The organism is Spiroplasma endosymbiont of Acasis viretata (assembly GCF_964031275.1).
Lineage (GTDB): Bacteria > Bacillota_I > Bacilli_A > Mycoplasmatales > VBWQ01 > Spiroplasma_E > Spiroplasma_E ixodetis_A.
Window position 1 is genome coordinate 1,211,102 of record NZ_OZ035019.1, and the last position, 57,671, is coordinate 1,268,772.

Sequence of the window (57,671 nt, forward strand, 5' to 3'; positions counted from 1 at the left end):
AAATCAAAAATTAAATCACAATTTTTAAAAAGATTTTTTCTCTTATTAACGAAAGCAATCAACTTTGTTAAAATAGTTTTATCTTGCAACTCAATTAAACTAACAGGAAGAATAAGGTTTTTTTCTTGTTTTAATTTCGCAAATTTTTCAAATGTTTGAATAAATAAAGGTTCATTTACTTTTCATCACAATCCTGAATCTTGAATATTACGCATCAAAACAATAAACGAAACATAATAAGAGTTTTTAACAAAATTTCATCAAGCATAGTAACAATTTGGCTCATTTGAATTATCACTTTTATACACTGGTCTAATACTAACACTTAATAATTTTTCCATTTGCTCTGATTGTAGAAGCGAATAATGATTATAATCAGGATAATTTAAAATATCATTTGTCTTCAATTTAATTTCAATTAAGTCTCTACTTTGTACTACTTCTAATTGATTCTTATCAATAATTTTATTATATAATATATAGACATTTGAAGCATCAGTTTTTACTGAAGCATAAACACATAATATTTGACTTTGAATCTGCAAATAACTACTTTTTTCTACTAAATTACGTTTAATATAACTATTTATTTTTTTTTGGAATCGATATAAATTTATTTTCTTATTTCTAGAATAAATTAAAAACTGACCATCATAATATTTACAAATAATAGTATTATCTAATCCTAAAGTTATTTTACTATAATATGAAATTAATAACTCCATTCGTTCAATATTATTAACAGTTAAAATATTTTCTAATGCTAAATAATTTTTTATTTTTATTAAAATCATATATTCAAATTGACTATTTATTTTTTTATTATATTTTTTTTGACTAAAATTATCTAAAATAGTTTGCACAAAAACTGACTTTACCACTGTTAACTCATTTTGTTGTAAAATAATTGCTTGTGAAATAGCAAAACGATTATAACGAATATTACTTTGCATTTGACCATACAAAACTTTATTATTATTATCAAAATAATCAATTGATAAATCATAAACAATAATTTTACTTCCTAATTGAAAGGAAACCGAAAAATGACACGGCTCAAATGGAACTTTATTCACTAATAAATCTTGAATAAAAATTTCAATTTTTACTTTAGTTTTACGATTCATCATTGATTTAAATACAAACAATGAAATTCTTTTTTTACGATTTAAAACTTCTAAGCGTTCAGAAAAAGTAATAATTTCATTTTTTAAATCAATTTTCAATGGAACTAAACTTAACAAATCACCATGGATAACATTATAATATTGATTATTACGATGATTTAAACGCATAAATAAAATAATTATTATTGTCATAAAAGGAATTAAAGCAATAATTACAATTGCAGATCAACGCATAATTTTACCTCCATTTAATCAGAGCCTAAAGTAATATTACCATTATTTCCTTGGAAAAGTTTTAACTTTAGTCTTTGATTATCAATATATAATTTAGCTAAACGAAACATTTTGCGATCTTTAACCAAAATTCAATCAATAGCTTCAACAGCAATTGTTTCATATATTTGAACACGATTAGTATCAACATTTAAACCTCAATCTTTAACAGTGTTTTGAAATAATTTATGAATATCAACAGAAATAATAGCTATTTTATTAACATCAACATTTTGCTCTGCACATCACTTTCAAAAAAAATGACGTGTTGAATTACCTAACTCTAATTCTAAATAAGTAGCATGTTCTAAATAAGTTCAAACAATATATTCTTGCTTTGGCAATAATTTAATTTGTGAAGAAGGTTTAATTCCTTGTTCTAATATTAATGTAATGTTACTAACATCAGTATAAAAAAATAAGTTAAAAATATTTTTATTTTCTAAATGTTTAATAATTTGAATAGTTGATCTTCTTCTAAAATTTAAAAAAATATTATTGCGCTTTTTATTATTCGTTAAAGTAGAAGATTTATTAGTTTTTTTTTGTTTTTTAAACCTATTAAAAAAAGGAGTTTTTTTTTCATTGTCTTCTGATAATTTAGAAATATCCAAATTAGGTTGATTTTCATCACTAAAATATTCTTTAATTTTTTTAATTCGTCGACTTCAACCCATAAATTATGACCACCTTATTATTAATATTTACCTAATTATACTAAATTTTTTTAAAATAATGGTGCTAAAATTCTAAGCAATAATAAAAATACACCCCGATAGGCAAAACTACGATGTAGTAGTGGATTACTAATAATTAAACTAGAATGAATAAAATCTTTTTCAAATGAAGCAGATAAATCACTATTTGTTTTACTATCATAAACAATTACTAAAGTTTGATGATCTGAATAAAGACTACGATAATCAAGATTAGTTGAACCAATAATAGTAATATCATCATCAAAAATACCAGACTTAGAATGGTTAAAAACATTATTATATTCATAAATTTTAACACCTGACTCAATCAATGAATCATAATAAGTTCTTGACATATCTAATGATAAAAATTTATCAGTAATTCCGGGTAATGATAATCTAACATCAACACCAGAATAAGCACTATTACGCAATGCAGTAATTAAATCGCTAGTTGGAATTAAATAAGGAGTACTAATTCAAACTCGCTTTTTAGCATTACTAATAAATTTAATAAATAAATCTTTTTGAATTGTTTCTTTAGTAATCGGTCCATCATCAATTACTTGGACAATAATATTATTTTTAATTTTTATTTCAGATTTTTCAGCACTAATATCAAGAATATTACCAGTAATAAAATGCCAATCTTGTCTAAATATTAAATCAATTGATTTAACAGCTTCCCCGACAATTCTAATTTGGGTATCTCTTCAAAAGCCATACTTTGCAGAAAGATAAATATAGTTATCTGCTAAGTTAACTCCACCAGCATAGCCAATATTCCCATCAATAATGATATCTTTACGATGATTACGAAAATTATAATTTCCTGTCATAAATGGTAATCTAACTGGTGAAAATTTATGAATAATAATTCCCATTTTTTTCATTTTTCATATTTTATATTTAGATAAACTAAAATATGAACCAACAGCATCATAAATCATATAAACTTTAACTCCTGCTTCAATCCTTGCTTTTAAAACATTAATAATTACTTCTAATAGTTCCCCTTCACCAAGAATAAAATAATTAATAAAAATATAACTTTTTGCTTGTTTTAAATCTTCAATTAATTTAACAAATTTATTAGGACCATTATTTAAAATTTGAACATCAGTATTATTATAAAATGGTCGATGAGAAATTCTTGTTGTATAGTTAAATAAAAATAAAGTATCATCACTCAAAGTTATTTTTTTTGATTCTAAAATTGAATTAGCAAAAGTTCAATCTTCTTGGGTATAAAAATAACTATTTGTTTTTAAATAAGCTTTTTGTTTTCGTCGATAACGATAAGGACGACCAAAAGTTCAATATAAAAAAATACCGATGATTGGCAAACATAAGGTAACCATAATTCATGATAGTTTTGCATCTTGCATACGATTGGTAATAAAAATAATAATACCAGTTAAAATAGTTAAAGTAATAATTATCATCAAAATAATTCATGAATATTTAATATAATTAAATATAACGAAAACTATTGTTGCAATCAAAGCAATATATAAGATTAATGATAAAAGTAAGTTTACTCGTTTACGCATGATTTCTCCTTAATATAAAGAGTTCTTTATTAAATTATATCTAATTATTAATAAATTTATTATTTAAAAGTAAAAAAAAGCAATTAATGCTTTTTAAATAATGGCGGAATGGGAGAGATTCGAACTCTCGCGACAGTTTCCCGTCCTAACTGATTAGCAATCAGTCCTCTTCAGCCTCTTGAGTACCACTCCAAAGTTATAATAATTATTTTTTTTACAATTATTATTATAACTTTAATTTTAAAATTTACTATGTATTTTTTAATTTTTTTTAAAAATCCTATATTCCAAAATAAAATTTCACTATTTTTTAAATTAAATAAATAATATATTACTAAATTTGTTACAAATTTATTTATTACTTGAAACCACTATTCAATAATCTAATTAATTTATACAACACAAACATTGCATTGATAATTTTCACTATCCTCTAAAACCTCTTGACGAATACGAACATAATAAATTGATGAACAACCTTTTTTAAAGGCTCTAATATAAGCTTTATTTAAATCACGAGTTGTCGCTTTATCAGTAATAAATAAAGTTAAAGAAATTGCTTGATCAACGTGTTGTTGTGCTGCTGCTACAATATCAATAATTGGATTAGGGCCTAATTCATATCCACCTGCAGTGTAATATGCTAAATTATTATCATCAATCTTATAAGCAGGAACATAAACACGACCTAATTTCCCTTCTTTTCGTACCTCAACAGGAGCAACTACCGGTTGTAGACTTGGTGTACATGAAGATAAATAACTAATTGAACCAGTGGGTGCTACTGCCATTAAATGTGAATTAGCCAATCCTGTTTCTTTAATTTTTATTACTAATTCTTTTCATTGCTTCTGAGTTGGAATCATAATGTTATATTTTGCAAATAATTCTTGTATTTTTTTTGTTTCAGGAGTTCATTTATCTGACTGACATTTTATATATTTATCAAAATATGAACCATCAGCAAATTTTGAATTTTTAAATCCACTAAAACTTCCAAATTTTAATGCTAATTTATTTGAAGCACTAAAAGCATGATAAGCCATAACATAAAAGAAAATATTAGTAAAATCAATTGCTTCTTTTGAATCATAAAAAATATGATTTGTTGCTAAAAATCCATGTAAATTCATAGCGCCTAAACCCAAAGCATGATTTTTTTTATTTCCATATGCAACTGATGGAGCACTAGAAAAATCACTACTTCTTGATACGTGATCTAATGAATGAATTGCTTGAAAAATAACCTCACCAAATTCACTTCCACTTTCCATTACTTTTGCAATATTAATACTTCCTAAATTACAACTAATATCTTCACCAATTTCTTTAAAACTTAAATCACTATTAAATTCACTAGCTGTACTTACTTGAATAATTTCACTGCACAAATTACTCATAACAATTCTACCAGGATGAGCATTATTTTTATTTACTGTATCATCAAATAATAAATAAGGATATCCACTTTCAAAATGTAATTCAGCAATCATTTGAAATAATTTGCGAGCACTAATAAAATTTTTACTAATATCAGGGTTTTTTAACATATTATAATACTCTTTAGTAATAGAAATATCTGTCATTGCTTTACCATAAACTTTTGCAATATCATAAGGACTAAAAAGTGCCATCTGTTCATTATTTTTTGCTAATTCAAAAGTAATATCAGGAATAACTACTCCTAAAGACATTGATTTAATACGAATTTTTTCATCTGCATTTTCACGCTTTGAATCTAAAAATAACATAATATCTGGATGATGAACATTTAAATAAACTGCCCCAGCACCTTGTCTTTGACCTAGTTGATTAGCATATGAAAATGAATCTTCAAGAATTTTCATAACCGGGATAACCCCTGTTGCTTGATTTTTAATATTTTTAATTGGCGCTCCAAATTCTCTTAAATTTGTTAAACACAAAGCAACTCCACCACCACGTTTTGATAACTGTAATGAAGTAGTAATAGCTCGAGCAATTGATTCCATGTTATCTTCAATTCGTAAAAGATAACATGAAGTGTATTCACCTCTTTGTTTTTTCCCTGCATTTAAAAATGTGGGAGTAGCTGGTTGAAATCTACCAGACATAATTTGTCTTAAAATTTTACTAGCATGTTCAATATTACCATCAGCAAAAAATAAACTATTCATAACAACTCTATCTTCATAATTTTCTAAATATTGTTTACCATTAAAACTTTTTAAAGCATAAGAATTATAAAATTTTAAAATACCCATAAAACTTGTAAACTGATAATTAAAACTGTATGCTTCATTTGTTAATCGTTCAATTTCCGTAATTGAATATTTATTAATTATTGTTTCATCATAATATTGATTTTTTATTAAATATTCTATTCTTTCTTTAACGGTTTTAAAAAGCAATAAATTTGGTTTAATATGATTTTTCATATAAGATTGTGCTGCTTGCAAATCAAATTGTGCATTATTAGTAGTTTTTGCTCTAGCATTTAAAGTAACATATTCATCACTTTCTAAAGTTCCAGATAAAGTATTTATTTCATTAGTATTTTTTTTATCTTTATCTCAAAAATCTACTAATATATTTTTTATTGTTGATACATCATTTTGAGTTCCTAATAATTCAAATTGAAATAATAGTGGGACATTTAATTTTTTTGAAAGAATTGGCCCAGCAATTGCAAAAGTATCACCAAAATTAGTATTCCCCGACGCAATAACACCACGACAAAAATTACGATTTTGCTTATTATTTAAAAATTTAATTACCTGTTTAGGAACTGCCCCTTCTTTAATATCACCACCCCCACTATATGTTGGTGTTATTAACACATAATCTTTATCAACTAAAATTTCCTCTTGTAAATCGTGAGGAATTCTTGAATTTAAAACCTCTAATTTTTGAATAAAACGATGAGTATTATTTGACAAAGAAGAAAAATAAACAACATGAATTTTTCCTTCTGGCTTTAATATTTTTTGGTTTGAAACTTTTACAACATCATTATGCATTTTTTTACTCCTTTAAAATTAAAATTCTCAATCTTCATCTTGCGTTTCTACAGTAATGCCCATTACATAAGATGAACCATTACCTGAAAAGAAATCGTGATTTTCATCAGCTCGAGCTGATAATTGATTAAAAATTTCCGGTTTAATTCTTGTTTGTTCTTCACTAAAAGGTGAATCATATCCTAAATTTTGTAAAAACTTACCAGCATTATATAAACTAAACTTAATAGCGTCTTCAGCTAAATTAAATTCTTGATATAATTCTGTCAAATATTGCTTTTCTAAATCAATTAATTTAAACAATAAATCAAATACAAATTTTTTCATTTCTTCTTGCTTTTCTTTTGGTAACTTTTCAACTTTTCTTTGATATTTATAGCCACTATAATAATTATGAATAACTTTATCACGTAAAATTAATCTAATAATATCTGAAGTATTAGGTAATTTACTACGAGCAGATAAATAAAATGGTAAATAAAAACCACCATATAATAAAAAACCCGGCATTAAAGCGGCAGCTACTTTCGATTTTAAAGGATCATCACTTGTATAATAAGGAATTAGTGCACGTGCTCTGGCTTGTAAACTTTCATTATTAATTACTCACTCATGAGCAGATTCAATCTGCTCACTAGAACATAAAGTTGAAAAAATTGTTCCGTATGATCGAGCATGAACTGCCACCATAAAAGCAAAATTTGTATAAATAACTTGTTCATGATCAGTTAAAGAATTAGGTATTTGTGCAATATCACCAACCGTTGCCTGAATTGTATCTAATAAAGTTAAACCTGTAAATGTTCTTGTTATTAACTCTTGTCATTTTGGATTTAATGTTTTTCAAGAAGTCAAGTCATTAGAAACAGGAATTTTTTCTGGTAACCAAAAATTTTGAGTAATACGATTTCAAACTTCTAAATCTTTTTCATCATTGATTACATTTCAATTTACAGATCGCATTTTTCCATTAAAATTTTTCATAATATACTCTAATGGTGACTGTGATTGTTGAAAATATTTGTTATCTTTTGCCATTTATTATTACCCCTCTACTTAATTACACAACTAAAAACATCCCCTATATTATATAAAGGATGTTGTCATTATTAAAAATTACTTTATTAAAATTACAAATATTAAAAAATAAAAGTAATTATTAAAAATAATCATTAATTCACACCCAGGAATATAATATCACTTAAAAAATTAGACCGGTCTACTGGCTTAGCTTCATTTTACTTGTTACCCTTCTCAAAGTTTTATCTTCAATGGTTTTGTAATGTTCATCAACATCACAGTTGCTGGGGCAGCAAAGAATTCTCATCTTTTTCCCGAACATCTAAAGTTCCTTGTTATTTAGTTGTATAAATATTCTACTACAAGAAAAACAATTTTGGTAATTTATAAATACATTACTATGTATTTTTTTAACCTCAACTATTTTAAAATTATTCTTAATTTTTTTATTATGAAAATTTTCATTTTAATATACAAAAATAATTTAATATATTTTACTATTGTTTTTTAAAGTAAAAAAAACATTAATCTTTATACTTTATTTGTTAATAATTTTTTTTCAACTTTTTGTAATTGTTTAATAAAATCATTAATAGTGCCGTTATTTTTAACAATAAAATCAATATCTTTATTTAAAATTAAATATTTTTTTTGTTGATTTAATAGTGAAATAACTTGTAAATCATTAACATTATCACGTTCTTTTATTCGTTGGATTTTTTTATCTTCCTCAGCCTCAATTAAAAGAATTTTATCAACTAATAAATTTAAATTTGCATTAAATAATACTGCACAATCAATAACAATTAATTCTTGGTGTATTTTATTACGAATAATATCTTCTTCAACAATTTTTACCATTTTTGGTCAAATAATATTTTCTAATTTACGTAAAATATGAGGGTGTTGAAACGCTTCATACCGTAATTTTATTTTATTAATTGTTTTATCACTATTAATAAAAGTATTACCGAATTCATTAATTAATGCTTTTTTTGTTTCTTTTAGTGTATAAATATGTTTAACAACTTTATCAACAAAAATAACATACGCACCTTTATTTTGAAAAAAATTTGTAGCGGTTGTCTTACCTACTCCCGCTTCACCAATAATACCAATAATCATGAGTTCACCCTTACTTATGTTCAATTTGATAACTTGCAAGAATACCAATCATTGCTGCATTATCAGTACAGTATTCTAATTTTGGAACAATTATTTTTAAATTTGGATATTTATTTTTTAAATCTAATACTGCTAATCTTAATTGCTGATTAGCACTAACTCCTCCTGCTAAAACTAAAGTTTTTGGATTATGTTTTTTTAATGCTAATTCAATTTTATTAATTAACACTTGAATAACTGTTGTTTGAAAAGAAGCTGCAAAATTATTAAATTGTAACTTACCTTTTTCTTTATTTATCAAATTAGCACATGCTGATTTTAAACCACTAAAACTAAAATCTAAACTATTATCATTTTTAGGTAATGGTAATTTATAAGTTGGCTTTCCCAATTTAGCACTTCGTTCAATTTCAGGACCACCGGGATATTTTAAACCTAACATTCTTGCAACTTTATCATAACATTCACCAACAGCATCATCTAATGTTTGACCAAGTATAGTGAAATTTAAATGTTCATTTGCCAACATAAACTGTGTATGACCACCACTAACTAATAAACCAAGTACTGGAAATTCTCATTCATTATTAATTAAAGAAGCATACAAATGTCCATACAAATGATTACATGGAAACAATGGCTTTTCTAAATAAGCAGCAATAGTTTCTGCTATAATTTTACCTACGTGTAAACAACTAGCAAGACCAGGAGTATTAGTATAAGCAATAAAATCAATATCCATAATTGAAATGTTAGATTTTTCAATTGCTTTTTGTAAGACAGTAGCAATATTTTCACTATGAGCTCGTGCTGCTAATTCTGGAACAACACCACCATATTGTTGATGAAGCTTAATTTGTGAAGCAATAATATTACTTAAAACATTTTTATCTTTAATAACAGCAACACTAGTTTCATCACAACTAGTTTCTATTGCTAAGATTATCATCAATATCCTCTTCTTTATAATAAGCAACTGCTGATTCTAAAGCTAAAATCATCATTTTTTTAAAACTAGTTTCGCGTAATGTTGCTGAAATTGATTCACCGGTAATAAAAGAATCAGAAATTGTTAATAAACAAGCAGCATTTTTTTCTAAATGTTTTGCATTAGCAAATAAAGCAAAAGATTCCATTTCTACTGCTAAGCATTTGCTAATTAAAGGATTAGTTTTATAATCATTATCATTAATACGATAAAATACATCACTTGAATGAATTAAACCTGATCTTAAATTTATTTTTTCACTTACTATATACGAAGAATTTTCATTTTTTTGCTGATCAAATTCATTATCAATTTTTTGTGCCACTTTATTAATAATTTTGCTAATATTACCAACAGATTCAATTTGATTTTCATCAATATTAGCAGCATATTTAGCGAAAGTAGATTCACTATATACTTTAGTAGTATTAATAATATCATAAACTTTAACATCTTTTTGATATGAACCAGCACTACCAACACGAATAATACAGTCAACATCATAAAATTTAAATAACTCATATGAATATATACCAATTGAAGGCATACCCATACCACTAGCAGCAATAGTAATATTATATCCTTTATATTTTCCAGTAAACATTAGCATATTACGAACATTATTTACTTGTTTTCAATCTTGTAAAAAATTAGAAGCAATGAATTGAGCACGTAATGGATCGCCTGGCATAATTACTACTTTTGCAATTTGATCACGAGCAGCTTTAATATGAGCTGTTGGAATTTTTTCTTTATTTTCCATATATTCTCCTTTTTTTAAATAATAATAGTTATTATAATATATTGTTAATTTAGTAACAACATTAATATTTTTAATGACTGGTTTTTTATTTTAAAAATTAAATTTAATTTTATAACTTTTCATACTAATTAAAGAAAATAAAAAATAATCTAAAAAAGTTTAATCAACACCTTTTTAGTTTTTTTAGTATAATTTACTAAAAATAAATAATGTTTAGTTTATAAAAAACTCATTACTTTATTTTAAAGTAAATGAGTTTTTATTTTAAAAAGGTGGGAAACATAAATGTTTAAAAATTGGTGGTTGGTGGTTGGCCCTTAATTACTGGACCATTTTTGATATAAAATTCTAAATTTTAATTTGTAAAATTGGTGGTTTTAGAAATTTAGAATGTATTCTTTCATAATTATAAAACATAACATATTGATTTACATCATTTATAGCTTCATTGATGGATAAATATTGATTTGATCCTTTAGGTAGTCATTCTTGAGATAAATGAGAAAATCAGTTTTCAGATAATACATTACCACCAATATCATAAGGTTGTTTTTTGCTTAAAATTATTTGTTTATCCTCTGCTCATTTTGTGATATCGTGACAATAAAATTCGTTGGCGTTATCTGAATGTAAAATAACATTTTTTACTTGATTTCAAGAAAATTGTTTGTTGATTTTTTCAAGAGCAGGAAGAATTAAATCCTGATATGATTTATTAGGAGCAATATTATAACTAACAACATTATTTGAATAAAAATCAATAATTACAAAAAGATATAATCATCCTTCTTTAGTATTTATTTGTTTAGTGTCCATTGATCAAATTTGATTTGAAGAGGTTGTACTTTTATAATCTTTGTTTACTTTATCCATTGTAGGTATTCACTTATTTGGATTTTTTTTGTTTTTAGGATAGTTATTTTTAGTTTGTTTTAATCCTTGAATATTGTGTTCTTTCATAATTTTTCGCATTTGTTTTATTGATAATTCTATATTTAAAATGATATTTTTTTCTTGTTTTAATCACTCTTTAAAAGCTGAAAAAATTCTTAAATATCCATAAATTCTGCCTTTTCTTGTAGAATGAAATTCGATTAAAAGTTGGCATATTTTTTGATATTTATGATTGCATTTAATAATATGATTTTCTTCTTTTTTAATAGGTTTTTGTTTATTTTTTAAAAAGTAATATGTTGATCTGTTTAATTGAAGATATTGACATAGGTTTCTAGGTGGTTGGCCCTTAATTACTGGACCATTTTTGATATAAAATTCTAAATTTTAATTTGTAAAATTGGTGGTTTTAGAAATTTAGAATGTATTCTTTCATAATTATAAAACATAACATATTGATTTACATCATTTATAGCTTCATTGATGGATAAATATTGATTTGATCCTTTAGGTAGTCATTCTTGAGATAAATGAGAAAATCAGTTTTCAGATAATACATTACCACCAATATCATAAGGTTGTTTTTTGCTTAAAATTATTTGTTTATCCTCTGCTCATTTTGTGATATCTTGACAATAAAATTCGTTGGCGTTATCTGAATGTAAAATAACATTTTTTACTTGATTTCAAGAAAATTGTTTGTTGATTTTTTCAAGAGCAGGAAGAATTAAATCCTGATATGATTTATTAGGAGCAATATTATAACTAACAACATTATTTGAATAAAAATCAATAATTACAAAAAGATATAATCATCCTTCTTTAGTATTTATTTGTTTAGTGTCCATTGATCAAATTTGATTTGAAGAGGTTGTACTTTTATAATCTTTGTTTACTTTATCCATTGTAGGTATTCACTTATTTGGATTTTTTTTGTTTTTAGGATAGTTATTTTTAGTTTGTTTTAATCCTTGAATATTGTGTTCTTTCATAATTTTTCGCATTTGTTTTATTGATAATTCTATATTTAAAATGATATTTTTTTCTTGTTTTAATCACTCTTTAAAAGCTGAAAAAATTCTTAAATATCCATAAATTCTGCCTTTTCTTGTAGAATGAAATTCGATTAAAAGTTGGCATATTTTTTGATATTTATGATTGCATTTAATAATATGATTTTCTTCTTTTTTAATAGGTTTTTGTTTATTTTTTAAAAAGTAATATGTTGATCTGTTTAATTGAAGATATTGACATAGGTTTCTAATTGAATATTGATTTTTACAATCATCAATAATTTTAATTTTTTCTTTGATATTTAATTTGTTAATTACTAATGCTATTTGTTTAATTTTATCCATTAATAAAAATCCTTTCAGGTTAAAATTAGTGTTAATTATATAACACAATTGTTTTTAGAATACATTCAGGTTTTTTAAATTAATGGTCTAGTAAAAAGGGCTAAGTGGCAAGTGGCAAATGAACAAGGAATAATTGAAAAATATTGCATTAGAATTTTTAATTGTTATACTCATAAAATTAATATTTATAAAAATAGAAATAAATTACAAAATAAAATATGAGCATATATGATATTTAAACCAAGTGATAATATAACTCAAGATAAAGTATATGATTTTATATATACAACTGCTATTAATCATTATGATATTAACATTAATCATTTAACTGATGTATTTTGACAAAATAATAATTTAATTATTGGGGGAGATGGTGCATTATGAATTAGAGCAATGGCTAAATGATTTGGTGGAAAATATGTATTAGATTGTTTTCATGGTATTAGTTATTTATGAAAAGCATTTATAAATGTAAAAGGAAAGAAAAAAACTGATACAAATTGACCTAATTATTTTGATACATCATTTAATTTTAAAAATGGTAATTATAATCAATTACTTGATATTTTAAAACCTAATGTTGATAAACAAACATTTAATTACTTTGCTAATAATGAACAAGGAATTATTAATCAAGGTGCAGATTGAAATATTGGTTGTCATGCTGAAAGTACTGTTTCACATTTAGTTAAATCTTTAAAAGGTTATGGTGCAAAATCATATAATTATAAAATATTTGTAAATATGTTAAATACAAGAATTGCTCATATAAATAATCAAAATATAGTTATTTGTTAATAATATAAAATTAAATAATTCTAAACCTAAATATTTAGGAATTTTTATTTTTTATTAATAAAATAAAACAATAAAATACTTTATTTATTAAATATAATATGATATAATTATATTAAAAATTAAAGATATTTTTCTCTCATAAAAATATACTTTATACGCATTTTTTAAACGGCCAAATAATTATGCTAAAAGTGGAAATTATTATATTTAAATAATAGAATTTCCTCTTTGTTTATAATCTTTAATAATATTAATAGTAATTAATGTTGCCATTAAACAAGTAATAAAACTAATAATATTTAAAACAACAGCAACAATAGTAATTTGATATGAAAAAACTTTATTATCATTAAATTGAGGTAAAAGCACAATAACACTAATAATTTCGCAACTTGTTCCAATAATACCTAAACAAAAACTAATAAAATCAAGCGAAACACTAAATTGATCTTTTCGATATAATTTCATATTTTGTTTTATCAAAGTTTTCTTTAATCTAATTAAACGGAACATTAAGAAAAAAGGTAGAAAAGCTAAAGTAAAACTAGTAATATCAAAAAAAATTGCAACAACAGTTATTCAAAGTGATGCTTTATCATTATCTCAAAAAGGTTGTAATGCTAAAATACTTAGAATTCCCAAAAAAATACCTATTAAACCAGTTCCAAAACTTATTAAATCCATTTTAAGAATTTTTTTATTAAATTTTAAAAAATATACTCTTTTTTCCAAAGTGACAAATCCTTTCATGTCTATATATAAGTAACATTTTATCATATAAATGGATATATTTTCTCCAATTTTAGATTATAAATAAATAAAAAGAATAACTATAATTGTGTTATTAATCTATTGTTTGTTGAAATTTCAATATTTTGTGGTAATGTTTAGTAATCTGTGTAACTTACAAAAATAACTATGTTTAATTAATTCTAGTAAATATAATTAAATGACTAGAAAGAGTGAGTTACAGATGGCTAAAAAGCAAAATATTAATAATAATGATCCAATATCAAAAGCAGTAGATTTATTATTAGAAAATACTGAAGATTTAACAACAGTTTTTAAAGAGGGAGGATTGTATAAAGAATTAACAAAAAGATTAGTAGAAAAAATGTTGAATTCTGAGATGCAAAATTATTTAGGATATGATAAGAATCAACATAGTAATAGTGACAATGCTCGTAATGGTATAAGTTCAAAAAAATTAATAACTCAACAAGGTAAAATTGAGATTGATGTACCACGAGATCGCAATAGTAATTTTAATCCTGTAATAGTTGCAAAAAGACAAAGAAGATTTGATGGTTTTGATCAACAAGTTCTTTCTTTATATGCAAAAGGAATGACATTATCAGATATTAGAATGCAATTACAAGAGTTATATCATGGTGCTGATATTAGTGAAAGTGTTATTAGCCAAATTACTGATGATGTTATTGATGATGTAAAAGCATGGCAAAATCGACCATTAGAAAGTATTTATCCGATTGTTTATTTTGATTGCATAGTAGTGAAAGTACGACAAGATAAAAGGATTATTAATAAATCAGTTTATATAGCTTTAGGAGTTGATTTAGAAGGTAAAAAAGATGTTTTAGGATTATGAATTAGTGAAAATGAAGGTGCTAAATTTTGATTAGCAAATTTCACAGAAATGAAAAATCGTGGCTTAAATGATATTCTTATTGCCTGCAGTGATAATTTAACAGGCATGTCAGAAGCAATACAATCAGTTTATCTTAAAACAGAACATCAATTATGCATAGTTCATCAAATTAGAAATAGTTTGAAATATGTCTCATATAAGCATCGAAAATCTCTAGTTGCAGATTTAAAACCAATTTATACTGCATGTAGTGAAGAACAAGCAATGCAGGCTTTAGAATCGTTTGAAAGTAAATGAAATAAACAATATCCTCAAATTGCTAAATCTTGATATAAAAATTGAGATAATTTAATGGTTTTTATTAGTTATCCAGTAGAAATCAAAAGAGTGATTTATACTACAAATGCTATTGAATCTGTAAATAGTCAATTACGAAAAGTTATCAGAAATAAAAAAGTTTTTCCTAATGATATGGCAGTTTTTAAAATATTTTATTTAGCAATTGAAAATATAACAAAAAAATGAACAATGCCCATTCAAAATTGAAATACAGCAATTGCTCATTTTATGATAAAATTTGAAGATAGAATTAATCTAAACTAGTACTTTGTAAAACAAAGATACACAGATTACATAAAAGCCTCTATTTTGTAGATTAATTGAATTTATTTCCTTAACAAGAGAGACAATATTTTCTTTAAATAAATTAAGTCTTTGTCTTTTTTTTCTAATTTTTATTTCAACTTTATTCAAACTTTTTTTGATATTACAAATTTTTAATCCAATTTTATAAAGTTGCTCTTTTTGATTATTTAAAACAACTTTTTCACATTCTATTCTATTAACTAATCTTATTTCAAAATTATAATAACCAAAAGTTAAAAACTTAACTAATTTACTTTTAAATTTAAAAATCTTACTTGTTTTTTGTTTTTAAAAAACTTCTAATTTTTTAAGACTATTATTATGAAAATTTAAAATAATTTCTTGTTGATTATTAATTTTATATAATTTCTCTTTCAATTGTCATTTTTTACTACTTAATTTACAATTTAATTCTATTTTTAATGCTGTAATTTTATCAATGAGTTTATCCTTTTCCTTCTGTTTTTGTTCCTCTCATATTAAAGTAAATTCAAGTAATTCAAACTCTAGTTCTTTATCTCATGGGAAAAAATTTTCTTTTTCAAACTTAAAAGAAAAAAATTTAAGTTCTTTTCTTTCATCATTAATTACTTCGTCTTTTACTTTCACTAAAAATTTTTGCATTCATTGATACTGTTTTTTCCATTATTTTTAAATTTTTTTTAAAAAAATCTTTTTCAAAAAAAATAAATCAATATTCTAAGTATTGTATATTAGAAGAAGTACTAAAAACTTCTTTTAACTTTATTATATTACTTTTAACATTTTGTATAGTTGAATTTATAAGTATTTCTTTTAAATTTGGTACTACTTCTAAAGACATTTTATTTCTCCACTTCTTTTGTTAAAATTCAAGAATACTACAGAAAATATTTTAATTATTTTCTATTCAAATCGCGATTAATAACTGCTTTTAAATATTGTCCAGTATAAGACTTAGGATTTGTTATTACTTGTTCTGGTGTTCCTGTAGCAATGATTTCACCACCAAATTTACCACCCTCAGGTCCTAGATCAATAATGTAATCAGCAACTTTAATAACTTCTAAGTTATGTTCAATTACAACAACAGTATCACCATGATTAACGATTTTATTTAAAACTTCAATTAACCTTTTAATATCATCAACGTGTAAACCAGTAGTTGGTTCATCTAAAATATACATAGTTTTGCCAGTAGCACGTTTTTGTAATTCTTTAGCTAGTTTCACTCTTTGTGCTTCACCACCAGATAATTCAGTAGCAGGTTGCCCTAATTTTACGTATCCTAATCCTACTTCTTGTATCATTGCTAATTTTTTATGGATTTTTGGATGATTAGCAAAAAAAGTTAATGCTAAATCAACAGGCAGTTCTAGTACATCATAAATATTTTTACCTTTATATTTAACTTGTAATGTTTCACTATTATAACGTTTTCCTTCACAAATTTCGCAAGTTACATAAACATCTGGTAAAAAATGCATCGCAATTTTAATAACACCATCGCCAGAACAACGTTCACATCTTCCTCCTGGTACATTAAATGAAAATCTACCTTTAGCATATCCTCTAATTTTTGCTTCTGGTGTTTGTGTAAATAAATCACGAATATCATCAAAAACTGAAGTATAAGTAGCCGGATTACTCCTTGGTGTTCTGCCAATTGGTTCTTGCGAAATAGCAACAATTTTATCAATAAATTCAATCCCTTTTATTGCTTTATGTTTTCGTGGTCGTTGTCCCTTTAAACCCAAATACTTTTGAATACTAGTATATAAAATATCATTAACAAGCGTTGATTTACCACTTCCTGAAACACCAGTAACACAAATAAATTTACCTAAAGGTAATTTAACATTTATTTTACGTAAATTATTAGCTTGTGCTTCTTGAATTTCAATAACTTTACCATTACCACTTCTTCTTGATTTAGGTAACGCAATAAATTTTTCACCATTTAAATATTTTCCAGTAATTGAATTAGGATTATTAGCAACTTGCTGTGGTGTACCTTCAGCAATTACTTCACCACCATAAATTCCGGCTTTTGGACCAATATCAATTAATCAATCTGCTGCTCACATTGTATCTTCATCGTGTTCTACTACTAATAATGTATTATCAAGATCTCGCATTTGTTTTAAAGTTTCAATTAACTTAACATTATCACGTTGATGTAAACCAATTGAAGGTTCATCAAGAACATACAATACTCCCGTTAATTGTGAACCAATTTGAGTTGCTAATCGAATTCGTTGTGATTCACCACCAGATAAAGTTTGTGCCATTCGTGATAAGTTTAAATAACCTAAACCAACATTAGTTAAAAAACTTAAACGATTAATGATTTCTACTAATATTAATTTAGCAATTTCTTGTTGATAAGCTAATAATTTAATATTTAACATAAATGTTAAACTTTCTTCGATGTCTAAATTAGTATAATGACTAATATTCATTTCTTTATTATTTTCATCTTTAATTTTAACTGCCAATGCAAATTCATTTAATCTTGTTCCTTGACAAGTTAAACAAGTGCGTTCACTCATAAATTTACGATAATAATCACGGGCAAAATCACTAGTTGTTTCTAAAAAACGTCTTTCAATTAAAGTGGCAATGCCTTCAATATAATCATGATTAGGATATTTACGACCATTTGCCGAAGTAATACTGAAAGTAATGGCTTCATCACTACCACGCATAATATAATTAAGTTGTGTTTTTGTTAAATTTTTTAATGGCTGATTCAAATCAATTAAATAATGATAACAAAGAACTTTTAATTTTTGTCATTCTAAATTACTAGTACCAACTAAGTTTTTATAATACTCAATGCCACCATCATTAATTGATAGTTTTAAATCTGGCATTAATAATTCTTCGTCAACTTCTAATTTTACTCCCAAGCCTTTACAATCAAAACACGCTCCACTTGGTGCATTAAAAGAAAACAAACGCGGTTCTAAACTGGGAATTGAAAATCCACAAATTTTACAAGCATATTTTTGAGAAAATAATCACGTTTCATTTGTTTGCGATAAAATAACCTTTGCTAAACCATTACTATGATTTAAAGCAACTTCTAAAGCATCATGAATTCGTGAAATAGTATTATCATCATTGGTAAATTTAATACGATCAATAACAATATCAATATCATGACGTAATGATTTATTCAATTCAATTGGTTCATCTAAACTATATATTTTATTATTAATTTTAACTCGCAAAAAATTTTCTTGTTTTAATTTTGCTAATAAATCTTGATGACTACCTTTTTTAGCATTAATAACTGGTGCTAAAATTTCAATATTAGTATTATCTTCTAACGTTTTAATTTTATTAACCATTTCTTTTAAAGTTTGCGTGCTAATTGGACCATGACCCTTATTACAATAAGGAGTTCCAATTCGTGCATAAAGTAAACGCAAATAATCATAAATTTCAGTAACAGTACCAACAGTACTGCGAGGATTATTACTTGTAGTTTTTTGATCAATAGAAATTGCTGGTGCTAAACCATCAATAGCATCAACATCAGGTTTTTCGCTGTTTCCTAAAAATTGACGAGCATAGGCTGAAAGTGATTCAACATATCTTCGTCTTCCTTCTGCATAAATTGTATTAAAAGCTAATGATGATTTACCACTTCCTGAGACACCAGTAATAACTACTAACTTATACTTTGGAATTTTAATATTAACATTTTTTAAATTATGTTCACGTGCACCTTTAACAGTAATATATTTTTGATTATGTATCATTTATTCCTCCACTTATATGCTCTTTCTAATTAATTATATACTATATATAGTTAACTTTAATAGCATTATTGCTAATTAATATGGTGGTTGGCCCTTAATTACTGGACCATTTTTGATATAAAATTCTAAATTTTAATTTGTAAAATTGGTGGTTTTAGAAATTTAGAATGTATTCTTTCATAATTATAAAACATAACATATTGATTTACATCATTTATAGCTTCATTGATGGATAAATATTGATTTGATCCTTTAGGTAGTCATTCTTGAGATAAATGAGAAAATCAGTTTTCAGATAATACATTACCACCAATATCATAAGGTTGTTTTTTGCTTAAAATTATTTGTTTATCCTCTGCTCATTTTGTGATATCTTGACAATAAAATTCGTTGGCGTTATCTGAATGTAAAATAACATTTTTTACTTGATTTCAAGAAAATTGTTTGTTGATTTTTTCAAGAGCAGGAAGAATTAAATCCTGATATGATTTATTAGGAGCAATATTATAACTAACAATATTATTTGAATAAAAATCAATAATTACAAAAAGATATAATCATCCTTCTTTAGTATTTATTTGTTTAGTGTCCATTGATCAAATTTGATTTGAAGAGGTTGTACTTTTATAATCTTTGTTTACTTTATCCATTGTAGGTATTCACTTATTTGGATTTTTTTTGTTTTTAGGATAGTTATTTTTAGTTTGTTTTAATCCTTGAATATTGTGTTCTTTCATAATTTTTCGCATTTGTTTTATTGATAATTCTATATTTAAAATGATATTTTTTTCTTGTTTTAATCACTCTTTAAAAGCTGAAAAAATTCTTAAATATCCATAAATTCTGCCTTTTCTTGTAGAATGAAATTCGATTAAAAGTTGGCATATTTTTTGATATTTATGATTGCATTTAATAATATGATTTTCTTCTTTTTTAATAGGTTTTTGTTTATTTTTTAAAAAGTAATATGTTGATCTGTTTAATTGAAGATATTGACATAGGTTTCTAATTGAATATTGATTTTTACAATCATCAATAATTTTAATTTTTTCTTTGATATTTAATTTGTTAATTACTAATGCTATTTGTTTAATTTTATCCATTAATAAAAATCCTTTCAGGTTAAAATTAGTGTTAATTATATAACACAATTGTTTTTAGAATACATTCAGGTTTTTTAAATTAATGGTCTAGTAAAAAGGGCTAAGTGGCAAGTGGCAAGTGGCAACTTACAAAAATAACTATGTTTAATTAATTCTAGTAAATATAATTAAATGACTAGAAAGAGTGAGTTACAGATGGCTAAAAAGCAAAATATTAATAATAATGATCCAATATCAAAAGCAGTAGATTTATTATTAGAAAATACTGAAGATTTAACAACAGTTTTTAAAGAGGGAGGATTGTATAAAGAATTAACAAAAAGATTAGTAGAAAAAATGTTGAATTCTGAGATGCAAAATTATTTAGGATATGATAAGAATCAACATAGTAATAGTGACAATGCTCGTAATGGTATAAGTTCAAAAAAATTAATAACTCAACAAGGTAAAATTGAGATTGATGTACCACGAGATCGCAATAGTAATTTTAATCCTGTAATAGTTGCAAAAAGACAAAGAAGATTTGATGGTTTTGATCAACAAGTTCTTTCTTTATATGCAAAAGGTATGACATTATCAGATATTAGAATACAATTACAAGAGTTATATCATGGTGCTGATATTAGTGAAAGTGTTATTAGCCAAATTACTGACGATGTGATTGATGATGTCAAAGCATGACAAAATAGACCATTAGAAGGCATTTATCCCATTGTTTATTTTGATTGCATAGTAGTGAAAGTACGACAAGATAAAAGGATTATTAATAAATCAGTTTATATAGCTTTAGGAGTTGATTTAGAAGGTAAAAAAGATGTTTTAGGTTTATGAATTAGTGAAAATGAAGGTGCTAAATTTTGATTAGCAAATTTAACAGAAATGAAAAATCGTGGCTTAAATGATATTCTTATTGCCTGCAGTGATAATTTAACAGGCATGTCAGAAGCAATACAATCAGTTTATCTTAAAACAGAACATCAATTATGCATAGTTCATCAAATTAGAAATAGTTTGAAATATGTCTCATATAAGCATAGAAAATCTCTAGTTGCAGATTTAAAACCAATTTATACTGCATGTAGTGAAGAACAAGCAATGCAGGCTTTAGAATCGTTTGAAAGTAAATGAAATAAACAATATCCTCAAATTGCTAAATCTTGATATAAAAATTGAGATAATTTAATGGTTTTTATTAGTTATCCAGTAGAAATCAAAAGAGTGATTTATACTACAAATGCTATTGAATCTGTAAATAGTCAATTACGAAAAGTTATCAGAAATAAAAAAGTTTTTCCTAATGATATGGCAGTTTTTAAAATATTTTATTTAGCAATTGAAAATATAACAAAAAAATGAACAATGCCCATTCAAAATTGAAATACAGCAATTGCTCATTTTATGATAAAATTTGAAGACAGAATTAATCTAAACTAGTACTTTGTAAAACAAAGATACACAGATTACATAAAAGCCTCGGTTCTAATATAATATGATATAATTATATCAACAATTAAAGATATTTTTCTCTCATAAAAATATACTTTATACGCATTTTTTAAACGGCCAGTTGATAAATTATAATCATAAATATCATTATCTAAATTACTTGTAACTACAATACTATTATTTCATTCAATATTTTGCTCCGCTATTTTTTTACCAACTAATAACTGTTCAATAGATTTATCTAATAAATTTAATTGATCTAATTCTAAATTATTTAATACATTTTTTATAACCTGTTCATCATACATATCATCAAAAATTAAATTAGATGACAAATTTTCACTACTCATTACCGAACTTTGTTCTTCATTAACCATATATTCAAACTCTATTTTCTCTAACAACTTATCTAATTCTGTTTCTTGTGTTTCTGAATAAAGTTGTAATTCTAAAACATCTCATGCAATATTTTTTATTTGTTCACTACACATATCATCACAATTAAAACTGTTTAAATCAAAATTTTGTTTTAAAGTAGAAACACGACCAGATTGCAATTCTTTTTGTTTTTGTTTTTTTTCTTTATGGCGTTGATATCATTTTTTATTATATTCTTTCATTTTTGCCTTTATCTCAGGCCTTTGAGTATACTCTCGTTTTTTTTCTTTATTTTTATGATATCACTCTCGATCATATTTTCTCCTTCTTTCCTTCACTTCAGGTCTTTGCATATATTCTCTTCTTCTCGCCTTTACTTCTGGCCTTTGAGCATATTTTTTCTTTCTTACTTTTACTTCAGGTTTTTGATTATATTCTTTTATTTTTGCTTTTATTTCAGGTTTTTGATCATATTTTTGTTGTTTTTCTTTATTAGATTGTTTATTAACTATTTCATTAATTTGAAATGAATAAACTGTATTAATAACTATACTTCCATTATTCATGTTTTTCCCTTTTAAATATAATTAATTAAATTTAATTTAAACTTTTACCACATTTTTCTATCTATCAAAAATCATATTTATTTTTTTTGATAAATAAAACTGTATTATTGTGAATTTTTTTTCAAATTCTTAATAAAATAAAAAATTTTATAGTATAAAATAACCATAAAATTTTTTATTTTTTATTATATTTTTAATTAAGTCTTGGAAAATATTACTAAAAAAGTAAAATTTAATTTCAAAATTAATTCATCATTAAAATTATTAATAACTAATTTTATCGTTTAGATTTATTGAAAGCAATACCCAATGCTTTTGGTGTTTTACTTCATTTTGATGTAAACACTAAAACTAATAAAGATGTTACAAAAGGCAATATATTCCATATATCAGAATTACTTGATATTCATTCAGGAATATTTGGTAAAAACGTAATTCTGGCACCTGTTGTTTCAATAATAGCAAATAAGGCAGCACCAATTGTAATCAATGGTACCCTTCATTGTCCAAAAATTAAAATAGCTAAAGCAATAAAACCATTTCCACTAACTGTTCCACGAAAAGTTTGACTAGCATACATTGGAAAAATACCACCAGCAATTCCTGCTAAAAAACCAGATAATAATACAGCAACATATCGTTGTTTAATAACATTAATTCCCGCAGCATCAACTGCATTGGGATTTTCACCAGTCGCAACATGATGTAATCCTCATTTAGTATACTTCAAAATAATAGCAATACTGACTAAAACTATAATTGCTAAAAATAAATATAAATTAAAAAATTCATTATTACCAATTTTTGGTAATTGATAAATATTTGTTAATGAAATAAAACCATTATTCCCTGGTAACTGAACAACAAAAACTGCAATTGCTGCTGCTAAAATATTAATTGCAACGCCAGAAATAATTTGATCAGATTTTAAAGTAACTGATGCAAAAGCATGGAAACAAGCAAATCCCATCCCCGCTAATCCACCTACTAATAAAGCAATAATTTGTGATCAATTACCTCAATTAACACCTATATTTTTTCCAAATGAAGAAAAAGCAAGAGCACCAATTGTCATCATTCCTTCAATACCAATATTAACAACACCAGCACGTTCTGAAATTAATCCAGATAATGCACCAAGTACTAAAACAACAAAAATTAAACTAGAATGTTCAAGAATTATTTTGAGTGCTTCCATTAACTTTTTCCTCCTGTTCTTTCGGTTTTTATTTTCATAATTGCTTGTTGTTCATTTTTAAATATATCAGTAAATTTATTAATAAAAGTTGTATTTTCAATTTCCGCTTTTTTAGTAAATTGTTTGGTTAATATATTAATATTACTATTAATTGGGATAATTTGACTTTTTAATTGCTGTTTGTTAATTTTATAATTTTTAATTAACTCTTTAACATTATTTTTATAATTAGTTTGAAGTTGATGTTTTGCTAAAATTAATTGTTTTTTTATTTTTTTATCATCAGTTTTAACTTTTTGATTTTTTAATGACTTTAATTCATCACTTAATTCTTGTTTCAATTTATTAATTTCTCGATAAAGATTTAATTTTAAGTCTTTTACTCTTGACTTATCTAATATTGCTTTTTGTTTTTTTAATAATGTTATTTCTCGAATTAAATCTTGCTTATAGTTATAAACATTATTTTCATATTTCATTTTTTCATTAATATACATATTTAAACTTTCACCATAAATCGTTTTTATTTCTTGTTGAAAATTATTTCAATTACCAATTTTACCTTTTTTTCAAATTGCATTATATTGTTTATATATATAATGATTTAAAGCTTTATTTTCTTGGAAAAATTGTGCTCAATTAACACCAACTTTATCATTTTTATTATTAATAACTGCTTGTAACTGTAAGTTGATATCACTATTAACTTTATTAATTTCTTGCGAAAGATTTTGTTTTAAATTTTTAACTACTGACTTATCATCTCATAATGATTTATTATATTCTACCTTTAATTGTTTTTTATCAATTTTATATTTTTTAATTAATTCCTTAATTTCAATTTTATAAGTAATTTGAAGTTGACATTTTTTTAAAATTAATTGTTCTTTTAATTTTTTATCATTAGTTTTAACTAATTCATTTTTTAATGACTTTAATTGATCACTTAATTCTTGTTTCAATTTATTAATTTCTTGTGAAAGATTTTGTTTTAAATTTTTAACTACTGACTCATAATCTGATAATGATTTATTATATTCTACCTTTAAGTGATTAATTTTATTATTTTTTTCTTTAATTAAATCTGATTTTAACTTATTATATTGTCTCTTTATTTTAAAATTTTCAATAAAATGATAGTACATCTTGGCAATAAAACTATTTGTAACTTTTCGTTTTTCTCCATCAAAGGCTATATTTAAATAACGAATTAAAAATTTAATTGGCTGTAAACGAGATAATAAAACTGCACAGGCAGCTGAATAAATAATAACACCAAAAATAATATCACCAGTTGCTGTTGGTAATGTTAATACTGAACCAATTGAACCACCGCTCTTAATTAAACCTCAAAGAAAAGCAGAACCCACAACACCTATTGGATTAATTTGACCAACTAAAGCAACAGCTATACTATCAAAACCAATAGTCGGCAAATCATCAGTTAAAAAACTAATTGAAGGATTTTTGGCAATGTAATAAATAACAGCCATTACTCCTGCTAATGCTCCTGAAATAACAAATGATGTTATGCAATAATGTTTATGATTAATACCACTATAAACCGCAGCAAATGGATTTAAACCTACTGTTCGAATTTTATAACCTAAAGTTGTTTTTTTCAATAAGAATCAAACTGTTATTATTAAAATAATAGAAATTAATAATGGTAGTATACAATTATAACCATTAATACTCATACTCATACTATCATGAATAGTTGCTGATGTTCCGTGATCAGCATCATATAAATCTTTATTGATTTTAAATAGTCATTTTACTAAATATCAAATTGTTCAATTTAATAAAATAGAAGTAACAACCTCATGAACATTAAAAAAAACTTTTAATAACACTGTTACCAACGCCACCAATATTGCTGCTAATACTCCAGCAAAAAAAGCGCTAATTATAGCTAATGGTTGTGATAAGTCATAACGAACACCAATTGCGATAACAACAGCTCCTGCTGCTAACATTTGACCAGCAACTCCAATATTAAACATTCCTAAGCGGAAAGAAATAACTAGTGCTAATCCTGCTACAATATAAATTGCTCATCAAACTAAAGTATTATCTCAATTATTAGCTGGCCAACTTGTAAAAGCATATGTTAATAACAACTGAAAATAAGTAAAAGCATTTTGACCTGAACCAATTATAACAAAACAAGCAATAATTAATCCAAAAATAATGGCAAAAATTGAACCCTTAAATTTAGTAAGATTACTATTCATTTCTTTTGAACCAAGATATAAACGACTTCGTCGTTTTAAAAATCATGTTTTTTGTTTAAACATTATCTTCATTTCCTTCCATTAACATTTTTTGTCCTGCCATCATTAATCCTAACTGTTCACGAGTAACATTTTTAGCACTAACATTACCAGTAATTTTACCAGCATGTAAAACAACAATTCGATCTGCTAATGACATAACTTCTGATAATTCATAAGAAATTAATAATACTGCATTATCTTCATTTTTTTCATCAAGAATACGACTATGAATATATTCAATAGCACCAATATCCAAGCCACGTGTTGGCTGAGCAACAACTAAAATTTTATGTTTTCTTGTTAATTCTCTACCAACAACCGCTTTTTGTTGATTACCACCCGACAAACCTCTAACTAAAGCAAAACCACTTTTACTACCACGAACATCATAATTATTAATAATATTTTGTGCATAAGATTGAATAGCTTTACTGCGAATCAAACCATGCTTAGAAAAAGGATATTCGCTAATATTTTGTAAAACCATATTATCAATAACATTATAATCTAAAACAAGTCCATATTTATGACGATCTTCAGGAATATGACTTAAACCATTTTTATATAAACTTTGAATTGAACTGTGTTTCATATTCTTATTACCAAAAAAAATATCACCTTTTTCTGGCTTAATTAAACCAGTAATTGCTGAAATTAATTCGGTTTGACCATTACCTTCAATACCAGCAATAGCCACAATTTCTCGTGACTTAACTTCTAAACTAAAATCAGAAAGACCCATTATTGATTTCTTATTACCAATTTTATGAACAAATAAATTATCAATTTTTAATAATACTGGCCCTAATACAACATTACCTTGATTTCTAATATCAACTAAATCTCTACCAACCATCAAAGTAGCAATTTCTTCTTTAGTTTTACTCTTAGATTCAAAAGTTTCAATAACTTTACCTAAACGAATTACTGTAACATTATCAGCAACTTGTTTAACCTCTTCTAATTTATGACTAATAAAAATAATAGTTTTACCATCACGTCTAAGTTCTTCAATAATTGTTAATAAACTAGTAATTTCTTGTGGTGTTAAAACCGCGGTTGGTTCATCAAGCACAATAATACTAGCACCACGATAAAGAACTTTTAAAATTTCAACACGTTGTTGCATACCAACACTAGCATTCTCAATTTTTAAATTAAGTTTAATGTCTAATTTATATTTTTTTGAAATTTCTAAAATTTTAGACTTAGCTTTTTTATAATTAATTCACTGTCATTTATGAACTGGTTCACTACCTAAAATAATATTTTGTAAAATAGTGAAGTTATCAACTAATTTAAAATGTTGATGTACCATTCCAATACCTAATTCACCTGCTCTAATTGGTCCTGATATTACTACTTCTTTACCATTAATTTTAATAATACCTTTTGTTGGTTGATATAGTCCAAATAAGATTGACATTAGTGTCGATTTACCTGCACCATTCTCACCAACCAAAGCATGAATTTCTCCTTTTTTAATTTTAATAGAAATATTATTGTTAGCAATAATAGTATCTAAAAAAACTTTAGTAATACCTTCCATTTCAACAGCATATTGTAAGTTCTGTTTTTCAATATTTACTTGCATTTTATCACCCCTCTTAATTATTTAAATGGATCATATTCTTTTTTAATACCATTAATTCAATAATGATCTTTTAAATTGAGTACTTTTTGTCATCCAGCAGAAATTTTATCTAATCAATTAGTAGTTTCTGTCATTAATGGTGTGTAAATATCTTTATCACCATCTTTAATTGCTTTATTTGGTGCTATTCCAGTAAAATTAGGTCCACCTCTGTATGGTGCATCATCAATAAATGTTTGATCGGCAGTTGGATCAGTTGGATGCTCTGGATTCTGATTAGTTTTACCAACTGATTTTCAGAGCATAAGTTTAATTGAACTAATTAAATCTTTTTCTGCAGAAGTAATAAATCTATCTGCAGATTGTGGATATTGAAGTTGTTGATCTGTATCAACACCAATAATTTTACCTTGACCAGATTTTTTTAATGATGATAAAGTATCTTCGGTTTGTGGTCCTGCTACTGGAAAAATAATATTAGTTTTTTGTCGAGCAAGATCATCATTAATTGCTTGTGAACCTTTTGAACCTTGATTAAAATCACCACTAAATTGAGTACCTGAATTTATAAATTTAATATTTGGTAATGGTTCTTTAAAATCTGAATTTAAAATTTTAACTCATGATATTAATTTTTCTTCATCTTCTTTATTTTTAAATTTATTATTAAAAAACTGTATGGCTCAATAATAACCATACATATAATTAGTAACTGCTGGAATATCAAGTCCACCATAGGTTGACATTTTTAAATTATCAAGTCCACCATATTGATTAGCATGAGCAGTTAACCATATTGCCCCTGCCAATCCGGCTAAAAAGCCTGATTGTTCTGCTTTGTAAAGTAAACCAGCCAATTGCTTATTAGATTTTGGTACTTCTTTATTTGGAGTATCACCATCAATAAAAATAAATTTCACTTTATGTTTTAAAATAGTATTTTGTGCTTTAACCAAAGCATTATGATGTAAAAATCCTGAAGCAATAATTACTTTACTATTTATGAAAACGGCTTTATTATATGATGTCATTAAATCATCAGTATTAGTTAATTGGGGATTATCTCAAGAAACCTCAACTCTTTTATTTTTATATTGAGGATCAACATAATCAGTATGTGTTCAATCATTAAACTCTTGTTTAAACTTGAGAGCAGCATTATATGATGATTCATTAAAAGAAGCATCATTAATAGTATGTCCATCAGTTACAACAGTTATTCGATAAATATTTGGATCATTAAACTGACTATTGCAAGCAATGATTGGTAATATCATTATTACTGACAATGATATTGCACTAAATACAGTAAAAATTTTACGCATACTATTATATTCCTCCTACAAATATATATAAATATTTATATAAAAAAAATATAAAAAAGAAAGCAAAAACATTGCTTTCTTAATTCAATTATTCAAAATAAAATAAAACTGTGTATAAATAAATTTTGAAAATAAATAGGTGGGAATAACTTACTATTAAAAAATACAGTATATATGTATTTAATATTAATTATTTTCTTATTTTCACAATTAACTCTAAACACTAGTTTCTCCTTTAATGGCATAACTACCATTATATAAAATAATAAAACTTATTCTTTAAAAATTCAAGAATAATTATAATTTTTTTAAAATATATAGTAAAGTTTTATTAAAACTGTGGTTTATACTTTTCAACACTTTCATCAACATAATTTTTTCAAGCATTTTCTCACTTATCACGAGTAGAATCATTAACTAAATCAGCAACTAATTTATTATAAGCGTCAGTTACTTTTTGTGCTAAACGTCAATAATCATTACTATCAATAATTAAGTTATTATAAATAGCACTAATAGAATCATTATTAGCAATTCCAAGATATTGCTGACCACCTAATGCTGGTTGTGATATGCTGCCATCAAAGTATTGTTCACCATTAATAGGTTTAATAACTGAATGTTGATCATCCTTATTATAATATAAATTAAAAGAATGTCATAATCAAGTATTAACTGACTTATGAATTCCTTTTAAAGCTGATGTAATAAAAATATCTTTAGCATAACTATATTGAACACTTTGATCAACATCGACACCAATAATTTTTGCTTTGCTATTAGTAGTAGAGTTTTTAACAGCTGATACTAAATCAATTGTTTGTGCTCCTGCAACAGGCATTACAATATCATCTTTATATCCATCAATTAATTGTGAAGTTATTGCTTTTGATGATTTTGTACCAGATTCAAAACTACCTGTAAATTGTTTAGCAATTTTATCAAAATGAATATCAAATTTATTAGTTCATTTTTCAATTTTTTCCTTACCCTCTTTAATTCTAATGGCATTAGTCATTTCCAATAAATTATCATTGCTATTACGATATTTATTAAAATAATATACACCTCAATAATAACCCATCATATAACTAACAATAGTATCAGCTGGTAAACTACCAAAAGTTGACATTTTTAAACCATTATCATCATATGTTTCATGATTAGCTGCTAATCATATTGCTCCTGCTAATCCTGATAAAAACCCTGATTGTTCTGCTGAATAACTTAAACACGCTACATCAACTGGTTTTTCTAATTTAGCATCAACTAAAATAAAACGAACACCTAACTTTTTATATTGATTTTGAATAGCTGGTGTTAATGCACCAAGATGATTAAACCCAACAACAATAATTGTTTTAGCACCAGCAAATGTTGCTAAATTATAATTATTTTGTAAAGTTGAAACAGTACTATCTCGTGAAATAATTCAACGTGTTTTCATTTTTTTATTTTTTCAAACTTCATTACCGGGTAAATTACTAATCATAATACGATTATCATTAAATGTTTTAGTAAACTCTTTTGAACCTTCTAATACTTGCTGATTAAAAGCTTTATCAAATAAATCACCACCATCAGTAATTATTCAAATATCACCAACACTAGGAATACTACATCCAATTAATCCTACTGACGAACTATTTATTAACAAAGTAATAATTAATAATTTTAAAAAATATTTCATAAATTTCTCCTATAAATAAAAAAATGTACTACAGTAAAAATATTAATATTTATTTACAATTTTTTTATACTTTATTTTTACCATATTTTTCATCAAAATTAATAATTTCTCTATTATATGCATCAATAATAATTCGTGCGCAATGAACAGGATTATATAAAATATTAGTTTTTAATTGTGAATTAGCCATTAACAGTTTAATAAATAGTTCAAAATCATTTTCTTTTAATACAAAATCATGCGTAAAACCTTTTATATCATTCATATCTACTAATAATGCTAAAAGAATTTTATGAACTATTCCTCATGAAGAATTTTTAGCATTACTCTCAATTCTACTAATTGTTGCTTGACGAACACCTACTAATTTCCCCAAATATGCTTGCGTTCAACCAAGTCTTAGAACCTGTTTAAAATCTTTTAGAGAATAGTATAAAATGATTATATATTTTAAAATAAGAGGTATATATGTGTAAAAATTATCCTAGTAATGTTAGCAAAGAGCAATTTGAAAATATAAAATCAATTTTAGAAAATACTAAAAAGAGAACTAAACCAAGAAGTTTAGATTTATATGAAGTATTTTGTGCAGTTTTATATGTATTAAAAAGTGGTTGTCAATGAAGAATGTTACCAAAAAATTTTCCAAAATGACAAATTGTATATTATTATTTTCAAGCTTGAAGTAAAAATAATAATAAAGAACCTAGTGTATTACAATTAGTTTTAAAAAAAATTAGTCAAGGCATTTCGTATCAATAATGGTAGAAAAGAACAAACTAGTTTTTGTATAATTGATTCACAAAGTGTTAAAAATACAGATACTACTAAAAATAAAGGTTATGATGCTGGTAAAAAGATTTCAGGAATAAAGCGTCATATTGCTGTTGATTCTCAAGGTTTACCACATGCAATTTACATAACCACAGCAGAAAAAACAGATCGTAATAGTGCTATAATAATGATTGAAAATGAAAAAGAGAATCTTTCTGCAGTTCAAAAAATACTAGTAGATGCTGGTTATACTGGTGAAAAATTTGCTTCTAAAATTAAAACAATTATAAATGCAAATGTTGAAGTTATAAAACGTAATGAATTACATTCTTTTGTAGTATTACCAAAAAGATGAGTTGTAGAACGAAGTTTTGCATGATTAGAAAAATGCAGAAGATTATGAAAAAATTGTGAAAAAAAATTAAATACTAGCTTACAAATGGTTGTTCTTGCCTTTATTTCAATTTTATTGAAAAGATTTTAAACAGGTTCTTAGATAAATTCCATGCTTTTCATGTTTTATTTCTTGGCATAATGGCTGGAAGAAGAAAAAATAAAATTGCTAAATTACACTATCAAAATGCAATAAATTTATTTTCCAAAGGTCAATATTATGAATTAATTGATTTTTTACAATCATTGACTTTACAATAGACTTGGTGCAAAACTAAGGTAATTCAAAATTATATATTCCTGCTATTAAATTAAATCTTAATGCAAATCTTCGTATTTTATTGCGATATTTTAAAGTTAAAATTTTAAAACGTTTTAGTTTAGCAAATACGTGTTTAATTTTAATTCTAATTTTGCTTAAATTTTTATTGTATTCTTTTTGAATTGGTATTAATTTATTGTATTTACTTTTTTTAAATGGCAAAAATGTATTTTTATGAATATTTTGTATTCCTTGATAACCTGAATCAACAAAAACTTGTTTTTCTGGATGAATAAAAGTTTTAGATTTTAAAAGTAATTTAAAATCATGAATGCTTCCAAAACAAAAAGCGGTTGAAATAATTTTTCCATTTAAAATATCAATAATTATTTGCGATTTAAGAGTATGATGTTTGTTTTTACCCGAAAAAAGTAATTTTAGTTTTTTTTAATTCTTTCAATTGGAGTTTCAGTAGCATCAATAGCTAGTAAAGTATTATTGATTCCTTTATTTTTGATTAAATCTTTTTTGCCAGATAAATTAAAAATTCCACTTTTTATTAAAGTATTTTCAATTCAAAAAATATTACGAATGCAACTAGTATGACTAATATTATATCTTTTTGCAATAACTCTATAACTACTATACTCTTTTCAGTATTCTAATGTCATTAATAAACGATTTTCTATTGATAATTTATTAGGTTTACCACCAACTGCTTTTTTAATTGCTTCAGCTTTTTTTAAAATTTCAACCATTTTTTGAAATGTTTGTAGTTTTATTCCCACTAAACTATAAAATTCTTGTTCATCTTTGTATTTTTTTAACATAATAATTATCACCTTTGATATTAATAATAACCGTTAAATTATTAAAATTAAAGGTTTTGCACCAAGTATAAGAACCTGTTTAAAATCTTTTAGAGAATAGTATAAAATGATTATATATTTTAAAATAAGAGGTATATATGTGTAAAAATTATCCTAGTAATGTTAGCAAAGAGCAATTTGAAAATATAAAATCAATTTTAGAAAATACTAAAAAGAGAACTAAACCAAGAAGTTTAGATTTATATGAAGTATTTTGTGCAGTTTTATATGTATTAAAAAGTGGTTGCCAGTGAAGAATGTTACCAAAAAATTTTCCAAAATGACAAATTGTATATTATTATTTTCAAGCTTGAAGTAAAAATAATGATAAAGAACCTAATGTATTACAATTAGTTTTAAAAAAAATTAGTCAAGGCATTTCGTATCAATAATGGTAGAAAAGAACAAACTAGTTTTTGTATAATTGATTCACAAAGTGTTAAAAATACAGATACTACTAAAAATAAAGGTTATGATGCTGGTAAAAAGATTTCAGGAATAAAGCGTCATATTGCTGTTGATTCTCAAGGTTTACCACATGCAATTTACATAACCACAGCAGAAAAAACAGATCGTAATAGTGCTATAATAATGATTGAAAATGAAAAAGAGAATCTTTCTGCAGTTCAAAAATACTAGTAGATGCTGGTTATACTGGTGAAAAATTTGCTTCTAAAATTAAAACAATTATAAATGCAAATGTTGAAGTTATAAAACGTAATGAATTACATTCTTTTGTAGTATTACCAAAAAGATGAGTTGTAGAACGAAGTTTTGCATGATTAGAAAAATGCAGAAGATTATGAAAAAATTGTGAAAAAAAATTAAATACTAGCTTACAAATGGTTGTTCTTGCCTTTATTTCAATTTTATTGAAAAGATTTTAAACAGGTTCTTAGACGTATACGCCTAATTTCTACTTCAATTGCCATTTTATTTCCCTCTCTAATTTTAGTTATTCCCAAACTTATTATGTTATGAAAAATTATAAAAAGATAAATTTTATTCTATATTTGCATAAAATATACTAAAATTAATATGGTGATACAAAATGGAAAATGAATTAATTAAATACTGAACAAAAAAAAGTTTTTTTTATGTTAGCATTTTGTGATTAATTGTTCAAATTATATTTATAATAATAGGTTCAATTTTAATAAATACTACTAGCGAAAAAATAATTAATATTTTATTAATAGTTGGCATAAATAGTTTAATTCTATTAATTTTGTTTGCTTTTTCTATTAATCATTATACTTATGAAACGGTTTATCAAATTAAAGTCAAAGGTAGTACTTTTCAAACTAAATTTTATCGTTATCTAATTATTCTATTTAGTTTTGGTTGATTAATTTTTTTCATTTTAAATGCATTATTTATGTTAGTTGAAACTGCCGTTTTTAAAAGCAAACTTGATTATTTTAATACTTTAAACGATCATTGATGAATTTTACTTATTGTAACAATATTTAACGTTTTAATTATTAGCATACATCGACAATTAATGCATTATACATTAACAAATTTACAATTACCATGAAGTAAATATATAAATAATAAAAAGTAGATTATATCTACTTTTTCTTTGCATCTCATAAATTTATAATGTTTTTTGCACTAATTAAACCAAATAATGATCCACAAGCAACTAAACCACCATTCAATCCAATAAAAACAAATGATAATCCTAATACTAAAGTTATTACTCCATTGCCAAGACTAGCAATACTAACAATAATTAATGGTAATAATGTAACAAGCCACTTGCCACTTGCCACTTAGCCCTTTTTAATACATATAAAACTGCACAAAATACTTCATATAAATCTAAACTTCTTGGTTTAGTTCTCTTTTTAGTATTTTCTAAAATTGATTTTATATTTTCAAATTGCTCTTTGCTAACATTACTAGGATAATTTTTACACATATATACCTCTTATTTTAAAATATATAATCATTTTATACTATTCTCTAAAAGATTTTAAACAGGTTCTTAAAAAAATACAAAGATGAACAAGAATTTTATAGTTTAGTGGGAATAAAACTACAAACATTTCAAAAAATGGTTGAAATTTTAAAAAAAGCTGAAGCAATTAAAAAAGCAGTTGGTGGTAAACCTAATAAATTATCAATAGAAAATCGTTTATTAATGACATTAGAATACTGAAAAGAGTATAGTAGTTATAGAGTTATTGCAAAAAGATATAATATTAGTCATACTAGCTGCATTCGTAATATTTTTTGAATTGAAAATACTTTAATAAAAAGTGGAATTTTTAATTTATCTGGCAAAAAAGATTTAATCAAAAATAAAGGAATCAATAATACTTTACTAGCTATTGATGCTACTGAAACTCCAATTGAAAGAATTAAAAAAAACTAAAATTACTTTTTTCGGGTAAAAACAAACATCATACTCTTAAATCGCAAATAATTATTGATATTTTAAATGGAAAAATTATTTCAACCGCTTTTTGTTTTGGAAGCATTCATGATTTTAAATTACTTTTAAAATCTAAAACTTTTATTCATCCAGAAAAACAAGTTTTTGTTGATTCAGGTTATCAAGGAATACAAAATATTCATAAAAATACATTTTTGCCATTTAAAAAAAGTAAATACAATAAATTAATACCAATTCAAAAAGAATACAATAAAACTTTAAGCAAAATTAGAATTAAAATTAAACACGTATTTGCTAAACTAAAACGTTTTAAAATTTTAACTTTAAAATATCGCAATAAAATACGAAGATTTGCATTAAGATTTAATTTAATAGCAGGAATATATAATTTTGAATTACCTTAGTTTTGCACCAAGTCTATTGTAAAATTTCAAAAAAAATGTTAAAAAAACTACAAACTAAATATAGTTTTTAACCTATTTACTTTGTTTCTCAAAGTAAATAGATTTTTATTTTTAAAAGGAGAAAAAACATGAAAAAAATATTAAAAATAATAAGTGGTTTAATAATTATTACAAGTACAAGTTTAAGCGCTATTGGATGTTATAAAAATAACAATATTTATGATTTAAAAGTGTTACAATCAATAATTTGACAAGAATCAGCAGAAAGAAAAATATCATTATTAAATACTTTTCGTGCAGCAATAAAACAGTATGATGATGTTATAGAAGCAAATAAAAAACATTTATCATTAGATGTTATTTACGCAACCGCAAATAAACCTAATGCCAAAAATGATGAAGAAGATAAAAATTATACTGTGCATTATAATGAATCAAAAATTGAAGCTAATAAATATGTACCTATTGTTATTACTGATTTGGATGAAACATTCATAAATAATATTGGTTTTTCAATTTATAAATTTTTTAATCCAAAAATGAAAGATATGGATTATGAATTTAAAAAATGAGTTGATCATCAAGTCAATTTTGAAGAACAACTTTATAATGGAGTTTTAGCATTTGTTAAACATGTATGAAAAAGTGGTGGTATTGTTTTATTTGATTCAAATCGTTTTCAAGGCGAAAATATCAAGTATGGAGATGAAGCAATACCAACTAAAAAACTACTAGAAAATAATTATTATCCAAAGGCATTTCTTGATAGTTATGTTTGATGAATGCAAGGAGTAACTAAATATGATTCAAATAATTATAAAGATTTAATATCAAAAGAAAATCGTTTTAATTATATTAATAATAACAATTTTAAATTATCATCAAAAGATAAAAATAGTATGCAAATAAAAAATTGAGAAAATGATTTAGTACCAATAAAAAATGTACCATCACATATTGTAATGAGATTGGGTGATAACATTAATGATTTTCATTCTAATTTAACTAATTCAAAATTAATTGATAAAATATCATTAAAAAATGAATTAATAAATAATAAAAATTTTAATAACTTAATTGGTAAAGTGGGAGATGAATTTTGATTTACAAAAAATGAAAATGGAGAAATAATAGAACATTATTGAAAAGAAAATGAAAAAAATAGTTTAATTGATAGTGATCTAAAAAACCTTCGTTTTGTAAAAGAAATTAAACTAGAAGAAGGAAAAATTAATTGAAAAGAAACTTATGTACTGGTTGGTGGTAATGATGTATATGGTAATTTTTTATGAGATTTAGAAAAAAAATATGGTTCTAATTTAGATAATTGATTAAATTTACTAAAACATTATTTCAAAAAATATGAAAATATATGAAAATAATTTACAAAAATTAATATTCAATCTCTAAGAACCTGTTTAAAAGGTAATGTTTAGTAATCTGTGTAACTTACAAAAATAACTATGTTTAATTAATTCTAGTAAATATAATTAAATGACTAGAAAGAGTGAGTTACAGATGGCTAAAAAGCAAAATATTAATAATAATGATCCAATATCAAAAGCAGTAGATTTATTATTAGAAAATACTGAAGATTTAACAACAGTTTTTAAAGAGAAAGGATTGTATAAAGAATTAACAAAAAGATTAGTAGAAAAAATGTTGAATTCTGAGATGCAAAATTATTTAGGATATGATAAGAATCAACATAGTAATAGTGACAATGCTCGTAATGGTATAAGTTCAAAAAAATTAATAACTCAACAAGGTAAAATTGAGATTGATGTACCACGAGATCGCAATAGTAATTTTAATCCTGTAATAGTTGCAAAAAGACAAAGAAGATTTGATGGTTTTGATCAACAAGTTCTTTCTTTATATGCAAAAGGAATGACATTATCAGATATTAGAATGCAATTACAAGAGTTATATCATGGTGCTGATATTAGGAGGCTTTTATGTAATCTGTGTATCTTTGTTTTACAAAGTACTAGTTTAGATTAATTCTATCTTCAAATTTTATCATAAAATGAGCAATTGCTGTATTTCAATTTTGAATGGGCATTGTTCATTTTTTTGTTATATTTTCAATTGCTAAGTAAAATATTTTGAAAACTGCCATATCATTTGGAAAAACTTTTTTATTTCTGATGACTTTTCGTAATTGACTATTTACAGATTCAATAGCATTTGTAGTATAAATCACTCTTTTGATTTCTACTGGATAACTAATAAAAACCATTAAATTATCTCAATTTTTATATCAAGATTTAGCAATTTGAGGATATTGTTTATTTCATTTACTTTCAAAGGATTCTAAAGCCTGCATTGCTTGTTCTTCACTACATGCAGTATAAATTGGTTTTAAATCTGCAACTAGAGATTTTCTATGCTTATATGAGACATATTTCAAACTATTTCTAATTTGATGAACTATGCATAATTGATGTTCTGTTTTAAGATAAACTGATTGTATTGCTTCTGACATGCCTGTTAAATTATCACTGCAGGCAATAAGAATATCATTTAAGCCACGATTTTTCATTTCTGTTAAATTTGCTAATCAAAATTTAGCACCTTCATTTTCACTAATTCATAAACCTAAAACATCTTTTTTACCTTCTAAATCAACTCCTAAAGCTATATAAACTGATTTGTTAATAATCCGTTTATCTTGTCGTACTTTCACTACTATGCAATCAAAATAAACAATCGGATAGACACTTTCTAATGGTCGATTTTGCCATGCTTTTACATCATCAATAACATCATCAGTAATTTGGCTAATAACACTTTCACTAATATCAGCACCATGATATAACTCTTGTAATTGCATTCTAATATCTGATAATGTCATTCCTTTTGCATATAAAGAAAGAACTTGTTGATCAAAACCATCAAATCTTCTTTGTCTTTTTGCAACTATTACAGGATTAAAATTACTATTGCGATCTCGTGGTACATCAATCTCAATTTTACCTTGTTGAGTTATTAATTTTTTTGAACTTATACCATTACGAGCATTGTCACTATTACTATGTTGATTCTTATCATATCCTAAATAATTTTGCATCTCAGAATTCAACATTTTTTCTACTAATCTTTTTGTTAATTCTTTATACAATCCTTTCTCTTTAAAAACTGTTGTTAAATCTTCAGTATTTTCTAATAATAAATCTACTGCTTTTGATATTGGATCATTATTATTAATATTTTGCTTTTTAGCCATCTGTAACTCACTCTTTCTAGTCATTTAATTATATTTACTAGAATTAATTAAACATAGTTATTTTTGTAAGTTACACAGATTACTAAACATTACCGATATTAGTGAAAGTGTTATTAGCCAAATTACTGATGATGTTATTGATGATGTAAAAGCATGGCAAAATCGACCATTAGAAAGTGTCTATCCGATTGTTTATTTTGATTGCATAGTAGTGAAAGTACGACAAGATAAACGGATTATTAACAAATCAGTTTATATAGCATTAGGAGTTGATTTAGAAGGTAAAAAAGATGTTTTAGGTTTATGAATTAGTGAAAATGAAGGTGCTAAATTTTGATTAGCAAATTTAACAGAAATGAAAAATCGTGGCTTAAATGATATTCTTATTGCCTGCAGTGATAATTTAACAGGCATGTCAGAAGCAATACAATCAGTTTATCTTAAAACAGAACATCAATTATGCATAGTTCATCAAATTAGAAATAGTTTGAAATATGTCTCATATAAGCATAGAAAATCTCTAGTTGCAGATTTAAAACCAATTTATACTGCATGTAGTGAAGAACAAGCAATGCAGGCTTTAGAATCCTTTGAAAGTAAATGAAATAAACAATATCCTCAAATTGCTAAATCTTGATATAAAAATTGAGATAATTTAATGGTTTTTATTAGTTATCCAGTAGAAATCAAAAGAGTGATTTATACTACAAATGCTATTGAATCTGTAAATAGTCAATTACGAAAAGTCATCAGAAATAAAAAAGTTTTTCCAAATGATATGGCAGTTTTCAAAATATTTTACTTAGCAATTGAAAATAGCCACTTGCCACTTGCCACTTAGCCCTTTTTACTAGACCATTAATTTAAAAAACCTGAATGTATTCTAAAAACAATTGTGTTATATAATTAACACTAATTTTAACCTGAAAGGATTTTTATTAATGGATAAAATTAAACAAATAGCATTAGTAATTAACAAATTAAATATCAAAGAAAAAATTAAAATTATTGATGATTGTAAAAATCAATATTCAATTAGAAACCTATGTCAATATCTTCAATTAAACAGATCAACATATTACTTTTTAAAAAATAAACAAAAACCTATTAAAAAAGAAGAAAATCATATTATTAAATGCAATCATAAATATCAAAAAATATGCCAACTTTTAATCGAATTTCATTCTACAAGAAAAGGCAGAATTTATGGATATTTAAGAATTTTTTCAGCTTTTAAAGAGTGATTAAAACAAGAAAAAAATATCATTTTAAATATAGAATTATCAATAAAACAAATGCGAAAAATTATGAAAGAACACAATATTCAAGGATTAAAACAAACTAAAAATAACTATCCTAAAAACAAAAAAAATCCAAATAAGTGAATACCTACAATGGATAAAGTAAACAAAGATTATAAAAGTACAACCTCTTCAAATCAAATTTGATCAATGGACACTAAACAAATAAATACTAAAGAAGGATGATTATATCTTTTTGTAATTATTGATTTTTATTCAAATAATGTTGTTAGTTATAATATTGCTCCTAATAAATCATATCAGGATTTAATTCTTCCTGCTCTTGAAAAAATCAACAAACAATTTTCTTGAAATCAAGTAAAAAATGTTATTTTACATTCAGATAACGCCAACGAATTTTATTGTCACGATATCACAAAATGAGCAGAGGATAAACAAATAATTTTAAGCAAAAAACAACCTTATGATATTGGTGGTAATGTATTATCTGAAAACTGATTTTCTCATTTATCTCAAGAATGACTACCTAAAGGATCAAATCAATATTTATCCATCAATGAAGCTATAAATGATGTAAATCAATATGTTATGTTTTATAATTATGAAAGAATACATTCTAAATTTCTAAAACCACCAATTTTACAAATTAAAATTTAGAATTTTATATCAAAAATGGTCCAGTAATTAAGGGCCAACCACCCAATATCTTCAATTAAACAGATCAACATATTACTTTTTAAAAAATAAACAAAAACCTATTAAAAAAGAAGAAAATCATATTATTAAATGCAATCATAAATATCAAAAAATATGCCAACTTTTAATCGAATTTCATTCTACAAGAAAAGGCAGAATTTATGGATATTTAAGAATTTTTTCAGCTTTTAAAGAGTGATTAAAACAAGAAAAAAATATCATTTTAAATATAGAATTATCAATAAAACAAATGCGAAAAATTATGAAAGAACACAATATTCAAGGATTAAAACAAACTAAAAATAACTATCCTAAAAACAAAAAAAATCCAAATAAGTGAATACCTACAATGGATAAAGTAAACAAAGATTATAAAAGTACAACCTCTTCAAATCAAATTTGATCAATGGACACTAAACAAATAAATACTAAAGAAGGATGATTATATCTTTTTGTAATTATTGATTTTTATTCAAATAATGTTGTTAGTTATAATATTGCTCCTAATAAATCATATCAGGATTTAATTCTTCCTGCTCTTGAAAAAATCAACAAACAATTTTCTTGAAATCAAATAAAAAATGTTATTTTACATTCAGATAACGCCAACGAATTTTATTGTCAAGATATCACAAAATGAGCAGAGGATAAACAAATAATTTTAAGCAAAAAACAACCTTATGATATTGGTGGTAATGTATTATCTGAAAACTGATTTTCTCATTTATCTCAAGAATGACTACCTAAAGGATCAAATCAATATTTATCCATCAATGAAGCTATAAATGATGTAAATCAATATGTTATGTTTTATAATTATGAAAGAATACATTCTAAATTTCTAAAACCACCAATTTTACAAATTAAAATTTAGAATTTTATATCAAAAATGGTCCAGTAATTAAGGGCCAACCACCAAGATGTTAAAAATAACTATAAACTAAATATTGTTTTTAACCTATTTACTTTGTTTCTCAAAGTAAATAGGTTTTTATTTTTAAAAGGAGTAAAAAAATGAATAAAGAAATTGAACAAGAAATAAAAAACTTAATGTTTAAAGAAATAAAAAAATTAAGAACATATGCTATTAATTATCATAATTACAAAAAAAACGTACAATTTAATGATATAGATATTCAAAATATAAATAATGGTATTGAAAATAAAAGTAAAAAAAGTAATATAAACAGTATTATGAGAGAACATAATTATGCAAAAAAATTATCTATTTTATAAAAAAATTTAATTTAATTATAAAAAGTTTTAATATAAAAAATAGTAAGAACATATGTTCTTACTATTTTTGTAAACTTTGGTTTTGGTAATTTTTTCAATAATTTAAAATTACATCATCATTAAATAAATTAATTTCATTTTTTTTAACTCCTTTTTTTAATTTATTTATATTTTGTCATAATATATTTTGTAAAGGTATTGGATACTTTCATATTCGACAATTAGTTTTAAATTCTTTCAAATCTAACAGTTTATAAGAACGATTAGGAAATACTTTAATATCTAAATCATAATCAATGTATTTAACTGTTTGCGAATCTAAAATAAAGGGACTGGCAATATTACAATAATAATGAACACCATCATTACGAATCATACAAATAATATTGTATCAATCATTTTTAAAAAATAACCAAATTGCTGGATCAACGGTTGTTCATTTACGACCATTAATTTCAGTAATTGTTACATTCTCATTTACTAAAACTAAATATTTTTCAGTATCTTCTAAAACAATTGAATTATTTCAACTACGATATAAATCGCCATTATGCTTATATGCATGAATTGAAAGTATTTGCCCTTCTTTAAGGTACATATACATTTAAACCTCAACTTTCTGCAAATCATAAACAAGTATATAGGGGCGTTGCCCCCTAGTTGCTTCGCAACTTACCCCAGTGGCGTAAACGCCACGGCCAACCAACGAAGGTTCTGGTTGGCTTCGACCAATAATATAGGTTTACTCTATTTTAACATCTTTCTTATTTTTCTTAGAATATTTATTTCTATAATAACAAGCACGGCATACAGTATTTTCAGTTTCTTTCTTTTCAGTTTGTAATATATTATCCAACTTATCTAATCCTACTACTCTAATATCATCAACAGTTAAATCTAAGAACCTGTTTAAAATCTTTTAGAGAATAGTATAAAATGATTATATATTTTAAAATAAGAGGTATATATGTGTAAAAATTATCCTAGTAATGTTAGCAAAGAGCAATTTGAAAATATAAAATCAATTTTAGAAAATACTAAAAAGAGAACTAAACCAAGAAGTTTAGATTTATATGAAGTATTTTGTGCAGTTTTATAGGTGGTTGGCCCTTAATTACTGGACCATTTTTGATATAAAATTCTAAATTTTAATTTGTAAAATTGGTGGTTTTAGAAATTTAGAATGTATTCTTTCATAATTATAAAACATAACATATTGATTTACATCATTTATAGCTTCATTGATGGATAAATATTGATTTGATCCTTTAGGTAGTCATTCTTGAGATAAATGAGAAAATCAGTTTTCAGATAATACATTACCACCAATATCATAAGGTTGTTTTTTGCTTAAAATTATTTGTTTATCCTCTGCTCATTTTGTGATATCGTGACAATAAAATTCGTTGGCGTTATCTGAATGTAAAATAACATTTTTTATTTGATTTCAAGAAAATTGTTTGTTGATTTTTTCAAGAGCAGGAAGAATTAAATCCTGATATGATTTATTAGGAGCAATATTATAACTAACAACATTATTTGAATAAAAATCAATAATTACAAAAAGATATAATCATCCTTCTTTAGTATTTATTTGTTTAGTGTCCATTGATCAAATTTGATTTGAAGAGGTTGTACTTTTATAATCTTTGTTTACTTTATCCATTGTAGGTATTCACTTATTTGGATTTTTTTTGTTTTTAGGATAGTTATTTTTAGTTTGTTTTAATCCTTGAATATTGTGTTCTTTCATAATTTTTCGCATTTGTTTTATTGATAATTCTATATTTAAAATGATATTTTTTTCTTGTTTTAATCACTCTTTAAAAGCTGAAAAAATTCTTAAATATCCATAAATTCTGCCTTTTCTTGTAGAATGAAATTCGATTAAAAGTTGGCATATTTTTTGATATTTATGATTGCATTTAATAATATGATTTTCTTCTTTTTTAATAGGTTTTTGTTTATTTTTTAAAAAGTAATATGTTGATCTGTTTAATTGAAGATATTGACATAGGTTTCTAATTGAATATTGATTTTTACAATCATCAATAATTTTAATTTTTTCTTTGATATTTAATTTGTTAATTACTAATGCTATTTGTTTAATTTTATCCATTAATAAAAATCCTTTCAGGTTAAAATTAGTGTTAATTATATAACACAATTGTTTTTAGAATACATTCAGGTTTTTTAAATTAATGGTCTAGTAAAAAGGGCTAAGTGGCAAGTGGCAAGTGGCAACCACCGATTAAAACAAACTAAAAATAACTATCCTAAAAACAAAAAAAATCCAAATAAGTGAATACCTACAATGGATAAAGTAAACAAAGATTATAAAAGTACAACCTCTTCAAATCAAATTTGATCAATGGACACTAAACAAATAAATACTAAAGAAGGATGATTATATCTTTTTGTAATTATTGATTTTTATTCAAATAATGTTGTTAGTTATAATATTGCTCCTAATAAATCATATCAGGATTTAATTCTTCCTGCTCTTGAAAAAATCAACAAACAATTTTCTTGAAATCAAGTAAAAAATGTTATTTTACATTCAGATAACGCCAACGAATTTTATTGTCACGATATCACAAAATGAGCAGAGGATAAACAAATAATTTTAAGCAAAAAACAACCTTATGATATTGGTGGTAATGTATTATCTGAATTTCTAAAACCACCAATTTTACAAATTAAAATTTAGAATTTTATATCAAAAATGGTCCAGTAATTAAGGGCCAACGACCAGTAGCAAATTTTATATTTTAATAACAAACAAATCTTATCATAAAAAATTATAAAAACAAACAATAAAAGAAAAACGATACTTAATTATTTAATTATACATAATAATTATACCATTATTTATTTAGTAAATAAAAAGCGAAAAATAAATTTATAATAATATTTATTTAAAAAAGAAAAAACTCCAAAAAGGAGTAGTAAAAAACATAATTTTATTAAATGGGGCGACTGACGGGATTCGAACCCGCGAATGTCAGTTCCACAAACTGATGCGCTAGACCGCTACGCCACAGTCGCCATATTAGTTTCTATAAGTAAAACCGTTAAATATTATACAATAAATTTATCATTTTTTAATATTTTTTTCATAAAACTACAAAAATAATCATCTAATTTTCATATATAACAGTAACAATAATAAAAAAACAATGCTACTATTAACAATTAGAACACAATTTAAAATTAATAATTATGGTTAATTATTAATTTAAATACTAGACTTGGTGCAAAACCTTTAATTTTAATAATTTAACGGTTATTATTAATATCAAAGGTGATAATTATTATGTTAAAAAAATACAAAGATGAACAAGAATTTTATAGTTTAGTGGGAATAAAACTACAAACATTTCAAAAAATGGTTGAAATTTTAAAAAAAGCTGAAGCAATTAAAAAAGCAGTTGGTGGTAAACCTAATAAATTATCAATAGAAAATCGTTTATTAATGACATTAGAATACTGAAAAGAGTATAGTAGTTATAGAGTTATTGCAAAAAGATATAATATTAGTCATACTAGCTGCATTCGTAATATTTTTTGAATTGAAAATACTTTAATAAAAAGTGGAATTTTTAATTTATCTGGCAAAAAAGATTTAATCAAAAATAAAGGAATCAATAATAATTTACTAGCTATTGATGCTACTGAAACTCCAATTGAAAGAATTAAAAAAAACTAAAATTACTTTTTTCGGGTAAAAACAAACATCATACGCCACTTGCCACTTGCCACTTAGCCCTTTTTACTAGACCATTAATTTAAAAAACCTGAATGTATTCTAAAAACAATTGTGTTATATAATTAACACTAATTTTAACCTGAAAGGATTTTTATTAATGGATAAAATTAAACAAATAGCATTAGTAATTAACAAATTAAATATCAAAGAAAAAATTAAAATTATTGATGATTGTAAAAATCAATATTCAATTAGAAACCTATGTCAATATCTTCAATTAAACAGATCAACATATTACTTTTTAAAAAATAAACAAAAACCTATTAAAAAAGAAGAAAATCATATTATTAAATGCAATCATAAATATCAAAAAATATGCCAACTTTTAATCGAATTTCATTCTACAAGAAAAGGCAGAATTTATGGATATTTAAGAATTTTTTCAGCTTTTAAAGAGTGATTAAAACAAGAAAAAAATATCATTTTAAATATAGAATTATCAATAAAACAAATGCGAAAAATTATGAAAGAACACAATATTCAAGGATTAAAACAAACTAAAAATAACTATCCTAAAAACAAAAAAAATCCAAATAAGTGAATACCTACAATGGATAAAGTAAACAAAGATTATAAAAGTACAACCTCTTCAAATCAAATTTGATCAATGGACACTAAACAAATAAATACTAAAGAAGGATGATTATATCTTTTTGTAATTATTGATTTTTATTCAAATAATGTTGTTAGTTATAATATTGCTCCTAATAAATCATATCAGGATTTAATTCTTCCTGCTCTTGAAAAAATCAACAAACAATTTTCTTGAAATCAAATAAAAAATGTTATTTTACATTCAGATAACGCCAACGAATTTTATTGTCAAGATATCACAAAATGAGCAGAGGATAAACAAATAATTTTAAGCAAAAAACAACCTTATGATATTGGTGGTAATGTATTATCTGAAAACTGATTTTCTCATTTATCTCAAGAATGACTACCTAAAGGATCAAATCAATATTTATCCATCAATGAAGCTATAAATGATGTAAATCAATATGTTATGTTTTATAATTATGAAAGAATACATTCTAAATTTCTAAAACCACCAATTTTACAAATTAAAATTTAGAATTTTATATCAAAAATGGTCCAGTAATTAAGGGCCAACCACCTTATCAGATATTAGAATGCAATTACAAGAGTTATATCATGGTGCTGATATTAGTGAAAGTGTTATTAGCCAAATTACTGATGATGTTATTGATGATGTAAAAGCATGGCAAAATCGACCATTAGAAAGTGTCTATCCGATTGTTTATTTTGATTGCATAGTAGTGAAAGTACGACAAGATAAAAGGATTATTAATAAATCAGTTTATATAGCTTTAGGAGTTGATTTAGAAGGTAAAAAAGATGTTTTAGGTTTATGAATTAGTGAAAATGAAGGTGCTAAATTTTGATTAGCAAATTTAACAGAAATGAAAAATCGTGGCTTAAATGATATTCTTATTGCCTGCAGTGATAATTTAACAGGCATGTCAGAAGCAATACAATCAGTTTATCTTAAAACAGAACATCAATTATGCATAGTTCATCAAATTAGAAATAGTTTGAAATATGTCTCATATAAGCATCGAAAATCTCTAGTTGCAGATTTAAAACCAATTTATACTGCATGTAGTGAAGAACAAGCAATGCAGGCTTTAGAATCGTTTGAAAGTAAATGAAATAAACAATATCCTCAAATTGCTAAATCTTGATATAAAAATTGAGATAATTTAATGGTTTTTATTAGTTATCCAGTAGAAATCAAAAGAGTGATTTATACTACAAATGCTATTGAATCTGTAAATAGTCAATTACGAAAAGTCATCAGAAATAAAAAAGTTTTTCCAAATGATATGGTAGTTTTCAAAATATTTTACTTAGCAATTAAAAATATAACAAAAAAATGAACAATGCCCATTCAAAATTGAAATACAGCAATTGCTCATTTTATGATAAAATTTGAAGATAGAATTAATCTAAACTAGTACTTTGTAAAACAAAGATACACAGATTACATAAAAGCCTCGAATCAATTATACAAAAACTAGTTTGTTCTTTTCTACCATTATTGATACGAAATGCCTTGACTAATTTTTTTTAAAACTAATTGTAATACACTAGGTTCTTTATCATTATTTTTACTTCAAGCTTGAAAATAATAATATACAATTTGTCATTTTGGAAAATTTTTTGGTAACATTCTTCACTGGCAACCACTTTTTAATACATATAAAACTGCACAAAATACTTCATATAAATCTAAACTTCTTGGTTTAGTTCTCTTTTTAGTATTTTCTAAAATTGATTTTATATTTTCAAATTGCTCTTTGCTAACATTACTAGGATAATTTTTACACATATATACCTCTTATTTTAAAATATATAATCATTTTATCCTATTCTCTAAAAGATTTTAAACAGGTTCTTAGATAAAGCTATTGAACAATTGTTAGTTAGTGAAAAAATAGCACAACAAAATGTTGAATGAAATAACAGTATTGTAGTTACAAGTAACTTAGATAGTGATATTTATGATTATAATTTATCAACCGGACTTACTCCTTAATTAATTTTAATTATTAATATATTTTAAATTTAAATTAAGAATTTTTAATTAAAAAAAATAATAGTGAGTATAAGAAAAAATAAAAATGATAAATATTATGACTCTTGTTGCAAAATTTTTAATTAAATTTAATATTAATAACATTTAAAATTAGTAAAGCTAATTCATATACGTTTATTATTCTGAATAATAATCATCAATAAATGGAATTCTTCAAAAAATTTCTGGATGATAAGTATAAGATATAAGAAATGCTAACAATCCTACACCAATAATAAAGAAAAATATATCTTTAAAATCAATATGGTATTGACGAAAACGTGTTCTTTTACCTTGTGGATCATAACCCCTTGAATCCATAGCGTACGCTAAATCTTCTGCTTTTTGAAATGAAGAAACTAATAAGGGAATAATTAATGATACTAACGATTTAACTTTTTCTTTAAAATGACCATTTTTTAAATCTACACCACGTGATGCTTGCGCTTTTAAAATTCTACCGGCTTCATCTAATAATGTAGGAATTGAACGAAGAGCAATAGAAATAATCATTGAAATAATATGTACTGGAAATTTAATTAATTTTAATGGTAACATTAAATCTTCTAATGCTAATGTTAAATCTAATGGTTGTGTTGTGGTTGTTAAAATTGTTGTAATTAAAATCATTAAATAAATTCTAAGAGCAATATAAATACTAACAAATATAGCTTTATATGATACCTTAATACCATGCCAACGTCAAATCATTCCAACATTAGGGCCATCAGTTAAAAAACAGTTAATTATAAATAAAATAAATGCCATAAATAAAATGGGACGCATTAATTTTAATAACATCATAAAAGGTAATTTTGCACAAAAGAAAATTGTTATGACAGTAAAACCAATAAGAGCGTAACTTTCAAAACCAGTATGAAAAAAAAGTGAAGCAATTAAACAAATTAAAACTAGTAATTTAATTCTTGGATCTACACGATGAATGATTGAATTTAAAGGTAAATAACGACCAAAACTAACTTTCATTATTTATTACTCCTTACTTTTTATTGCTATTTTTTTTGGATAATATTTTTGATAGCTGGTCAATTAATTCTGAATTACTTCTAGCAGTAATTTTTGATGTATCAAATCCTGCTGCTTCTAATTTATATAAAAAACTATAAATTTTTGGTGGTTCAATTCCGGTTTCGGTAATTAATTTTTTATCTCTAAAAATAGTAATTGGATCTGCTTTTTTATAAATCTGTGTATTATGTAATACAATAACTTCATCAGCAACCATTAGTACATGATTCATATTATGAGTTACTAAAATAATAGTTTTCTTTTCTTTATGATTTAAATCATAAAATAAATTAATTAATTCTTTTTCACCATCGGGATCAAGTCCTGCTGTTGGTTCATCTAAAATTAAAGTATGACCTTGTAATGCCAAAATACCAGCAATAGCAACTCTTCGTTTTTGACCCCCAGACAAATCAAACGGACTTCTTGATAAGTATATTTCGTCTAATCCAACCAAATTAATATATTTTTTTGCTAACTCTCGTGCTTTATCTTTTTTCTCACCAAAATTAACTGGTCCAAACATAATATCTCGTTCAATAGTTTCTTCAAATAACTGATATTCGGGAAATTGAAAGACTAAGCCAATTTGTTTACGTATTTTTTTAATATCACGAATTTTTTTTTGATTAGCCTTAATAATAAAATCATTAATGGCAACTGAACCTGCCATTGGAACTAATAAACCATTAATATGTTGAATCATAGTTGATTTACCACTACCAGTTTCACCAATAATAGCAACTATTTTTTGTTCAACAATTTCAATAGTAATATCTTTTAATGCTTGATATTGATAAGGGGTTTTTGGAGAATAAGTATAACTTACTTCTTTGAATTTAATTGACATAAGCTAGAAATCAACTCCTCTTCACTTAATGTTTCATTAATATTAATCCCCTTATTTTTTAAACCTAACGATACTTTTAAAACAAAAGGAATATCTAAATGAATACTTTGTAAAAACTCTCATTCTTTTAATATTTCAGATGGAGTTCCATAACGAACTAACTTACCTTTATTCATAACAATAATTTTATCGGCATTAATAATTTCATCCATATCATGAGTAATAGAAATAATAGTTTTATTGCGTTGTTCTTGTAATTTTAACATAATTTCTTTAACTTCTCGTTTACCTTTTGGATCAAGCATACTAGTTGCCTCATCAAAAATAATAATATCAGGTTCTAAAGCTAAAACTGAAGCAATAGCTACACGTTGTTTTTGACCACCAGATAATCATAGCGGTTCATGATCTAAATATTTTTCCATACCCACTGCCCTAGAAACTCTGTCAATAATTGCTGGCATATCACTGGGTTCAACTAAATGATTTTCCAAGCCAAAAGCAATATCATCACGAACAGTTGAACCTATAAATTGATTATCAGGATTTTGAAAAACAATACCTAAGTGACGACGTAATTGTTTAATGTTTTTATTAGTAATTGTTTCATCAAATAATTGAATTGTACCTTTTTGTTTGTGTAAAACACCAATAATAATTTTTGAAAGTGTTGACTTACCACTACCATTATGACCAATTATAGTAATATATTCACCATGATTAATATCAAAACTAACATTATCAACAGCGTTATTGTATTCTGGTTTATAACGAAATTCAACATTTTTTAAACTTAATGAAATTTTAGATTTACTCATATTACTTCTAACTCCATTTTAAATATTATGCTAGTAAAATTATAACAGTAATTTTATATATATCAATTTATAATTTATAAAAATTATAAAAAAAGAAAAAAATGAACAATATCTGTTCAAAATTGAAGTAAAATTAGAGGCTTTTATGTAATCTGTGTATCTTTGTTTTACAAAGTACTAGTTTAGATTAATTCTATCTTCAAATTTTATCATAAAATGAGCAATTGCTGTATTTCAATTTTGAATGGGCATTGTTCATTTTTTTGTTATATTTTCAATTGCTAAATAAAATATTTTAAAAACTGCCATATCATTAGGAAAAACTTTTTTATTTCTGATAACTTTTCGTAATTGACTATTTACAGATTCAATAGCATTTGTAGTATAAATCACTCTTTTGATTTCTACTGGATAACTAATAAAAACCATTAAATTATCTCAATTTTTATATCAAGATTTAGCAATTTGAGGATATTGTTTATTTCATTTACTTTCAAACGATTCTAAAGCCTGCATTGCTTGTTCTTCACTACATGCAGTATAAATTGGTTTTAAATCTGCAACTAGAGATTTTCGATGCTTATATGAGACATATTTCAAACTATTTCTAATTTGATGAACTATGCATAATTGATGTTCTGTTTTAAGATAAACTGATTGTATTGCTTCTGACATGCCTGTTAAATTATCACTGCAGGCAATAAGAATATCATTTAAGCCACGATTTTTCATTTCTGTTAAATTTGCTAATCAAAATTTAGCACCTTCATTTTCACTAATTCATAAACCTAAAACATCTTTTTTACCTTCTAAATCAACTCCTAAAGCTATATAAACTGATTTATTAATAATCCTTTTATCTTGTCGTACTTTCACTACTATGCAATCAAAATAAACAATCGGATAGACACTTTCTAATGGTCGATTTTGCCATGCTTTTACATCATCAATAACATCATCAGTAATTTGGCTAATAACACTTTCACTAATATCAGCACCATGATATAACTCTTGTAATTGCATTCTAATATCTGATAATGTCATACCTTTTGCATATAAAGAAAGAACTTGTTGATCAAAACCATCAAATCTTCTTTGTCTTTTTGCAACTATTACAGGATTAAAATTACTATTGCGATCTCGTGGTACATCAATCTCAATTTTACCTTGTTGAGTTATTAATTTTTTTGAACTTATACCATTACGAGCATTGTCACTATTACTATGTTGATTCTTATCATATCCTAAATAATTTTGCATCTCAGAATTCAACATTTTTTCTACTAATCTTTTTGTTAATTCTTTATACAATCCTTTCTCTTTAAAAACTGTTGTTAAATCTTCAGTATTTTCTAATAATAAATCTACTGCTTTTGATATTGGATCATTATTATTAATATTTTGCTTTTTAGCCATCTGTAACTCACTCTTTCTAGTCATTTAATTATATTTACTAGAATTAATTAAACATAGTTATTTTTGTAAGTTACACAGATTACTAAACATTACCTAAAATTATTGTTCATTTTCTAATAAAATTTAGTTTATAAATTAAAGTTATATAAATTTCTATTCTATAAAATTAATGTAAAGAAATATCCGGATTTTTAGAATTTTCTTTTAATAAAGAATCATTTTTTGTTACTTCTTCTGTTGATTTCAATAATTTGTCACTTCAACTTTTAGATGAGATGGGTACTGCTGATGAAGTTGAAGGTTGCGGATCATTATTTGAAATATTATTTTTTGATAATTTTTCTAGTTCTTTTTTAATATCTTTTAATTCTCGTTTTTTTTCTTCTATTTTTCTTGTTGTTTTACCATGATTATTATAACAACCACAGCTCATAAGTAATCAAAATTTATTTCAAAAATCTTTTAATTTTTCAGCTTCTAATTTCCTAATTTCCGCTTCTAAAGATTTTTCTTTTCTTTGATAATATCCTAATGTAAGTTTTTGTTTACTACTTCTATAAAGTTTAGTAAATGGTTTATATATACGTTTAAATCATGGTTTTGCATTTTGCTGAGTAGAAGTAACATTTTCTTCTGGTGAAATTATTATTGATTCTTCTAATGAATTATTTTTTATTCGTTTTAAGACATCTTTTTTTTCTGTAATTTCTTTGACAATTTTTATAGAAGATTTTTCAAGCCTACATATTGTCAAAAGTAAACTTAAAATTTTTGAATTAATATTTGCTTCATCTATAACCACTATATTTAGTTTATGCTGTAATTCATATATTTCACAAATTCTCTTGTTTTTTTTGATCTCCAATTCTGCTATTTTAACTTCATTTTCTGTTTTTTTATTTGAATATAATTTATGATTTGCTTTTATTAATTGTTCTTTATTTTCTAAAATAATTTGTTTATGTTTAAATTCTTCAAATTCTAATAATGTTATTTCTTTCTCTTTTCTTTTTAAACTAGCAGATAAATTAGCAATTTTTAATCTTACTTCTAATATTTCATTTTCTTTTTCTTTAATCAAAAGATTCACATTAGTATCATCATCAACTATGGTTTCTTTTAATTTACCTATTTCTTCTTCCATTTCTTTCTCATTTTTTTTGAATTTTTCTAATTCATTTATTATTTCTTGTTCATTTTCTTTTAATTTTATTATATTTTCTTGTATTTGTTGTTGTTGCTTTTCTTCTACTTCAACTTTATTTTCAATTTCTTTTCTTAAGTTTTCTAATTTTATTAAATCTTTTTCTTTAAACTTTACCTCTTTTTCTTCATATTTAATATTTTTTTCTTTTTTTTCCTTTAATTTATTTTTAATTTCATTTAAAGCTATCTTAAGTTTTTTAATTTCTTTACTTAAACCTTCTTTTTCATCATTAATATTTAATTTTAGTTTTTCTCATTTTTTTATTTCTTTTTTTTCATTTTTAATTTGATTATCATTTTCTTTGATTTCTTTTTCAAAGGCTTTAATTACTTTTTTTATTTCTGAACTTTCTTTTTTATGGTTTTCTTGTTTAGTAACTGGCATCAAAATCTTCCTTTCAAAATAAAAAAAATCGATTATTTTTTTAAAAAAAATAATGGATTGAAAACTATATTTAGTTTTTCATCTATATTATATATAAACTTTATTGAATATATATTATACTTGCTAGATAACACTTTTAAATTTTTATAAAATATTTAAGAATTATTAAAAAAGTTTATTTTTAAACGCTAAAATCTTGTTGTATAAGAACCTGTTTAAAATCTTTTAGAGAATAGGATAAAATGATTATATATTTTAAAATAAGAGGTATATATGTGTAAAAATTATCCTAGTAATGTTAGCAAAGAGCAATTTGAAAATATAAAATCAATTTTAGAAAATACTAAAAAGAGAACTAAACCAAGAAGTTTAGATTTATATGAAGTATTTTGTGCAGTTTTATATGTATTAAAAAGTGGTTGCCAGTGAAGAATGTTACCAAAAAATTTTCCAAAATGACAAATTGTATATTATTATTTTCAAGCTTGAAGTAAAAATAATGATAAAGAACCTAGTGTATTACAATTAGTTTTAAAAAAAATTAGTCAAGGAATTTCGTATCAATAATGGTAGAAAAGAACAAACTAGTTTTTGTATAATTGATTCACAAAGTGTTAAAAATACAGATACTACTAAAAATAAAGGTTATGATGCTGGTAAAAAGATTTCAGGAATAAAGCGTCATATTGCTGTTGATTCTCAAGGTTTACCACATGCAATTTACATAACCACAGCAGAAAAAACAGATCGTAATAGTGTTATAATAATGATTGAAAATGAAAAAGAGAATCTTTCTGCAGTTCAAAAAATACTAGTAGATGCTGGTTATACTGGTGAAAAATTTGCTTCTAAAATTAAAACAATTATAAATGCAAATGTTGAAGTTATAAAACGTAATGAATTACATTCTTTTGTAGTATTACCAAAAAGATGAGTTGTAGAACGAAGTTTTGCATGATTAGAAAAATGCAGAAGATTATGAAAAAATTGTGAAAAAAAATTAAATACTAGCTTACAAATGGTTGTTCTTGCCTTTATTTCAATTTTATTGAAAAGATTTTAAACAGGTTCTAAGAAAAAGTATCAGTAATTAAACTATCTGGAAAATTATTATTAGATTCTCAAATTATACTGTCTACATCACTTGTATCATCATTACTTAATAAGGAAACAGTATCAACCTCATCATAATAACTATTAGTATCAGATATATTATTATCAATAATAACTTCAACAAAACGTTCAAATGGTGGTTGGCCACTTGCCACTTGCCACTTAGCCCTTTTTACTAGACCATTAATTTAAAAAACCTGAATGTATTCTAAAAACAATTGTGTTATATAATTAACACTAATTTTAACCTGAAAGGATTTTTATTAATGGATAAAATTAAACAAATAGCATTAGTAATTAACAAATTAAATATCAAAGAAAAAATTAAAATTATTGATGATTGTAAAAATCAATATTCAATTAGAAACCTATGTCAATATCTTCAATTAAACAGATCAACATATTACTTTTTAAAAAATAAACAAAAACCTATTAAAAAAGAAGAAAATCATATTATTAAATGCAATCATAAATATCAAAAAATATGCCAACTTTTAATCGAATTTCATTCTACAAGAAAAGGCAGAATTTATGGATATTTAAGAATTTTTTCAGCTTTTAAAGAGTGATTAAAACAAGAAAAAAATATCATTTTAAATATAGAATTATCAATAAAACAAATGCGAAAAATTATGAAAGAACACAATATTCAAGGATTAAAACAAACTAAAAATAACTATCCTAAAAACAAAAAAAATCCAAATAAGTGAATACCTACAATGGATAAAGTAAACAAAGATTATAAAAGTACAACCTCTTCAAATCAAATTTGATCAATGGACACTAAACAAATAAATACTAAAGAAGGATGATTATATCTTTTTGTAATTATTGATTTTTATTCAAATAATGTTGTTAGTTATAATATTGCTCCTAATAAATCATATCAGGATTTAATTCTTCCTGCTCTTGAAAAAATCAACAAACAATTTTCTTGAAATCAAATAAAAAATGTTATTTTACATTCAGATAACGCCAACGAATTTTATTGTCACGATATCACAAAATGAGCAGAGGATAAACAAATAATTTTAAGCAAAAAACAACCTTATGATATTGGTGGTAATGTATTATCTGAAAACTGATTTTCTCATTTATCTCAAGAATGACTACCTAAAGGATCAAATCAATATTTATCCATCAATGAAGCTATAAATGATGTAAATCAATATGTTATGTTTTATAATTATGAAAGAATACATTCTAAATTTCTAAAACCACCAATTTTACAAATTAAAATTTAGAATTTTATATCAAAAATGGTCCAGTAATTAAGGGCCAACCACCTTAAAAAAGAAGAAAATCATATTATTAAATGCAATCATAAATATCAAAAAATATGCCAACTTTTAATCGAATTTCATTCTACAAGAAAAGGCAGAATTTATGGATATTTAAGAATTTTTTCAGCTTTTAAAGAGTGATTAAAACAAGAAAAAAATATCATTTTAAATATAGAATTATCAATAAAACAAATGCGAAAAATTATGAAAGAACACAATATTCAAGGATTAAAACAAACTAAAAATAACTATCCTAAAAACAAAAAAAATCCAAATAAGTGAATACCTACAATGGATAAAGTAAACAAAGATTATAAAAGTACAACCTCTTCAAATCAAATTTGGAGGCTTTTATGTAATCTGTGTATCTTTGTTTTACAAAGTACTAGTTTAGATTAATTCTATCTTCAAATTTTATCATAAAATGAGCAATTGCTGTATTTCAATTTTGAATGGGCATTGTTCATTTTTTTGTTATATTTTCAATTGCTAAATA

At 24.3% G+C, this 57,671-nt stretch carries 49 protein-coding genes, 2 tRNA genes, 8 pseudogenes and 1 riboswitch (2 of these 60 running past the window's edge); of the genes and pseudogenes, 22 read left to right on the plus strand and 37 right to left on the minus strand.

Annotation, left to right across the window (positions count from 1 at the left end; genetic code table 4):
- From AAHM96_RS06735 to AAHM96_RS06785, 11 genes are all read right to left on the minus strand, one after another.
- Positions 1 to 1,361, minus strand: partial view of a hypothetical protein gene (locus AAHM96_RS06735; RefSeq protein WP_342273032.1) — the 5' portion only. The gene continues 424 nt to the left of window position 1, outside the view; only the first 1,361 of its 1,785 coding nucleotides appear in the window; it begins with the start codon at positions 1,359 to 1,361; its stop codon lies off the left edge, out of view.
- Positions 1,362 to 1,375: 14 nt separating this feature from the next.
- Positions 1,376 to 2,077, minus strand: coding sequence for an acetyltransferase (locus AAHM96_RS06740; RefSeq protein WP_342273033.1), 702 nt, complete (start codon positions 2,075 to 2,077; stop codon positions 1,376 to 1,378).
- A 50-nt stretch (positions 2,078 to 2,127) separates the two neighbouring features.
- On the minus strand, positions 2,128 to 3,651 hold the full coding sequence (cls, locus tag AAHM96_RS06745) for a cardiolipin synthase (RefSeq protein ID WP_342273034.1): 1,524 nt from the start codon (positions 3,649 to 3,651) through the stop codon (positions 2,128 to 2,130).
- Positions 3,652 to 3,752: 101 nt separating this feature from the next.
- Positions 3,753 to 3,843 (minus strand) — tRNA-Ser (locus tag AAHM96_RS06750).
- A 200-nt stretch (positions 3,844 to 4,043) separates the two neighbouring features.
- A complete protein-coding gene (nrdE, locus tag AAHM96_RS06755) occupies positions 4,044 to 6,650 on the minus strand; it encodes a class 1b ribonucleoside-diphosphate reductase subunit alpha (RefSeq protein ID WP_342273035.1) in 2,607 nt (868 codons plus the stop codon).
- Between the two features lie 18 nt (positions 6,651 to 6,668).
- Positions 6,669 to 7,688: a class 1b ribonucleoside-diphosphate reductase subunit beta gene (gene nrdF, locus AAHM96_RS06760; RefSeq protein WP_252319910.1), complete on the minus strand. Its 1,020-nt coding sequence runs from the start codon at positions 7,686 to 7,688 to the stop codon at positions 6,669 to 6,671.
- A gap of 157 nt (positions 7,689 to 7,845) precedes the next feature.
- Positions 7,846 to 8,011: riboswitch (cobalamin riboswitch) on the minus strand.
- Positions 8,012 to 8,201: 190 nt separating this feature from the next.
- Positions 8,202 to 8,795, minus strand: coding sequence for a dephospho-CoA kinase (gene coaE / locus AAHM96_RS06765; protein WP_338961076.1), 594 nt, complete (start codon positions 8,793 to 8,795; stop codon positions 8,202 to 8,204).
- Positions 8,796 to 8,805: 10 nt separating this feature from the next.
- On the minus strand, positions 8,806 to 9,744 hold the full coding sequence (tsaD, locus tag AAHM96_RS06770) for a tRNA (adenosine(37)-N6)-threonylcarbamoyltransferase complex transferase subunit TsaD (protein WP_342273036.1): 939 nt from the start codon (positions 9,742 to 9,744) through the stop codon (positions 8,806 to 8,808).
- Entirely contained in the window at positions 9,719 to 10,546 is an 828-nt protein-coding gene (locus AAHM96_RS06775) for a purine-nucleoside phosphorylase (RefSeq protein ID WP_286642056.1), read from the minus strand. The genes tsaD and AAHM96_RS06775 overlap by 26 nt, the downstream gene beginning before the upstream one ends.
- A 348-nt stretch (positions 10,547 to 10,894) precedes the next feature.
- Complete coding sequence (locus tag AAHM96_RS06780) at positions 10,895 to 11,518, minus strand: DDE-type integrase/transposase/recombinase (RefSeq protein WP_342273037.1); 624 nt, start codon at positions 11,516 to 11,518, stop codon at positions 10,895 to 10,897.
- Between the two features lie 302 nt (positions 11,519 to 11,820).
- Positions 11,821 to 12,798 carry an IS3 family transposase gene (locus AAHM96_RS06785; protein ID WP_342265776.1) on the minus strand — a complete coding sequence of 326 codons (978 nt, stop codon included), beginning with the start codon at positions 12,796 to 12,798 and terminating at the stop codon, positions 11,821 to 11,823.
- 111 nt (positions 12,799 to 12,909) lie between these two features.
- Between AAHM96_RS06785 and AAHM96_RS06790 the strand changes: the two genes are divergently transcribed.
- The gene (locus AAHM96_RS06790) at positions 12,910 to 13,596 is read left to right on the plus strand and encodes a hypothetical protein (protein WP_342273038.1); all 687 of its coding nucleotides are present in this window, start codon (positions 12,910 to 12,912) and stop codon (positions 13,594 to 13,596) included.
- Positions 13,597 to 13,803: 207 nt separating this feature from the next.
- Here the strand turns inward: AAHM96_RS06790 and AAHM96_RS06795 are convergent, their stop codons facing one another.
- Complete coding sequence (locus AAHM96_RS06795) at positions 13,804 to 14,328, minus strand: hypothetical protein (protein ID WP_342273039.1); 525 nt, start codon at positions 14,326 to 14,328, stop codon at positions 13,804 to 13,806.
- Positions 14,329 to 14,569: 241 nt separating this feature from the next.
- On the opposite strand from AAHM96_RS06795, the gene AAHM96_RS06800 reads away from it, so the two are divergent.
- Positions 14,570 to 15,808, plus strand: coding sequence for an IS256 family transposase (locus AAHM96_RS06800; protein WP_342273741.1), 1,239 nt, complete (start codon positions 14,570 to 14,572; stop codon positions 15,806 to 15,808).
- Positions 15,809 to 16,138: 330 nt separating this feature from the next.
- On the opposite strand, the gene AAHM96_RS06805 is transcribed toward AAHM96_RS06800, so the two are convergent.
- From AAHM96_RS06805 to AAHM96_RS06820, 4 genes are all read right to left on the minus strand, one after another.
- Positions 16,139 to 16,474 carry a hypothetical protein gene (locus AAHM96_RS06805; RefSeq protein WP_342273040.1) on the minus strand — a complete coding sequence of 112 codons (336 nt, stop codon included), beginning with the start codon at positions 16,472 to 16,474 and terminating at the stop codon, positions 16,139 to 16,141.
- Positions 16,434 to 16,673 carry a hypothetical protein gene (locus AAHM96_RS06810; RefSeq protein ID WP_342273041.1) on the minus strand — a complete coding sequence of 80 codons (240 nt, stop codon included), beginning with the start codon at positions 16,671 to 16,673 and terminating at the stop codon, positions 16,434 to 16,436. Before AAHM96_RS06810 ends, AAHM96_RS06805 begins: the two co-directional genes overlap by 41 nt.
- Before the next feature lie 55 nt (positions 16,674 to 16,728).
- The gene (uvrA, locus tag AAHM96_RS06815) at positions 16,729 to 19,599 is read right to left on the minus strand and encodes an excinuclease ABC subunit UvrA (RefSeq protein WP_342273042.1); all 2,871 of its coding nucleotides are present in this window, start codon (positions 19,597 to 19,599) and stop codon (positions 16,729 to 16,731) included.
- A 125-nt stretch (positions 19,600 to 19,724) separates the two neighbouring features.
- A complete protein-coding gene (locus AAHM96_RS06820) occupies positions 19,725 to 20,702 on the minus strand; it encodes an IS3 family transposase (RefSeq protein ID WP_342272932.1) in 978 nt (325 codons plus the stop codon).
- A gap of 195 nt (positions 20,703 to 20,897) precedes the next feature.
- Here AAHM96_RS06820 and AAHM96_RS06825 point away from each other — a divergent pair, with 195 nt between their 5' ends.
- A complete protein-coding gene (locus AAHM96_RS06825; RefSeq protein ID WP_342273742.1) occupies positions 20,898 to 22,136 on the plus strand; it encodes an IS256 family transposase in 1,239 nt (412 codons plus the stop codon).
- Between the two features lie 26 nt (positions 22,137 to 22,162).
- Here AAHM96_RS06825 and AAHM96_RS06830 read toward each other — a convergent pair whose 3' ends face one another.
- From AAHM96_RS06830 to AAHM96_RS06860, 7 genes are all read right to left on the minus strand, one after another.
- A complete protein-coding gene (locus tag AAHM96_RS06830; RefSeq protein WP_342273043.1) occupies positions 22,163 to 23,092 on the minus strand; it encodes a hypothetical protein in 930 nt (309 codons plus the stop codon).
- A gap of 277 nt (positions 23,093 to 23,369) precedes the next feature.
- The gene (locus AAHM96_RS06835) at positions 23,370 to 24,290 is read right to left on the minus strand and encodes an ABC transporter permease (protein WP_342273044.1); all 921 of its coding nucleotides are present in this window, start codon (positions 24,288 to 24,290) and stop codon (positions 23,370 to 23,372) included.
- Complete coding sequence (locus AAHM96_RS06840; protein WP_342273045.1) at positions 24,290 to 26,590, minus strand: ABC transporter permease subunit; 2,301 nt, start codon at positions 26,588 to 26,590, stop codon at positions 24,290 to 24,292. Before AAHM96_RS06840 ends, AAHM96_RS06835 begins: the two co-directional genes overlap by 1 nt.
- Positions 26,583 to 28,163 carry an ABC transporter ATP-binding protein gene (locus AAHM96_RS06845; protein WP_342273046.1) on the minus strand — a complete coding sequence of 527 codons (1,581 nt, stop codon included), beginning with the start codon at positions 28,161 to 28,163 and terminating at the stop codon, positions 26,583 to 26,585. The genes AAHM96_RS06840 and AAHM96_RS06845 overlap by 8 nt, the downstream gene beginning before the upstream one ends.
- A 17-nt stretch (positions 28,164 to 28,180) precedes the next feature.
- Positions 28,181 to 29,488, minus strand: a complete 1,308-nt coding sequence (locus AAHM96_RS06850; protein WP_342273047.1) for a BMP family ABC transporter substrate-binding protein — start codon at positions 29,486 to 29,488, stop codon at positions 28,181 to 28,183.
- A gap of 331 nt (positions 29,489 to 29,819) precedes the next feature.
- Positions 29,820 to 31,178 (minus strand): BMP family ABC transporter substrate-binding protein, encoded by a 1,359-nt coding sequence (locus AAHM96_RS06855; RefSeq protein ID WP_342273048.1) that lies wholly within the window; start codon positions 31,176 to 31,178, stop codon positions 29,820 to 29,822.
- A 64-nt stretch (positions 31,179 to 31,242) separates the two neighbouring features.
- Positions 31,243 to 31,554: a hypothetical protein gene (locus AAHM96_RS06860; RefSeq protein ID WP_342273049.1), complete on the minus strand. Its 312-nt coding sequence runs from the start codon at positions 31,552 to 31,554 to the stop codon at positions 31,243 to 31,245.
- Positions 31,555 to 31,646: 92 nt separating this feature from the next.
- Between AAHM96_RS06860 and AAHM96_RS06865 the strand changes: the two genes are divergently transcribed.
- Positions 31,647 to 32,436, plus strand: a protein-coding gene (locus tag AAHM96_RS06865; RefSeq protein ID WP_342273050.1) for an IS5 family transposase whose coding sequence is annotated in 2 segments (ribosomal slippage) — positions 31,647 to 31,907 and positions 31,909 to 32,436 — 789 coding nt in all. Because the reading frame shifts where the segments join, the coding sequence is not laid out codon by codon here.
- A 183-nt stretch (positions 32,437 to 32,619) separates the two neighbouring features.
- Here AAHM96_RS06865 and AAHM96_RS06870 read toward each other — a convergent pair.
- Positions 32,620 to 33,437: pseudogene (locus AAHM96_RS06870) on the minus strand (IS5 family transposase).
- A gap of 137 nt (positions 33,438 to 33,574) precedes the next feature.
- Between AAHM96_RS06870 and AAHM96_RS06875 the strand changes: the two are divergent.
- The 3 genes and pseudogenes from AAHM96_RS06875 (at position 33,575) to AAHM96_RS06885 (ending at position 35,258) form a co-directional block, all read left to right on the plus strand.
- Positions 33,575 to 34,363: pseudogene (locus AAHM96_RS06875) on the plus strand (IS5 family transposase).
- A 164-nt stretch (positions 34,364 to 34,527) separates the two neighbouring features.
- Positions 34,528 to 35,043: a hypothetical protein gene (locus AAHM96_RS06880; protein ID WP_338975820.1), complete on the plus strand. Its 516-nt coding sequence runs from the start codon at positions 34,528 to 34,530 to the stop codon at positions 35,041 to 35,043.
- Positions 35,044 to 35,081: 38 nt separating this feature from the next.
- On the plus strand, positions 35,082 to 35,258 hold the full coding sequence (locus AAHM96_RS06885) for a hypothetical protein (protein ID WP_342273051.1): 177 nt from the start codon (positions 35,082 to 35,084) through the stop codon (positions 35,256 to 35,258).
- Between the two features lie 4 nt (positions 35,259 to 35,262).
- Here AAHM96_RS06885 and AAHM96_RS06890 read toward each other — a convergent pair.
- Positions 35,263 to 35,403, minus strand: a pseudogene (locus tag AAHM96_RS06890) (IS5/IS1182 family transposase); the annotation flags it as partial.
- 54 nt (positions 35,404 to 35,457) lie between these two features.
- Between AAHM96_RS06890 and AAHM96_RS06895 the strand changes: the two are divergent.
- The 3 genes and pseudogenes from AAHM96_RS06895 to AAHM96_RS06905 all read left to right on the plus strand — a co-directional run.
- Positions 35,458 to 36,284, plus strand: a pseudogene (locus AAHM96_RS06895) (IS5 family transposase).
- Positions 36,285 to 36,412: 128 nt separating this feature from the next.
- Positions 36,413 to 37,666 carry an HAD family acid phosphatase gene (locus AAHM96_RS06900; RefSeq protein WP_342273052.1) on the plus strand — a complete coding sequence of 418 codons (1,254 nt, stop codon included), beginning with the start codon at positions 36,413 to 36,415 and terminating at the stop codon, positions 37,664 to 37,666.
- Positions 37,667 to 37,802: 136 nt separating this feature from the next.
- Positions 37,803 to 38,231: pseudogene (locus tag AAHM96_RS06905) on the plus strand (transposase); the annotation flags it as partial.
- Between the two features lie 43 nt (positions 38,232 to 38,274).
- On the opposite strand, the gene AAHM96_RS06910 reads toward AAHM96_RS06905, so the two are convergent.
- Positions 38,275 to 39,513, minus strand: a complete 1,239-nt coding sequence (locus AAHM96_RS06910) for an IS256 family transposase (RefSeq protein ID WP_342273672.1) — start codon at positions 39,511 to 39,513, stop codon at positions 38,275 to 38,277.
- Between the two features lie 94 nt (positions 39,514 to 39,607).
- On the opposite strand from AAHM96_RS06910, the pseudogene AAHM96_RS06915 reads away from it, so the two are divergent.
- From AAHM96_RS06915 to AAHM96_RS06930, 4 genes and pseudogenes are all read left to right on the plus strand, one after another.
- Positions 39,608 to 40,327: pseudogene (locus tag AAHM96_RS06915) on the plus strand (IS256 family transposase); the annotation flags it as partial.
- A 127-nt stretch (positions 40,328 to 40,454) separates the two neighbouring features.
- The gene (locus AAHM96_RS06920) at positions 40,455 to 41,432 is read left to right on the plus strand and encodes an IS3 family transposase (protein ID WP_342272824.1); all 978 of its coding nucleotides are present in this window, start codon (positions 40,455 to 40,457) and stop codon (positions 41,430 to 41,432) included.
- A 289-nt stretch (positions 41,433 to 41,721) separates the two neighbouring features.
- Complete coding sequence (locus AAHM96_RS06925; RefSeq protein ID WP_342272751.1) at positions 41,722 to 42,345, plus strand: DDE-type integrase/transposase/recombinase; 624 nt, start codon at positions 41,722 to 41,724, stop codon at positions 42,343 to 42,345.
- A gap of 140 nt (positions 42,346 to 42,485) precedes the next feature.
- Positions 42,486 to 42,707, plus strand: a complete 222-nt coding sequence (locus AAHM96_RS06930; protein ID WP_281748988.1) for a hypothetical protein — start codon at positions 42,486 to 42,488, stop codon at positions 42,705 to 42,707.
- Between the two features lie 61 nt (positions 42,708 to 42,768).
- Here the strand turns inward: AAHM96_RS06930 and AAHM96_RS06935 are convergent, their stop codons facing one another.
- Complete coding sequence (locus tag AAHM96_RS06935; protein ID WP_342273054.1) at positions 42,769 to 43,305, minus strand: DUF402 domain-containing protein; 537 nt, start codon at positions 43,303 to 43,305, stop codon at positions 42,769 to 42,771.
- A 369-nt stretch (positions 43,306 to 43,674) separates the two neighbouring features.
- Here AAHM96_RS06935 and AAHM96_RS06940 point away from each other — a divergent pair.
- Positions 43,675 to 43,803, plus strand: a pseudogene (locus AAHM96_RS06940) (IS5/IS1182 family transposase); the annotation flags it as partial.
- 45 nt (positions 43,804 to 43,848) lie between these two features.
- On the opposite strand, the gene AAHM96_RS06945 reads toward AAHM96_RS06940, so the two are convergent.
- Complete coding sequence (locus AAHM96_RS06945) at positions 43,849 to 44,826, minus strand: IS3 family transposase (RefSeq protein ID WP_342272762.1); 978 nt, start codon at positions 44,824 to 44,826, stop codon at positions 43,849 to 43,851.
- Between the two features lie 111 nt (positions 44,827 to 44,937).
- Between AAHM96_RS06945 and AAHM96_RS06950 the strand changes: the two genes are divergently transcribed.
- Positions 44,938 to 45,417, plus strand: a complete 480-nt coding sequence (locus tag AAHM96_RS06950; protein WP_342273055.1) for a DDE-type integrase/transposase/recombinase — start codon at positions 44,938 to 44,940, stop codon at positions 45,415 to 45,417.
- 261 nt (positions 45,418 to 45,678) lie between these two features.
- Here the strand turns inward: AAHM96_RS06950 and AAHM96_RS06955 are convergent.
- Positions 45,679 to 45,755 (minus strand) — tRNA-His (locus AAHM96_RS06955).
- A gap of 268 nt (positions 45,756 to 46,023) precedes the next feature.
- Here AAHM96_RS06955 and AAHM96_RS06960 point away from each other — a divergent pair.
- From AAHM96_RS06960 to AAHM96_RS06970, 3 genes and pseudogenes are all read left to right on the plus strand, one after another.
- Entirely contained in the window at positions 46,024 to 46,416 is a 393-nt protein-coding gene (locus tag AAHM96_RS06960) for a transposase family protein (protein WP_342272766.1), read from the plus strand.
- Positions 46,417 to 46,573: 157 nt separating this feature from the next.
- Positions 46,574 to 47,551, plus strand: a complete 978-nt coding sequence (locus AAHM96_RS06965; RefSeq protein ID WP_342272797.1) for an IS3 family transposase — start codon at positions 46,574 to 46,576, stop codon at positions 47,549 to 47,551.
- Positions 47,552 to 47,591: 40 nt separating this feature from the next.
- A pseudogene (locus AAHM96_RS06970) lies at positions 47,592 to 48,455 on the plus strand (IS256 family transposase); the annotation flags it as partial.
- 80 nt (positions 48,456 to 48,535) lie between these two features.
- On the opposite strand, the gene AAHM96_RS06975 reads toward AAHM96_RS06970, so the two are convergent.
- From AAHM96_RS06975 to AAHM96_RS07000, 6 genes are all read right to left on the minus strand, one after another.
- Positions 48,536 to 48,829, minus strand: coding sequence for a transposase (locus tag AAHM96_RS06975; RefSeq protein ID WP_425288746.1), 294 nt, complete (start codon positions 48,827 to 48,829; stop codon positions 48,536 to 48,538).
- A 384-nt stretch (positions 48,830 to 49,213) separates the two neighbouring features.
- The gene (locus tag AAHM96_RS06980; protein ID WP_342273056.1) at positions 49,214 to 50,062 is read right to left on the minus strand and encodes an energy-coupling factor transporter transmembrane component T; all 849 of its coding nucleotides are present in this window, start codon (positions 50,060 to 50,062) and stop codon (positions 49,214 to 49,216) included.
- Positions 50,063 to 50,075: 13 nt separating this feature from the next.
- The gene (locus AAHM96_RS06985) at positions 50,076 to 50,954 is read right to left on the minus strand and encodes an energy-coupling factor transporter ATPase (RefSeq protein ID WP_342273057.1); all 879 of its coding nucleotides are present in this window, start codon (positions 50,952 to 50,954) and stop codon (positions 50,076 to 50,078) included.
- Complete coding sequence (locus AAHM96_RS06990; protein WP_342273058.1) at positions 50,930 to 51,772, minus strand: energy-coupling factor transporter ATPase; 843 nt, start codon at positions 51,770 to 51,772, stop codon at positions 50,930 to 50,932. Before AAHM96_RS06990 ends, AAHM96_RS06985 begins: the two co-directional genes overlap by 25 nt.
- Before the next feature lie 177 nt (positions 51,773 to 51,949).
- Positions 51,950 to 53,188 (minus strand): IS256 family transposase, encoded by a 1,239-nt coding sequence (locus tag AAHM96_RS06995; RefSeq protein WP_342273672.1) that lies wholly within the window; start codon positions 53,186 to 53,188, stop codon positions 51,950 to 51,952.
- A gap of 166 nt (positions 53,189 to 53,354) precedes the next feature.
- Positions 53,355 to 54,779: a hypothetical protein gene (locus AAHM96_RS07000; protein WP_342273059.1), complete on the minus strand. Its 1,425-nt coding sequence runs from the start codon at positions 54,777 to 54,779 to the stop codon at positions 53,355 to 53,357.
- Positions 54,780 to 55,052: 273 nt separating this feature from the next.
- On the opposite strand from AAHM96_RS07000, the gene AAHM96_RS07005 reads away from it, so the two are divergent.
- Positions 55,053 to 55,842, plus strand: a protein-coding gene (locus AAHM96_RS07005) for an IS5 family transposase (protein ID WP_342273060.1) whose coding sequence is annotated in 2 segments (ribosomal slippage) — positions 55,053 to 55,313 and positions 55,315 to 55,842 — 789 coding nt in all. Because the reading frame shifts where the segments join, the coding sequence is not laid out codon by codon here.
- Positions 55,843 to 55,849: 7 nt separating this feature from the next.
- Here the strand turns inward: AAHM96_RS07005 and AAHM96_RS07010 are convergent.
- Positions 55,850 to 56,047, minus strand: a complete 198-nt coding sequence (locus AAHM96_RS07010; RefSeq protein ID WP_342273061.1) for a hypothetical protein — start codon at positions 56,045 to 56,047, stop codon at positions 55,850 to 55,852.
- A 111-nt stretch (positions 56,048 to 56,158) separates the two neighbouring features.
- On the opposite strand from AAHM96_RS07010, the gene AAHM96_RS07015 reads away from it, so the two are divergent.
- Positions 56,159 to 57,136 (plus strand): IS3 family transposase, encoded by a 978-nt coding sequence (locus AAHM96_RS07015; protein ID WP_342272762.1) that lies wholly within the window; start codon positions 56,159 to 56,161, stop codon positions 57,134 to 57,136.
- 231 nt (positions 57,137 to 57,367) lie between these two features.
- Positions 57,368 to 57,574, plus strand: a complete 207-nt coding sequence (locus tag AAHM96_RS07020) for a hypothetical protein (RefSeq protein ID WP_342273062.1) — start codon at positions 57,368 to 57,370, stop codon at positions 57,572 to 57,574.
- Here the strand turns inward: AAHM96_RS07020 and AAHM96_RS07025 are convergent.
- A protein-coding gene (locus AAHM96_RS07025) for an IS256 family transposase (protein WP_342273710.1) crosses the window boundary here: on the minus strand, positions 57,561 to 57,671 show its end. Its footprint extends 1,128 nt past the window's final position; 111 of the gene's 1,239 nt are visible here — the last part of the coding sequence; its start codon lies beyond the right edge, outside the window — the gene reads right to left on this strand; the stop codon is at positions 57,561 to 57,563. The genes AAHM96_RS07020 and AAHM96_RS07025 overlap by 14 nt on opposite strands.